Raw genomic sequence first — 57,671 nt, 5'->3', positions numbered from 1 at the left:
AAACGCATTTACTCGCAGTTAAATGTGTCTTCATTGAGTGAGTTATTCCAGCTTTTCCTCAATCACCTTATTCTCCATTCAAGATAAAAAACTGTCCCTTAAGGGATATATCGACAAAAGGTGTCGCGTTTTAGTCTGAATACAACAACCACTAAGACAGACAAAAAGAATGATGACACCATTACTGCAAGATTTACAAGATCGTGGCTTGATTGCGCAGGCCAGCGATTTGGAAGAAATTCAGACACTTCTCTCACGGCCACAAACCGTTTACTGCGGCTTCGATCCTACAGCAGGCAGCTTGCACATCGGCCACCTTGTGCCTTTGATTATGCTTAAGCGCTTTCAAGATGCGGGACACCAAGCTGTTGCCTTGATTGGCGGTGCAACGGGCATGATTGGCGACCCGAGCTTTAAAGCGACCGAGCGCAGCCTGAATTCTTCAGAAATCGTCTCAGGTTGGGTTAACGATCTTTCTAATCAAATTCAGCAGTTGATGAATCACCAACTGACCAAGCCAATGATCATGGTGAACAATGCTGACTGGATGAAAGCGATCAACGTCATCGACTTCTTCCGTGATGTAGGTAAGCACTTCTCGATCAATACCATGATCAACCGGGAGTCGGTAAAGCAACGCTTGCAACGCCCTGATCAAGGCATCTCTTTTACCGAATTTAGCTACGCTCTGCTGCAATCGTACGATTTTGCCGAGCTAAACCGTCAATACGATTGTCGTTTGCAAATCGGTGGCAATGACCAATGGGGAAACATCGTCAGCGGGATCGATTTAACTCGTCGTCAAAATGGTGAGCAAGTATTTGGCTTAACTCTGCCACTGATCACCAAATCCGATGGCACCAAATTTGGCAAAACCGAAGGCGGCGCAGTGTGGCTAGATCCTAGCAAAACCTCACCTTACGCCTTCTACCAGTTCTGGCTTGGCGCAGAAGACGCCGACGTTTACCACTTCTTGCGTTACTACACGTTCTTGAGCTGCGAAGAAATTGCCAGCATTGAAGCGCAAGACCAAGCAAGCCAAGGCAAGCCACAAGCACAACGTATTCTCGCTGAAGAAATGACGCGATTTGTTCATGGCGAAGACGGCCTATCTAGTGCCGAGCGCATCACTCAAGCACTGTTCAGCGGTAATGTGCAACAACTGAGTTTGGGTGAATTAAAACAGTTGGAATTGGATGGTTTACCAAGCATTGAGAGTGCACAACAAGATTTGGTTGAGCTATTGATTGAGTCGGGTTTAGCAAGCTCGAAACGTGTTGCGCGCGAACACATCAGCAACAACGCCATCAGTGTAAACGGTGAAAAAGTGTCGGCTGATAACCCGAGTTTAAGCTTCCCACTGTTTGACCAATACTGGTTACTACAACGCGGTAAAAAGCACTTCTGCCTCGTAAAGCGTACCGCTTAACAAAGCATCGGAATGACACCTCACAAGGCAAAGTGATATAGCGAGTTAACTGACGGTTAGCTCGCTCTAGTATCGGCTGTGCATACCAAAATGATGAGACATTCCATCTTCCATTCGGCCGCCTTTCCAGCCACCAGCACCGAATAAATTAAGCACATCTTGAGCGGTATAATCAGCACCAGCAAAGAAGTCATGCGCCACATCAGAGCGGATGGCTTGCAACTCGGGTTGGTTTTCCAAATCAAGTTCTTGCGGATTCGCGTACAACGCCAACGCAATTTTTTGTTGGCACGTGCTTAACTCACTGGTGCTCGTCTTTACCTGACCGACGGAAAAGTACTCACGACTGCCATATCCCACCACCAATCTGGTACTCATTAGCTTAATTACTTTCTTAATGCGGCGACGTTGTATAAATCTCAACATGTTGAAGTCCTTATTTATATTTCGATAATTAATAATAAGTTTTGTATACCACACATCAATACTCTAGAGTGTCAGGGTTTAGCACGGCGCTCAAAGAGTATGGAGTTCAAGAGTGAAAATTGACGATCTAAAACTGTTCACCAAAGTCGTCCAACTTGGCAGCTTTACAGCGGCAGCCAATGCTTTGGACTTACCACGAGCAAATGTTAGCCGACGCATTGGAGAACTGGAACGTTACCTCGGAACGCAACTTTTTCACCGCACCACTCGCAGCCTTTCGCTGACAAACAAAGGCGATGCCTACTACCAAGATCTGCAAAAAGTGCTCACCTTGCTTGATTCGGCAAACCAGCAAGCCAGTAACGAAAGCATCGAAGTCAGAGGCAAAATCAAACTTGGCCTTCTGCCAGAAACCTATGAACCTCTTCAACCCATTTTGTTTGAATTTCAGGATCAATATCCGCAGGTTGAGCTCGACATTCGCAATATCAACAATGGCTTTATTGATATGTTTCAGCAGGGGTTGGACATCGCGCTGCACGGCGGCATGCTGTTTGATTCAGACATTGTCGCCAGAAAGATCTTAACGCTAGACCGATGTGTCGTTGCCTCACCGAACTATCTTCAAACTCACGGCACACCAGCCACATTAGAAGAGTTGAGCGATCATCAGTGCATTTGTTTTCGTTGGCCAAATGGCAATGTCGACAACCTTTGGCATTTTCAGGAACAAAACGTAGCGCTCAAACCGAAACTCATTTCCAACAACATCGGCTTTATCAAAAGCTCCACAGTGCTTGACCGCGGCATTAGTTATATCCCAAAACTGTTGGTAAAAAATGAGCTCGAATCCGGTGCATTGGTGCAAGTATTGTCTCAATATGCCGTCACAGAAGAAACGGGGTGGTTGCTCTACCCTAAGCCGAAAACGCTGAACCAAGCTAGCCGGTTACTTATTGAACACTTGTGCAATAAAATACCAAAACTTTTGTAGTTTACATTTATTGTCATAAATTTTGTGACATTGAATCATGCGTACGCATGATTATCTGAACATCTGTGAATTATAAGATGGCGCCGAAATTATGGAGCCATCTTATGAATCATCAAATCAAAACCGCTGCGCTGAGCACTATCGCGCTCTCTCTACTCGGCTGTAATCAAGCTCAACCCCAGGTTGAGGAGCCAAGCGCATCCAGACCCATTCAAGTGATTGAAGTCAATGAAAGGAATGAAGAACTCAACAAATCATTCAGCGGGATCGTAAAAGCAAAAGAAACCGCCTCACTCTCTTTTCGTGTACCTGGCACCGTGGAAAGCGTGTTCGTAAATAAAGGCAGCGTGGTAGAAAAAGGCCAAGTCATTGCCACGCTGGACAAGCACGATTACCAAGTCTCACTAGAAGAATTACAAGCGCGCATGTTAGAAGCGCAATCAGCACACAAACTCGCGAAAGCCGAGTTAAAGCGCGTAAAACAAGCAACTTCTGATGATGCCATTGCCAGCGTAAACTTAGATCGAGCCATCAGCAGCTACGAACGTAGCGTCTCTGCCGTCAAAGTGGTTGAGAAAAACATCCAACGTGCAAAAGATGCCCTACGTTACACCACTCTACGTGCACCATTCACTGGCATTGTTGCCGACGTTTCTGTTGATCCACATGAACAAACCTTGCCGGGCGGCAGTGTTGTGTCAATTCAGCAAGAAGGCAGCTGGGAAGTCGACATCGACGTGCCGGAAAATATGATTGCGCAATTCGCACTAGGTCAGCCAGCATCGTTGACTTGGTATGATTCGGAGCAATCCTACCGAGCAACCGTTGCAGAAATCGCGCCGAAAAAGCACCTGCTCAAACAAACCTATACCGTCACGCTAGACATCGATTCGATTTCCAGTGCGCTATTCAACGGTAAAGCAGTCACGGTAAATACCGCTCTCAACACCAGCAACTCAAGCCATTGCTTCCCTTATTCTGCAATTTTGGGGGAGAAACAAACTCTGCACGTGAATGTGGTTCGTGATGCGGTTATTCATTCAGAGCCGGTCAATCTTGACTCTATCGACGCATACCAAGCGTGTGTGACCGGAAGTTTTGAGCATGGCGATTATGTGGTGATCAGCGGTAGCCATTATCTGAGCGAGGGCGATGCCGCCCCAAACCTGACTATCAAGACGTTGTAGGTGCGTATCCATGATCAATTTAGCTGAATTCGCGATTCGCCAACGTAAGTTCGTTCTGTTCTTTATCGTATTGAGCGTGATCGCTGGCATCTATTCTTACTTCGACTTAGGCAAGTTAGAAGACCCGAGCTTTACAGTAAAAACTGCGGTAGTCGTGACCCTTTATCCGGGTGCATCTGCCGAAGAAGTCGAACACCAAGTCACCGATACCGTGGAAACTAAATTGCAGGAAATGGCGGAGTTGGATCGCTTGCGCTCATTGTCTCGCCCCGGTTTGTCTATGGTCTTTGTTGACCTCAAAGAGAGCCTTAATTCCAAAGCACTTCCGCAGGAATGGGACTTGTTGAGACGCAAAGTGGACGATGTAAAACTGCAGCTGCCTTCCAGTGCGCAGATCAGCGTAGTACAAGACGAGTTCTCTGAAGTCTACGGCATGCTTTTCTCTATCCACAGCACAGATGCTACACCAGAAGAGTTGCGTCGCTACGCCGAAGAGCTGCAACGCCAAATCAAAGCCGTCGACGGCATCAAAAAGATCGAGCTACACGGCGTTCAACCTCGCGTTGTACACATCGATATGCCAGACGAGCGCTTGGCTCAATATGGTTTGTCGATCGCACAAGTTTGGAACCAACTGAGCACACAAAACAGCACGTTCGAAGCGGGAAAATTCGATGCCGGTACAGAGCGTATTCGTATTGCGCAAACCAGTGAGTTTCAGTCTCTAGAAGACATTCGCAATTTAATCATCAATGGTGGCACCGGCGAGTTTGGCTCGGGGTTGATTCGTCTTGGTGACATCGCCGACATCACCATGGGTTATCAAACACCAGCATTGGCAGAAAACCGCTACAACGGAGAGCCCGCTGTCACCTTGGCGGTGAGTCCAGTTCAAGGCATTAACGTGGTGTCACTTGGCGATACGATTCAAGACATCATCGCTAACTACCAGGCAACGCTGCCGCTGGGTGTCGACATCTCGACCGTTGCTTATCAACCTGAAGAAGTACAAAAGTCTATCGACGACTTTGTTGGCAACCTGCTTGAAAGTGTCGCGATTGTTTTTGTGGTGTTGTTGGTTTTCATGGGCTTTAAGAGTGCAACCATCGTTGGCGCAAGCTTGCTCCTGACTATTTTGCTCACGCTTGTATACATGAACATCGCCAGCATCGATTTGCACCGTGTCTCGCTAGGTACGTTTATCCTCGCACTGGGCATGTTGGTGGATAACGCCATTGTGATCACCGATATGATGATCGCCAAGCTCAACAAAGGTATCGAGCGAACTCGCGCCGCGATTGATTCCGTCAAAGAAACCGCCGTGCCACTTTTAGGCGCAACTGTCATCGCGATTATGGGCGCAAGCCCAGTGTTGTTCTCCAAAACCGACTCCGCCGAGTTTGCAAGCTCTGTGTTCTACATTGTGGCATCGTCACTGTTGCTTTCATGGATCGTCGCGATGACGTTTACGGTATTAATGGCGTGGATGTTCATCAAGCCCAAAGCTAACAGAGAAGAGACCAAACCGAGCCGTTATAAACAGTTGGTATTCTGGACGGTGGACAACCCGCGTAAAGCATTAGCCGCTTTGGTTCCGTTGATTTTAGTCACCGCCGTGGCAATCCCGTATGTGGCCGTGAACTTTATTCCTCAGTCGGATCGCTCAATTGTGTTTCTCGATTACTGGCTACCCAATGGTGCCAAGATTGAACAAACCTCGGCAGACATGCGCAAAGTTGAAGAATGGTTGGTCGCACAACCAGAAGTGGAAAGTATCTCTAGCTATGTCGGCACCAGTGCACCTCGCTTCTCGGTAACGGTAGAGCCTGAGCCGCTCGACCCTGCCTACGGGCAGATTCTGATCAACACCAAAGACTACGAGAGCATCAGTCACTTGGTAACGCGTGGCGATGATTGGCTGAAAGAGGCGTTTCCGGATGCCGAACCTCGCTTCCGAGCGCTGAAGCTAGCAACCAAAGATAAGTTCGCGGTTGAGGTGCGTTTTTCTGGTCCGGATGAAACCGTATTACATCAACTAGCGGCGGAAGCGAAAACGATTTTTGCTTCAAACCCTGATGCAAAATACATTCGCGATGATTGGCGCCAAGAAAGCAAAGTGCTCAAGCCGATTCTAAACCAAGACAAAATGCGTCAAGCAGGAATTAACCGCGCCGATGTCGCTTTCGCGCTAAAACGCGCATCAGACGGCATGCCGCTCGGACAAATGAACCTGAATGATGAGCTGATTCCAATTCAGTTACGTGGCACATCGCAAAACATGGCGTCACTAGAAACGCTACCTGTGCGCTCGCTACTTGGCTTTAACAGCGTTCCACTTGGTCAAGTGGTGGATGGATTCGAACTGGTCACCGAAGAGAGCATGATTTGGCGACGAGACCGCGTGAAAACCATCACGGTTCAAGCGGGTGTGAGCCGAGACTCCACACCAGCGAATGTAAGAAATGCCATTAAAGATCAGGTTGAAGCTATCCAACTTCCGGCGGGTTACAGCATGGAATGGGGAGGCGAATATTACGATGAAGACAAAGCGGTCACCGACATCATGAAGCAGCAACCAAAAGCAATGCTGATCATGGTGATCATTTTAGTCGCGATGTTCAACGGCTTTAAGCAACCAATCATCATCCTCGCAACGCTACCACTGGCAGCATCAGGGGCTGTGTTTGCTCTGCTTGGATTCGATAAACCATTTGGCTTTATGGCGCTGATCGGAGCTATCACACTAACCGGGATGATCATCAAAAATGGCATCGTACTAATGGATCAAATTGAGCTCGAACGCACAAATGGCAAGAGCTTGTCTGACGCGATCAAAGAAGCCACGGTCAACCGTACTATGGCCATTTCTATGGGTGCGTTAACGACCGCGCTCGGCATGATCCCGCTGCTGTCAGATCTGCTGTTTGACCAAATGGCGGCAACCATCATCGGAGGCTTGGCGGCCGCAACCATATTGTCACTGTTTGTCATGCCGGCACTGTATCGCCTTGCTTATAAAGAAAAAGCACCATCCATACAAACCAACGCTGAGCTAGAGGAGGCGTCATCGTGAAAAAATTCATTCTAACGCCTGTCGTTCTAGCCCTAAGTTTAGCGGGCTGTGCAGTGGGGCCAGACTACCAAGCACCGACCACCAGCATGGCAGAAACCTACTTGAACGCCGAAAATGCAGGGTTGAGTACCGATTCACAACACGTTGAGTTTTGGTGGACTAAGTTTCACGATCCGGTGCTGAATCAAATGGTTCAAGACATGCAGAGCCAAAACATTCCGCTGAAAGTGGCGGCCGAGCGGGTGAAAATGGCCAACAACTATAAAACCATGGTGGAGTCATTCAAGGTGCCGACTATTAGTCTCGGTGCGGGTTACATGAACTATCAGTTCAGTAAAAATGACTCTTCACTCGGTCCGATATTGAATCCACTCAGTGATGCCGTGCCGGGTCTACCACCTCAAATTGGTAACGTCACCCTAATGGATAATCAACACGATGGCGTATTTGCAGGCGCGAGTATCGCTTGGGAAGTTGATCTGTTTGGGCGCATTGACCGCCAAGCGAACGCGGCGCATATTCGTCTCGAACAAGCTCAGATCTATCAAAGCGGCTTGAACACGGTGATCACAGCGGATTTGATTCACAACTACTTGCAATACCAAGGTGCGAGTGAGCGCCTTGAATTAGCAAAGTCGAACTTAGAAGATCAACGACGCACACTCGACCTCGTCGGAAAAGTCGTGCGCAGCGGCTACGGTTCTGCTCTCGATTTAGCCCAAGCGAAGGCCACGCTTGCGGCGATGGAATCGCTCGTTCCGCAGTTAGAGATTGCACAACAAGCGCACAAACATCGTTTAGCGGTGCTGCTTGGCGAGCCGCTAACGCAAGTCGAAATCCGTCTGTCTAAGCAACATAGTGTACCTGTCATGCAAGACATGGTGCCGGTCGGTTTACCTTCCGATCTGTTGAAGCGTCGTACCGATATTCGCTTAGCCGAGCGCGAAATGGCCGCGCTCAATGAAGAGTTAGCAGCAAGCGTTGCTGATCAATATCCGAAGTTCTTTTTGACGGGCGCTCCGGGGTTGTCGGCGTCAAGCTTTGACGATCTCTTCAGTAGCGATTCTTTCGGTTGGATGGGTGCGGCAGGCGTAAGCTGGAACTTGTTCGATGGGGGTCGTGGCGAGGCGATTGAAGCCATCAACCAAGCGCGTTTTGATTCGGCGACATTGTCTTATCAACATACGGTAGAGGCAGCTTTGGCAGAAACCGAATCCTCGCTGTTTGCTTATGGTCGCAGCCAAGAAAATCAGCGCCGAATCGATGAGGCATTGAAAGCCACCAATAACGCCGTCAACAAAGCCAAGTCACTGTACCGCGCTGGCTTAATTGATCATTTGTCGGTTTTGGATACGCAACGTCAGCAACGCATGATGCAAGATCAGCGAGTCGCGGCAAAGTTACAAACCGCACACGCTACGATTGCGCTCTACAAATCGCTTGGTGGTGATTGGACGCTACAACCAGAAGCACAACCCCAAACGAATGCCAAAGGTTAGGTTTCTTACAAGCCTCACACCTTTGCGCCATAACGGATGCCGTTAAATCGGTTAAAAAGAGGCCACTTAGATGGCCTCTTTGTTTGTGAGGCAAATATTTCTACCACCTATACCCTCTCTCGGTTGTATAATACAGGCTCTGAAATATTTTGTTACGTTACCTCGGTAACACCTGAGATTACAACATGAACAACAGCAGATGGGTCGGCTTTATAGGCGGCACGATTGTCTTACTTAGTACCTTTATCCTCTTCGGATCTTCCGTCCACGCTGCTTGGTACCGAATCCCTGCGGAAGCCATTCATGGTATCGCCTTCACTCTGGCTTTTGGTTTAGGGTTAAACAGCCTACTGGCGTACGCGACGGCAATGCTTACTCTCGCAGCGCTATTCTACATAGGTTTTGTTGTTGGCTACCGTATTCATCAGAAACTTAAATAAACTTCTGTCTCAACCTGAGCTTAATAACGGATACTTGGTAACTAAAAAGGGAGCAAAGGCCCCCTTCTCAGATATCAGCATATAGATGCTCTATGCCCGTTTTAATCATTAAGGTGGTATACCCTCAACGACTGTTGCATGCCGAAAACATCATCACCTAAATACTCAACCGTCATTGGAACGTTGGTCAGCAGAGTAAAACTGGAGTCACTGAACCTGCCATCAACATCACTTTCCAAATGAACAAAAAACGCAGGCTTGTCAGAAATCAATGTAATTTGGCTTCCTTCAATAGAGACATCAATATTGGCTTTTGCCATAGGCAAAGTTTTCAGCTCATGAGTGCAAAACCATGTGTTGCTTATTCTGTCTTCACCGATTTGCGCTTCAACATAGAAGAAGCCTGACGTAAGCTCATCCTTCTCAACCGATTCATCCAATTGCCACAAAATCGTATTGCTGTCTGCTATGACCGTTTGTTCTAAGCTCCAACATTGCTTTTCTTCCCCTTGCCAATCTACCCACTTGAGCAGTGCGTTGACGCTTGCGGGCTCTTTGGCATCATTGAGCAAATGCAGGCTCAACTTGCCTGTATGCTCGGAAAATACCAAATACTGCGGCGCAAAAAAGCGTTTTGCATGGTAGTGCAACTGCTTCCAACGACCACTGTATTCCAAGCTAGACCAAGAACTGACAGGCCAGTTGTCGTTGAGTTGCCAATACAGCATGCCGCGACAAACTGGAGAAATGGCACGCCAATGATCGCACGCAGTTTTGATCGCGATTGCCTGCTGAACTTGGCTTAAATACAGCATGTTCTCGAATCCAGAGGGAAAACGGAAATAACGCGTGAACATCTCTGTGATGATACTGTTACCACGAGGATTCTTCTGATGTTGTTCAAAGGTTAGGGACGTGATATTCCAATCTTGCTCCGGGACAAACTGCTTAACTTCTGCAAAAGATGGCCAAGATTGAAAACCAAACTCAGAGCAAAAACGAGGATTCACGTCAAGGTAGGCATTGAATGATTTTCCTGAATGCCAAACGTCCCAAAAGTGCATATCACCTTTACTATCATCATGCCACGCGTCACCGAAATCCAGTTCACCATTACACGGGGAACTTGGCCAGAAACGACGAGCGCTATCGTGCTCAGTAATCACCTGCTCAATCATGCGGTTGAGGCGATCGTAGTTAACCGTGTATTTGACTTTATTGTGCTTAGATTCTTCGTACCAACCAATAGCTCCAATCACTTCATTATCACCACACCAAAGTGCTATTGATGGGTGCTCCTTAAGCCTCGGAATTTGGTATCGAAGCTCATCTTCGACCTCTTTTAAGAAGTCATTATCAGATGGGTACAGTGAACATGCGAACATCATGTCTTGCCACACTAACAAGCCGAGCTCATCACACAGATTGTAAAAGCTCTCGCTCTCGTACTGACCTCCACCCCACACACGTATCATATTCATGTTAGCATCAACCGCACTTTGCAAAAGGTTGCGATAACGTGTTTCGCATTCTCGCCCCGGCATTGCGTCAATAGGGATCCAGTTGGCGCCTTTGGCATTAATTGGTACGCCATTGATGATAAATTCCATCGCAGAGCCATGTTCATCAGCTTGGTTATTTAGGGTTAACTGACGCAAACCAACGTTGCGCGTTAACTTTTGCTCTCTGCAAGAAATGGTAATGGGGTAAAGATAAGCTTCGCCATAACCTGATGGCCACCAGCGTTGAGGCTCCGAAATGTGGAACTGGCAGTGATAGTGGCCACTTCCTTTTGTTTGAATACATTGACGCTCACCATTAAATTCAACAATCAGTTCATGGCGTTGACTGTCCGTTTCCACTTCAACTACTACATCAAGAAACACACTCTCATCGGCTTGCCATTGCTGCTCTGTCGAGAAGCCTTTGAGCCAAAGCTCATTCACAATGTCGATTTGAATGGGGTCGTAAATACCCGATACCATCAAGCAAATACCCCAGTCCCATCCGGAATGACATTGCGTTTTTCGGATCAAATTCATGTGCGGAATTTGATTATTTCCCATTGCAGAAGGGATTGGGAAAGGCAATTTTTTAGCACGTTCCACACCTTCTATATCGACTCTGGCGAATTGAACAAGAACAGTATTTATGCCCTGTTTTAAATAAGGTTTGATATCAACTCGTTGTTGAGTAAACATGTTGCTGCAAGTTAGTGCTAACTCACCATTAATATAGAAGGTTGCCAAGGTATCGACACGAGTTAGCGTCATCCAAATTTGCTTGGCAGACAACGTAAACGCGTCGACTTCAAACTCACGCGAGATATGCCACTCACACTCTTCAATCCAACGAACTTTGTTTTCATTATCGGCAAAATAAGGATCCGGAATGCTCTCTGCTTGTAAAAGCGCCGAAATATTATCGCCCGGAATAGACATTGGAATTTCAATATCGGGACGCTGTGGCGAGGTAAGTAACCACTGTCCATTAAGTTCGAAGTGAGCCATTGAGTAAACCTCAGTTTGGAGAAGAAACATGTTTGCTCAATGTAATCCTGAGTAATCCATGCAAAAACAAGGGAAATGTTATTTACATACGAAATGCGGTGCACTTCACGTAAAAACACTTTCCTTTGATCTCTACCCAAAAATCAGCAACTTGGCTAACCTGTTAAAAATTAATCGAAATCTAAGGTTATATTTGCAACTTCGACATGTTAACATCATCGGCTTTTTGAACATCCTCACACTTTTCGTCGAAACGATGTGAGGGGAAATGCACGGCTTCATAGCCCTAAAAAGCGAAGTAATTATGTCAAATATGACGAATGCCGCCTCCCACACAGCGCCTATTCAGGATGCTGACTATTCTGCTATTCATCCCCCATCTCTGCTCAAGCGCCTCGAACTCACCAATCCTGTCTTTTGGTTAAGTGGTAGCTTCCTCACTCTATTCGTTTTACTTGCCCTAACGAATACCGACTCTCTAACCGCAATGGTTAACACCGGCTTCGGCTTTGCTACTAAATATTTCGGAGCTTACTGGCAAGTACTGCTTCTTCTGAATTTCCTTATTGGTTTGGCTCTTGCGTTTGGTCGCACTGGTTATGTGCGTCTAGGTGGTCTAGCGAAACCTGATATTGATAACTTTAAGTGGTTGTCAATCGTACTCTGTACTCTACTTGCAGGTGGTGGTGTGTTCTGGGCCGCTGCTGAGCCTATCGCGCACTTTGTGACTGCCCCACCTTTATACGGTGAAGCTTCACCGAAAACTGCCGCAATCAATGCTCTATCTCAGTCTTTTATGCACTGGGGCTTCTTAGCTTGGGCGATCCTTGGTGGTTTATCTTCCATTGTCTTAATGCACTTGCATTACGATAAAGGCCTGCCTCTTAAGCCGCGTACTCTGCTTTACCCTGTGTTTGGCGATAAAGCCATTAAAGGCTGGATTGGTGATGTTGCTGACGCATGTAGCATTATTGCCGTAGCAGCAGGAACAATCGGCCCTATTGGCTTCTTAGGTTTACAAATTAGCTACGCGCTAAACTCATTGTTTGGCCTGCCAGATACGTTCGTAACTCAAAGCATGGTTATCATGGCAGCGATCCTGATGTATACCCTTTCCGCACTAAGCGGTTTGAGCAAAGGTATTCAAATCGTCAGTCGTTACAACATTATTTTGTCTGTGCTGTTAATTGGTTACATCCTGTTCTTTGGACCGACAAGCTTTATTGTTGATGGCTATGTACAAGGCGTTGGTCGCATGGTAGATAACTTCTTCCCAATGGCGCTTTACCGTGGTGATACGGGCTGGCTAAGCTGGTGGACAGTATTCTTCTGGGGTTGGTTTATCGGTTATGGCCCAATGATGGCGATCTTTATTGCTCGTATCTCTCGTGGTCGTACAATTCGCCAATTAATCATGTCTATTAGCATCGCGGCACCGCTGATTACTTGCTTCTGGTTTAGTATCGTTGGTGGCAGTGGCCTTGCGTTTGAACTTGATAACCCTGGTTTGATTTCATCTGCGTTTGAAGGCTTTAACTTGCCTGCAGCACTGCTAGCGATTACCGGTGAATTACCTTACCCAATGATCATTTCGGTTCTGTTCCTGATCTTAACGACAACATTTATCGTGACGACGGGTGACTCAATGACTTACACAATCAGTGTAGTAATGACGGGCTCAACAGAACCAAACGCAGTGATTCGCTCATTCTGGGGCTTGATGATGGGTATTGTCGCTATTGCGCTTATCTCAATGGGCTCTGGTGGTATTTCTGCATTGCAGTCTTTCATTGTAATTACCGCCGTGCCTGTGTCTTTCATTTTGCTGCCAAGCATTTGGAAAGCGCCTGGCATCGCAAGTAAAATGGCAAAAGAGCAAGGCCTAGTTTAAACCGCCTCTCTAACCAATATGCGAAAAAGAGCCCTTCATTGGGCTCTTTTTAATTCTGCACTTTATCCTACGCTATCAATGCGAATCATCACTGCATCTGGACGCCAATACTCGAATTCGCAGTCCATTAATTTGCCATCTTGTTTGTAGTTTACTCGACGAATTTTCAGAACCGGCTGTCCTTCAGCCAAGTTCAACGCTTTAGCGACATGAGCAGGTGCTGACGTTGGAATCACATCAAAACGAGAGCGCTTTGTCTCGTAGCCATACTTCTCACGATAAATACCTGTCAGTGACATGATGAGGTTCTCGGACAATATACCTTCAAACAGTGCTGATTTGAGTATATTTTCAACAAACAATACCGCTCGCCCATCAATAAAACGTAACCGTTCAATCACATAAATTGGGGTAATTCGCTCCACCTCTAACGATTTTGCATATTCACCTGCAGCCATTTCACTTCTTACGTTGAGTAACTTGGTTTCTGCAATACGATGCTGCTCTCGAATCATTTGATGGAAGTGAGAACGAGACAACGGGTTGTAACAGATACGCTCCGGAGATACATACCAGCCACGACGCTCTTCTCGGTAGATCAGACCTTCAGTTTCTAAAGACACCAATGCATCTTTGATAGTGATTCGAGTCGTAGAAAATAGTTCACTGAGCTCTCTTTCTGATGGCAATTTTTGTCCTTCCGACATGATGCCGGAAAGAATCTGCTGCTTTAAGCTGCTTCTAATTTTTCCTAATTGGGTACCAAATTCTCCGGTGCCTGTCGCTCTCATTCTGATCTAGTCCAACGATAATTTGACGAATAACATAAGGCGTTTACGTAACAAAAATATGACATTAATCAACAGAACACATATTGAGCGTATGAAATATAAGTGCCATAGAAATTCATAAAAACTGTCAAATTACTTGCGCTAAATCGTCACATTCCATCCATAGCATACAAAGCGAACTTACTGACCTAGTCCAGAAGGATGGAGACAATGAAAACTTTGCTAAGTCGTTCAATTACTGCACCAGCGGCAATCATCGCGGTAACGCTTGCAGCACCAACAGTAGCGAAAGAAGCCGATATTGAGTCATTGGTTACCGCAGCACAAAAAGAAGGGGCGGTTTACAGTGTAGGTATGCCTGACAGTTGGGCGAACTGGAAAGACACTTGGGCTGATTTAAAGTCAAACTACAACCTTAAGCACCAAGACACAGATATGAGCTCGGCTCAAGAAATCGCAAAATTCGAAGCTGAGAAGAAAAACGCGACCGCAGACATTGGTGACGTAGGTTTTGCCTTCGCACGTGTAGCGGTTAAAAAAGGCGTCACTCAGCCATACAAACCAACAACTTGGAATGACATTCCAGATTGGGCAAAAGACAAAGATGGTCATTGGGCACTTGCTTACACTGGCACTATTTCTTTTATCTCCAACAATAACCTCGTAAAAGACGCGCCAAAAACGTGGGATGACCTATTAAAAGGCGACTACAAAGTGACCGTAGGTGACGTCGGCGTAGCAGCACAGGCAAACAACGCGGTTCTCGCCGCAGCGTTCGCCAACGGTGGGGACGAATCCAACCTCAAGCCTGCGCTCAAGTTCTTTTCTGAACTCGCGAAGCAAGGTCGTCTTTCATTTACCGATCCGAACATCGCCAACTTAGAAAAAGGCGAAGTGGAAGTGGCGATCATGTGGGACTTCAATGCGTTGAACTATCGCGACAAAATTGACCGCGACCGCTTTACAGTGAGCATTCCTCAAGATGGCTCTGTGATTTCTGGTTATACAACCATAATCAATAAATATGCGAAGAACCCTAATGCAGCAAAGCTTGCTCGTGAGTACATCTTCAGCGATCAAGGGCAAATCAACTTAGCAGAAGGTTATGCGCGTCCAATCCGCACCAACATCACACTGCCTCAAGCAGTGCAAGACAAGCTAATTGCTAACGACCAATACAGCAATGTTCACCCAGTGACTGACTTCTCAGCTTGGGAAAAGTCCGCGCGTAAGCTGCCACGTCAATGGCAAGAAAGTGTCTTAATCCACCAGCAATAAGAGTAAGTCGTTATGAGCAATAAGGTCATCCTTGTTGTTCTAGATGGACTGAACTATCAGGTAGCCCGTGATTGCATGGGCTACCTCAATGGTCTTCTAGAACAAAGTCGTTCCCAACAAGAAACTCGCGCAACGCTTTATCCTGTGCAGTGTGAGCTGCCCTCTATGTCTCGCCCACTTTATGAGTGCATTTTAACGGGCGTTAGCCCTGTAGAAAGCGGCATCGTAAACAACAATATCGTTCGTCTATCCAAACACGATTCCATTTTCAGTCTGGCAAAAGCCCAAGGCAAAGTGACCGCTGCGGCTGCCTACCACTGGGTAAGTGAGCTTTATAATCGCGCACCATTTGAACCTGTTCGCGATCGTTTCACACATGATGAAACCTTGAATATCCAACACGGCTGCTTTTACTATTGGGATCATTATCCTGATGAAGCCTTGTTCCTGGATGCAGAGTATTTACGTCGCAACTATAAACCTGATTTCTTACTGATCCATCCGATGAATATCGACGATACAGGACATAAGTTTGGCCTAGACTCTCGCCAATACCGCAATTGTGCGCGAGGTGCAGACATTATTCTTTCCAACTACATCGAACAATGGCTTGCTGATGGGTATCAAATCATTGTGACCAGCGATCATGGCATGAACAACGATCTTTCTCACGGTGGGATTTTACCTGAAGAGCGAGAAGTTCCCCTGTTTGTCATTGGTGATAAGTTTACCCATCAAGATTGTCATATTAAGCAAACTGATATTTGTGGCACCGTTTGTCAATTGCTAAACCTTGACCACACGAAGCCATACACTCAGGAATTGTTAGCACTATGAGCAGTTCTGTCCTCTCCCCAAGCTCTAGCGAATCACGCTCAAATTTGGCAAGCACTTGGTTAAAGCGCTTTAAGCCAGCCATTTGGTTAGTGCCTTTCGCGCTGTTTTTCTACCTATTTCAACTCGCACCGATGATTTGGGTACTGTTAAACAGCTTTATCTACGATAGCGAGTTTGCCTTAGATAACTACATTGAAGTGCTCGACTCCGCCTTTATGATGCAGGCGTTTGGCAACAGCTTGTGGTTAGCTGTGTGGTCGAGCATTTTTGGCTTAGCCATTGCGACTTTGTTGGTCTCTTCTCTACGCAGAGTCGATTCTAAAGTCCGCGACGGTGTGATTGCGTTTACGAACATGAGCAGCAACTTTGCAGGCGTACCTCTGTCATTCGCTTTTATTATTATTTTGGGCACCAATGGAGCGATTACCCTTTTGCTCAAGCAGTATGGCTTACTCGGTGATTTCGACCTTTATGGTAAATGGGGCCTGCTGGCCATTTACATCTACTTCCAAATCCCGCTGGCGGTGTTGTTGCTCTACCCTGCGTTCGACGCGTTGAGTGATGATTGGCAAGCAGCTGCTGCGCTATTGGGAGCCAAAACATCGCAGTATTGGGCGAAAGTCGCTCTGCCAGTGCTCTCACCAGCCTTATTCGGTACCTTTATTATCTTAATAGCCAACGCGATTGGCGCATATGCGAGTGTTTATGCGTTGACCTCCGGTAACTATAACGTCATCACAATTCGAATCGCGAGTCTGGTATCGGGAGATCTGTTCCTTGAACCTAATCTCGCCGCTGCGATTTCGGTGATTCTAATGGCGTTACTTGCCTTTATCACAGTGATTAACCAATGGCTCATTTCGAAAAGCTATGCAGGTAGGAAGTAGTCATGCACAACGTTAATACACGATTCCATAAAACAGTGGTTTATTCCATTGTTGGGATCATGCTCATCCCGATTTTAGCGACCTTTGTCTATTCGCTTTCATCACGCTGGGGCGCCACGGTGCTTCCGGATGGTTTCACTTTTGATTGGTACGTTAAATTGCTGACCGACCCACGCTTTTTGCAAGCGTTTGGGCGTTCGCTGTTTATTTGTATTGCTTCGCTAACCCTCAGTGTGATTCTGGTTCTGCCAGCGATATTCGTGGTGTTTTACTACTTTCCGAAGCTCGATAAGCTCATGAACGTATTGATTTTGCTACCATTCGCTGTACCACCAGTCGTGTCGTCCGTCGGCTTGCTTCAACTTTATGCTGACAGTGAAATATCTCTTATCGGTACCCCTTGGATTTTAATAGGCACTTACTTCACCATCGCGTTACCGTTCATGTATCGTGCAATTTCAAATAGCTTCGAAGCTATTAACCTCAATGATTTAATGGACGCGGCACACTTACTAGGGGCAAGCACAACCAAAGCGTTCTTGATGGTCATTTTACCTAACCTCAAGAAAGGGCTGATGGCATCGCTTTTCCTTTCATTTTCATTTCTACTGGGAGAGTTTGTGTTCGCCAATATTTTGGTCGGCACACGTTATGAAACCCTGCAAATCTACTTGTATAACATGCGTCAGACAAGCGGCCACTTCACGTCTGCCTTAGTGATGACCTACTTCCTATTTATTTTTTTCCTGACTTGGTTGGCAAGTCGTTTCAGCCGAGGAGTCAAACAATGAGCTACGTAACAGCGAAAAATCTGACTAAACGTTTTGGTGATAACACCGTATTTGAGGACATTCACTTTAACATCGAGCAAGGTGAATTCATTACGCTTTTGGGCCCTAGCGGTTGTGGTAAATCGACGCTACTTCGCAGCCTTGCAGGGCTTAACCCTGTCGATGGCGGCGAGATTTGGGTAAACGGAGAAGATATCACGCATCAAGTCCCGCAAGAGCGTGGTATTGGGATGGTCTTTCAATCGTATGCGCTGTTTCCCAATATGACCGTCGAAGGCAACATTGCATTTGGCTTAAAAATGAAAAAGCTTGCGAATGATGATATTCGACGTGAAGTGGCTAAAGTCATCAAACTGGTGGATCTGGCTGGTAAAGAAAAACACTATCCGCATCAACTTTCTGGCGGTCAGCGCCAGCGTGTCGCACTCGCTCGAGCGTTGGTGGTGAAACCTCGCATATTATTGCTTGATGAACCACTTTCTGCGCTTGATGCCAAAATCCGCAAACATCTTCGTCAGCAAATCCGAGATATTCAGAAAGAAATGAATCTCACCACTATCTTCGTAACTCATGACCAAGAAGAGGCGATGATTATGTCTGATCGTATCTTCCTAATGAGTAAAGGGGAAATTGTTCAAGCAGGAACACCTGAAGAAATTTATACTCATCCTGCTAACGAGTTTGTGGCCGGTTTCATGGGGCACTACAACCTTGTAGAGGCCAATAAAGCCAAGCAACTCTTCAACATTGATACCGAATGGAAAGTAGCGATTCGCCCAGAGTCTATATATGTAAAAGAGCAAGGTCGTCAATATGATAGCCACATCTCAGCGCCACAAGTAGGTACGATCACCAGCCACCAGCTTCTAGGTAATGTTATTCGCTATCAAGTGAACGTTGAAGAGTGTGAGCTCACTGTTGACTTGCTTAACCGCTCTTCAGAACGCTTACTAGCGAATGGCAGCCAACTAGAGCTACTCTTTAACCTAAACGAAATTCAACCAGTGAGAGCCTAAACATGTCCAAACCTTTGTATGTTTTTGATATGGATGAAACCCTAATAAACGCTGACTGCGCAATGATTTGGAACGAGTTTATGGTTGAGAGAGGCATCGCGACTGATCCTTTATTTATTAAGGAAGATCAGCGTCTAATGGCCTTGTACTCTGAAGGCAAAATGGACATGGAAGATTACCTAGCGTTCTCCATGAAGCCACTAGAAAACATGCCGATTGAAGAAGTAAACGCCTTGGTTGAAGAATGTGTTGAAAGCCATATTTTGCCTAAACAGTTCCCTCAAGCCAAAACCCTGATTGAGCAACTGTCTCGTGATGGTATAGATATGGTTATCATCTCTGCCAGCGTCACTTTTTTGGTGGAAGCCGTTGGTCGCCGTCTTAATATTCCAACCGCACTCGGAATTGATTTAATCGAGAAAAACAACCGTTATACTGCTGAAATCGACGGTGTCCCTAGTTATCGTGAAGGCAAAGTCACGCGATTAAAACAGTGGCTAGAAAATAAGCCTGAGCCTTATTCCGAAATACACTTCTATACCGATTCAATCAACGATTTGCCTTTATGTGAATATGCAGATTACACCTACCTTGTAAATCCATGCCCACGCCTCAAAGAACACGCGAATCGATCACATTGGACGCTATTACGTTGGAATTAGCCTTCGGTCTTTATAGCAATAAAGGGCAGCGAACTGCTGCTCTTTCCCTTTAATTGTCTGGTTATACGTGAACTCAAATTTGAGACCATCGAAAACTAAAACACTTCAGTAACAAAATGGCGCAACTAATGTCAAATTATTAAAAATAATGAAGATTTAGCAGTGTGATATGACAAGATTCATATAACCAAAACGGATAAAGAAAGGGTCATCTATATCTCATGATGCATTCAAATTCGACAGTCAAGCATTCCAGGAACAATAGAACAACATATTCACAATCCAGACTAACGATAATGAAAACATTGATTGAAGAATTAACATTTTAACAATCATTGCAACAATGTTAACTTTAGCTCCGTTGGTCGCGCTGGTGGTAAGCCTCTCACCAAGCCTATTGTCAGTTTTATATGGACGTTCGACCACCTCCAAAATGAATAGACACCCAATTTGGTGCCCTTTATTACGCCCGCAGAGGAAATTCTTTGCGGGCTTTTTTCTTCCAGCTTTATTGGTCTGGTAGTAAAAACAAAAAAGCCAGCCTTAAAAGGCTGGCAAGTAGAGCAACAAGGTCAGTGCTTACTGCTAACTAGCACTGAACTCATATTGGATTCATTTTCGTCTGTTAGTCTCTTTATCGGCGGTTATGACTTGCTTGCTTTCTCTTTGTGGCACGTTACCTTTACTAACGGTTCTTGCTCATCTTTAATGTTTTTCACGATACGCTCATCGCGTGCGTGGATGGCATCCATATTCATTTGCTGAATATCTGCTACAGCTTCATGCTTCATTTCAGAAAAGTCCTGACGTAAATCTGAGCTCCACTCCTCTTTGTCTAAAGTGTTAGCAGCAGCGATTGGTGATGACATTACAACAATAAGACTTAGAGTAGATAGAAATACGCTTTTCATAATAAGCTCCTTGAGGATTAGCAGTTCGTTTTAGTTACAATGTATATATTGCACATACGATGCCAACTTTTATTTTGTTATTTTTCAATAACTTAAATGAATCCATATATTCATCATTATCTCCATCTGGTAAATTTCGCTAACCAAGTGTTAAATTAACCAAGTAAATTAAAGACACAAAAGCATTCATAAAAAGAATAACTTATCAGGAGATTTTCTCGCTGTTCTTTCATCGAATAAATTACGTAACAACCCACTCTAGAACTGCTTTGAATCAAAATACAGAAATAAAAAAGCAGCCCGAAGGCTGCTCCTAATCGTTAACATCAAGCTTGTTAACTCTATATATTTACTTCAACGCTCGACGTCACTGGCGACTTTCTGAAACGATTGATAAAGCGATGAATAAACCCCTTAATCGATCTGAAAATATTTTTAATATCTTCAAGCATTAAATACAAACAAGGCACCAGCACTAAAGTCAGAACCGTTGCGTACAACACCGCAAAGCCCAAAGCTACAGCCATTGGTATGACAAAACGCGCCTGCAAGCTCGTTTCAAACATAATCGGCAATACACCCGCAAACGTCGTTATGGAGGTGAGCGTGATCGCTCGAAAGCGTGCACAGCCCGCTTCAACCACCGCTTGTTTGATGTTCATACCCTTTTCTCTCACTTGGTTTACGTAATCTGTCATAACTAGAGAGTCGTTGATAACCACGCCAGCAGCGGCGATCAAACCAAATGTCGACATCATACTGATATCCAAACCTAGCCAGAAGTGGCCCCAAATCGCCCCCGTCAGACTAAATGGAATGACTGACATTACAATCAAAGGTTGGGTATAACTTTTTAATGGTACGGCTAACAAGATGTAGACGATGATCATGCCTGCAATAAAGAACAGAATCTGTTCATTACGCTGCGCTGCTTGCTCTTCAATATCACCACCCAATTCCGTTTTCACACTCGGGAAGACTTGCTTCATGTCCGGTAAGATATTGTCGTCGATGACCTTCACGACTTCTTGAGGTTCAACCAATTCTTCGTCTATCGAACCATAGACATAAACGGTTTGATACCCGCCTTCACGTCGAATGCTACTCACGCCCGGCTGCTCGTTGATCTTCACCACATCACCCAGCATGACCTTCTTACCTGCTGGCGTGGTAATCACAGCGTAACGTAATGATGAAAATGCTTCACGTGTCAGTTGCGGGTAACGCACCATAACTTTGATTTCTTCACCATCACGAATAAGACGCTGTGCTTCACCACCGTAGAAGCTGCCACCCACTTGCTCTGCGATCATGGTGAGATCCAGTCCGAGATCGTACGCTACAGGCGCAAGAGAAAGGAGCACTTCTTTGCTTCCTGAATCAATAGAAGATGAAATATCGTATAACCCTTCTTCCTGCTGTAAACGCTCTATCAAGTAACGCCCAGCCTCGTTCAATTCATTAATATTAGAACCAAACAGCAAGTAACCAAACTCATCTCTGTCACCGCCACCCGCGCTCTGCTCGCGGATTTTGATGCTCTTCATTCCAGGAATAACTGGCATAGCTTCACGCCAACGTCGAGCAAGTTCAAATGTGTTGAACGGGCGTAATTCCTCATCAACCAATGGCACTAAAACACGGCCTTCGGTGCGGCTTCGGTTGTACGAAAGCACATCACGAATCATGCCTTGACCATGTTCTGCGATGGTCTCTGATTCAATTTTTTGCATCACACGTTCGATGGTCTTAAGAGCGCTGATTGTTTGCTCACTTGAAACGGTATCGTTCATTTCAATAGTGATCGCAGGATAATCAGTAGGCACTTTAGGGTTAGGGATCACCCGAACATAATTCGCGTTGACCAAAGCCGCACTGATCAGCAGTAAACCGCAAAACACAGCAAACACGGTCCAGCGCCAATGCGTACATGTCGTTACAAAGTTACGATACGTACCGTTTACAAAGCCAAAAAAACGTTGGTTAAATCGGTCACGCCAGCCACCAGGTTTAACTGGCTTAAAGTGGGTATGTGCGAGGTGAGCAGGAAGGATTAACTTTGATTCAATCAAACTGAAGATCAAACAAAGAATCACAACACCCGCGATACCATAGAAGAAAGCACTGTCAATACCGCTAGACAACAAGAAAGGGGCAAACACGGCAATTGTGGTTAAAACGCCAAAAGTAGCTGGCGTGGCAACACGTTTGACACCGCGAACCACATTTTCGACGCCACCGCCTTTTTCTTCAATTTCGCTGTAGGCGCTCTCTCCCATCACGATGGCGTCATCGACCACAATACCGAGCACCATAATGAAGGCAAAAAGAGATACGATGTTTACCGTGATCCCTAATACAGGCATCATCATCACCGCGCCAAGAAAACACACTGGCAGCCCAATCATTACCCACATTGCCAAGCGAAAGCGCAAGAAAATGGTCAGCATAATCGCCACTAGAGCTGCGCCTTGCAGCAAGTTTTTCAACATCATGTCGAGACGACCATTTAAATAATAGGTCGTATCCACTAAGACTTTGAGCTTAACGTCCTGCGGCAATGTCTTATTTTTTGCTTCGATATAATTACGAACAGACTCGGCAACAGGGATAATGTTCTGATCACGAGTCGCTTCAACAGACATATAGATCGCATTTTGCCCTGAGTATTCAAAGTAGCGCTCTTCTTCCGTAAAGCCATCTTTGATCGTGGCGATATCTTGCAGTAAAACCTTCGCACCATTTGCGCCAAGCTTTACAGGAATATTCCTAAATTCATCACCACGGTAGTACTGATTTTCAATCCTTACTGCGATCATCCCTGAGTTTGTTTTGACTTCGCCCGCAGAAAAGTTGGCAGAATAACGACTGATCGCGCTGCTGATATCGCTCAACGTCAAGTCGTATTTACGAAGAACGAGTGGATCAACTTCAATCGCTATCTCTTCCTCTGGTGCACTCAAATACACCAACATGACATTTTTGAGTTGAAGTAATTCATCCTCGACTTGCTTAGCAATGGGTTTGAGCTCTTCAAGCGGTCGGTCCCCAACTAACCCCATTTCGATTACATCTTGGCGCCACTCAACTTGGTAGACATTGATCGGTTCCATACCGGCAGGTAAGTTGGATAAAGTATCAATGCGTTGATTTACATCATCCAAGACACGCTTGATATCAGCATTAACGTCTACCTCGATAGAGACATACGCGCTACCTCTAGAGGCCGTTGAGACCGTTTTTTTAATCCCGGTGACATCTTTAATCGATTCCTCAACCTTAACGAGAATGCTTTCTTCAATTTCTTGAGGAGAAGCGCCAGGATAAGTCGCACGAACATCAATGTAGTTCACCTCAATGTTCGGAAACATCTGCCTTTGAATAAAGAGAAAACTCACCACCCCCATGATGATGATGAACACCATCAAAAGGTTGGCAGCGACGGGGTTATTCGCAAAATAAGCAATTAAGCCCTTTTGTTTAGTATCTTCCATGACAAACTCCTACTTACTGTACGACGGTTTCGGAGTCGTCACTCTTTTTTGCGATTTGTACCGCCATGCCTTTTTGAGGGTACTCCGGCAAGGTAAGTACCAGCTTATCACTTTGCTCTAAACCTTCCCCCACGAGTAAAAACTCACCTTCTGCTCTCAAGACCGTTACCGTCCGAGGTTGAAGTTGATTCTCACCATTCACTACCCATACCGTGCGATTTTTGACTAATTCCTGTGGCAGGCGATAGATATGCTTTAGCTCCTTACCTGTGAAGCTCACTTCAACGTAGGAGCCAAATTTAATTGGAGGCTGCTGATTATCAATACCATATGGGTCAGCGATTTGAATGACCATGTTAATCATTCGGGTAGCGCTATCAATCATGCCTAAATCACGAACCACTCGACCTTCTCTAGTGGTAGAAAACACACCTTGCTGCGTTACTGTCGCAGTGAGCTCACCAATGGATTCGGGTAAAAATGCACTATCAAAACCGGCAATTGGTACGTGCACCTCCGCCACTTCAATGTTGTTTAGCGTGGCAACTCGAGAGCCAGATGTAACAAATTGACCAACACCAATATCACGCTCAACAACCAGCGCATCGTAAGGTGCAACGACTTTGCAATTTTCTAAATCTCTTTTTGCTCGTTTGAGTGCTGCTTGAGCCGACTTCACTTGCGCTTGCGCGCTCAAAACGTGAGGCTTACGTAAATACAGGTCTGTCACTTGCTTATCGCTCAGTCTCTTAGCCTGGCGTTTTGCTACTTCCGCTTTGGCTTGCTCCTCAATCAAGCTCGCACGTGCGCTAGCTAAATTGGCTTCGGCTTGCAAAACCGACGCTTCGTAGTTGTCACTTTCAATCGTGAACAGCACTTCTCCTCGTTTCACGATCCCACCCGTTACAAAATTAGGGTGCCAACTTATCACTTCACCACTGACTTGCGCGGAAAGGTGTGTTTTTTCAAAAGGGACTAACTCACCATGGCTGGTTATCACCACTTTATGATCGGTAGGAAAAAGAGAAGAAGCCTGAACGGTAGGCTCTGTAATGGCATCTTTAGTTGACTCTTTTTCCGGAGCTGTCGCGGCGATTGCGGCATATCCTGCATAAGAGCCACCAACGACAACGAAAGGTAAAAGCCAACGTAATACGGGTTTTGCTAACATCGAAAATCCTTTTTTATTGTTGTTTTCATCACCATGCTTTTATTAAATCTTTGACTCCCTGTAAGCATGATGGTGAGGGAATTACATTTGAATAGACGTCAAAGCAGCGCGTACCTTGCTTTTTCGGTTGCTAACTACAGAGTTATTGCCAATTCAAAGTTAATAAAATTAACAAAAAATTAACCAACTTCGCAAGTTGCCCTGACTTAACTCTTCTTTTAAATAGCAAGGGACGTGCCAGGCATTTATTTATTAAAATTCAAATAGTTATTATTACTCAACTATTTTAACCAGTGTGCTATTGGTCATAATCACCAGATATTAGTGATTATGACCAATTCAGACACAATCATAATTAAAATAAATGATTATCTGCGTTCAAAAAGGTGAACTTAATCCCGAGAACATGACAATTCATTGATTAATAGCCCGTTATCCAACCTTGTTGGATGCACGCTGCGGCAACTTAGGTCTATAATTTCTGATAAGTAACACTCTGTAAGACAAGGAAATGTACTTTGTTACATACACTCGCTAAGCTGCTCTTCCCTTCTTTATTCACAATTTTATCGGCATGTTCATCCGTGTCATTGAACGATCCCAGTGAAAAATCCACTAGCTTCCAACTTGGGTATCAAGGTGACTCTGTGCTTGCACAGTACTTTGAAGCTTACGGGAAAGACCCAAAGTCAATCACTGGCTTTTCTCCTTTAAATCAAGGACACGATGCCCTTCTTGCTCGCACCTCTCTAATCGAGTCCGCACAAAAAAGCCTTGATCTTCAATACTATATTTACCGTGGTGACGAAACGAGTCAGCTAATAACGTGGCGCTTGTATGAAGCTGCAAAGCGTGGAGTCCGAGTAAGGCTTTTGCTTGACGACATGCAAAAGCGAAACGATGACGTGATGGCTGCCCTCAATGCACATCCTAATATCGAAATCCGCTTATTCAATCCGCATCAGTATCGCGACTCCCGCTGGTTCGCACTTGCCAGTGACTTTGAACGTCTTAATCGCCGTATGCACAATAAATCTCTGATTGCAGACAGTGTTTCTGCCATTGTCGGGGGTAGGAATATCGGCAATGAGTACTTTTCTTTTGAATCACAAGTCGAATTTGGTGATTTTGATCTACTGCTCTATGGTGAGGCGGTACAACAAACTGCAGATCAGTTCGACCTCTATTGGAATAGCGCCTATGCGATACCAATGGAATGGATAACACCGGACTCACAGCAAATTACCGACCTGGCGATTCAAAAGCAGGTCGACAAACTCCAGCTAGAGGAAAAGTTCTCAACCGGCCGTTATGACTTCACTAAACTGGATATGTACCAAGCTCTCAAACAAGGCAATCTCAAGCTCTACTGGGGAGAAGCAAAAGTATGGTTTGACTTACCCGATAAAGTTGCGACCCGAGAGAGCCAACTTATTGATAATTTAACGGAGCTGGTTAAAAGTGTTGAACATTCATTTGTTCTTATCTCCCCCTATTTCGTCCCAACCGAAGTCGGCACACAAGCATTGAGTAACGCGGCCAAGCGAGGCGTTGATATCACGATTGTGACCAATAGTCTCGCCTCTAACGACGTGTTTGCCGTGCATGGTTGGTACGCAAAATATCGAACAGACCTACTCGAAGCTGGGGTCAAACTATGGGAAGTAAAAGCGAGCGCGAAACTCAAAAGCAAGTGGAGCCTCACGGGGAGCAGCAGAGCAAGTTTACACGCAAAAGCAATGACGATTGATGACAAAACTCTGTTTGTTGGCTCGATGAACTGGGATCCACGTTCAGCCGCTTTGAATACCGAAATGGCCGTTGTTATCGAACAGCCAGAATATGTGCAAATGTTTCTAGAACAACTGCCGAATCAATTGTCGAATAACGCCTATGCCTTAACTCTGCGCGACGGAGACATTGTCTGGACTGACATAAAAACAGGCAAAGAATATGATTCTGAACCAGAGGCCGGAGTATGGCGAAAAATGGGCGCTTGGTTCTCCGGCATATTGCCAATTGAAGATCAGCTATAACAATTGCCAATGTGTCAAAACCTCCCCGATAAAGCAATACAAGAATGGACACTAGATTTGGGGAAACACAATAAATACAAGGAAGTTCAATGTCAGCACAATGGAACGAGTACTATCAGAAAATTTTAAACCAACCTCACCGCCCAAACGTAGAAAATGCCGTAAACCTACTGAAACTCGAGAGCAAAGTCGCTCTTGATATTGGCTGCGGAATAGGTCGAGACAGTCATTTCCTCCTCGAGCAGGGGTTTAACGTTCACGCATTTGATAGCCATGAAGATGCAGTAAAAACTTGTTTAACACGCTTTGAAGGCCACAAGCGTTTCTCACTTTCACAGTGCTGTTTTACTGAGTTTGACTACCCTCAATGCAGCCTGGTTATCGCGAATGCCAGTTTGTTCTTTTGCCCGGACGAAAGCTTTGAGCAAGTTTGGACCAAAATAAACAGTGCCTTACAACCTGGCGGTATCTTTTGCGGTGATTTCTTAGGAGTAAAAGACTCCTGGGTTGCATCAGAAATGCATCCGAACATTACCGCATTAACGAAAAAGGAAGTGGAAAGTTTATTCGCGGATTACGAACTCATTTCATTGAATGAAAGAGATGAAGACGGAACCACGGTAGTCGGAAGCCCAAAACACTGGCACATATTTAGTGTGACCGCTCGCAAGCGCTAAAAGCGGTCTCTCAAGAAAGCAGCACTTCAAATCAGTGCTGCTATCAGCGATTAATTGACTGGATACACCACTTCAAAACGCTCCAAAACTAGCGTACGTTTCTCATGCCAATCTATATTCAACTCATCGCATTCAGCGTTAAAAAATGCAGTATGCGCGTCACGCCACCAGTTTAAGGTTCTATCACCTTCGCCTTCTGCGTAGGCAAACTCTGCGGTTACATCCTCATATTTGCATGTGCTGACATCAGTAATTCGTATCACACAAACGGGGTCACCGTTCCAATTCGTGACGACTTGTAAATGGCCCACTTGTGGCATGGTTTCGCCATGCTCTCGATACCAAAGCTCCAAACTGCACGATGCAGTTTTCTGTCCAATACGAACCAAGTCTGCGCATAAATTCGCGTTGTATTCATCGGCACAATAATAGTCAGCACTAACTGATGGTACGGCTGCTCTTTGTTCTGGTGATAATAATTTTAGATACTGCTCTAAGTAATCCTTAGCTCGCGCGTCCATGCTCACTCCATTAATCATAAATTCGCAAGGAGGATAAAAGATATCACGGCAAATAACCACCAGGAACAAACTGAAAAACAACAAGAATATGACTTTTACGTAGACGACAATTATTTCTTTTGTAATAACTTTGCTAAACGTTTGTGCTATTTGCTATTGTTGCATGGTCTATCTGTACTCTTCTCGTGAAAGGACGTTTTATGCGCTTATTTATTGGTATTTTTTTCTCGCTGATACTTGCCTTGCCGACAATGGCATCGGACGAAAAGTATTCAGAATCGGATCTGTTAGATAGACCATTAATGGAACGCTATATTTTAGATGAGCTAAAAGCACTGCGTCAGGACTATCAGAGCCTAGAAAAACGAATGATCACAGAGATCACCGACCGCGAGCTGACGGTTGCGGATAAATCGTTGAACTATGCCAACGTGACCGTAACCTACTTCTTCTACATCATCGCAGGTGTCGCATCGCTGATCGCCTTTGTAGGCTGGCAATCTCTGCGTGAGTTTAAACACAACACCAAAGAGATGGCGGATAAACGATTAGAAAAGATCGCCCAAGAATACGAGAAGAAATTTGTCGCCCTTGAGCGAGATTTAAAACGCAAAACTCGCATTATCAGTGAAAACAATAAAGAAATTGAGAAAATCAACGAGATCCATAACTTATGGTTGCGTGCGCAAAGCTCACAAACACCAGAGCAACGTATTGAAATCTATGATGAGATCTTGCTGATTCGCCCAGGTGATTTAGAAGCGTTGACTTACAAAGCAGACGCCGCGATGGAAATCAACGAATACCACTGGGCACTAAGCATCTGTAACCGCGTACTTGAAGTCGATTACACCAATGGTCCTGCACTGTATCAACGCGCTTGTGCATACTCTCGTCTTGGCATTGAAGAGCAAGCCATTGAAGACTTGGAACGCGCTATTGAATACAGCCCATCTATTCGTGACTTGCTTGCCGAAGAGCGAGACCTCGAATTGCTGCATGGTAACGAGCGCTTTGAAAAGCTCTTACACCTAGCAAACGAATAATGGAATGAGCAGCATGAGTAGTCACTTTAACTTAGAAGACGCCAGCCAAGTGTTGGTTGGCGCTTTTGCCCTCGCCGTACCCATCTCTTTTTCTGAAGAGGCGTGGCGACTAGGTGAAAGCTTGCCAATGGCAAACCTGCTCATGCTGTTAAGCCTTTCTGTCATTTTCCTCAGTTTTTTCGCCTATCAAAGCGTGTTCCAAAGCCACATAAAAAATCGCGTATCCATTTTTATTTTTCGTGTGGTTATCGCGTACCTCATTGCGGCCGTTGTGGTGGCGTTAGTTCTTTTCTGTCTTGATAAGCTGCCACTAATGAATGAGCCTTTGGTTGCGATAAAACGGGTCATCGTCATCACAATGCCGGCGTCAATGGGTGCAATTGTGGTGGACAGTTTCGACAAAGAATAGGAATAGCACCTACTCTTCTAACGTTAAGTTAGAACCCGAGTGGTCTTTGCCTAACACATCTTCTGGGTTTCGCAGCGCGCAGGTTTCTAACGACAAACACCCGCAGCCAATGCATCCGCCCAAATCGTTTTGCAGGGCTTTGAGCTTTTGAATTTTTTGCTCCAACTGTTCATGCCAATGGCTCGCCATGACTTCCCATTGCTGTTTGTTTGGCGCTTGATGTTTCGGCAGCTCATCTAGCGCATGTTTGATTTCTTCTAACGATAACCCAACTTGCTGAGCCGCTTTAATCACCGCGACACGGCGCAAAACGCTACGGTGGTAGCGGCGCTGATTGCCTTGATTTCTCCAACTCGAAATCAGTCCTTTTTGTTCATAAAAATGCAGGGCAGAGACTTTCACTCCGGAACGTTTTGCCACTTCTCCTACGCTGATTTCCATCCTTGACTCCCTGTGTATCAATTTTGTTAAAAAATGCTTTACCTCAAGTTTACTTGAGGTTTTAAAGTTGCACCATCTTAATTAACGCTAAACCCAGATGGTCTCGAAATAATGCGTTCGGAATGAACAAGTTGGTTGACAAACACAGCACCGTTATAAGCCAACGTTTTGAAATCCATCGGGAGCTTGAGGCAAACATAATGAAAAATAAAACTCAGCCGTACTTAGCTGGCCGCTTCTTTGACAGTACCTCATCTGGCTTGTTTATGATGGCACTGCCATGGGTCATGCTTTCCGAGCCCCAAATGGGCACATTCGTCGCTTTAGTTTCTCTGAGCTGCACCGCGATTTCTTTTCTGGCAACGCCTTTCTTTTCCACTTTAGTTGACCGACACTCACGCAAAGCACTCCTCGTGCTCAATCAATGGATTCAATCGGGCATGGCTTTGGTGGTGTTCATTGCTTATTGGTTGAGGGTTGAGTCCCACTGGCTGCTGGCCTTTGCGCAATTGGTGTATTGGGTTTCGAGTAACTTTGCATGGACGACCAACAACGCCTTCACCCAAGAAAATTATCAGCATCACGAATACGCAAAAATTTCGGGTCAGCAAGAAATTGTAATGCAATCCACGACCCTAGGAGCTGGTGCGTTTGGTATTGTTTTGCTTGAAATGTGGGGAATGAAAGAGTTTGCTTTGTTTGCAGCCAGCGCATCCGCTTTGGCGGCGATGTTTTATATTCTGACGCCGTATACCCAACAATTAAGAGCATCAAAATCTGTCGCTTTCATCGCACAACTCAAAGAGAGCCAACAAATATTCCGTCTCGAACCCCGCTTTTATGGCTTTATTCTGCTCTCTTGCCTCTCTTATCCTGCATTGACGTATTTGAGCAAATTGGTGCCGATTTGGTTTTCTGAACAAGGCATCTCTGGCGATTGGTTTGCAGGGTTCAACATCAGTTTTGGCCTCGGCTCGTTGCTAACCGGCTTTATTGTCACCAAAGTGCTAAGCCGTGCCTCCCATAGCCACATTATGTTTGCTTCGATGGTCATGGTATCTCTGGCGTTTATCGGAATGAGTTTTGCGATAAGCCCGCTGACCATCTTATTGTTTACAGCTCTGTTTGGTGTGTTTAACGCGCTAAATCGCATTGCGAGAGTCAACTGGATGCATCACACCGTAGCGGTTCATCAACGTGGTCGTGTTGATGGCGGCATCAGCATGTTTTCCACCACCATTCAATCTCTCAGTTATGTATTAATCGCGATGTTGAGTCATTACGAGCTAACACAATACGGTTTTGCAATAGCAGCTGTTGTCATGGTGTTAGCGGTGGTATTGATGGGATTACTCAGCCGAGACGTCGAGCCGTTTAACGACTTGCCCCTTCATGCAGCAGCAAAGTGAAGCATAGAAATTGAGAAGTTGAGAAATTGAAAAAGCGAGATAGGAAGGCAACCAACATCGTCTTCCTATTTTTTACACCAGCACTTTTGCCTCTATCGCTCATCAGCAAGGTTGGGTATTCTGAGGTGACAAACATGAGCAGAGGGAAATCGCAGTGAACTTAAGGCAATTGGAAGTCTTTTACGCCATTATGCAAGCAGGAACGGTGTCTGGTGCGGCTCGCTTACTGCACGTTTCCCAACCCAATGTCACTCGAGTTCTCGCCCATACAGAGCAACAACTGAGCTTCGCTTTATTTGAGCGTGTAAAAGGTCGTCTCGTTCCCACTCAAGAAGCCAAAGCCTTATTGCCAGAGGCAGAAAAAGTCTATCAACAACTCGGACAATTTCGTTCTCTGACCAACAAAGTCAAACAGGGAACTCAACATTTACGAGTTGGTGCTCCGCCTGTTTTGGCCGCACACTTGTTAGCGCCGACTGTCGCGTTGTTGTCGAAAGAGCACGGCATCTCCTTTGAGCTATTAACGGCCAATCGCGATGAACTGTGCTCTGGGTTGCTGAAACATGAATTGGATGTCGCCATCGCGTTCGGTGAAGAAACACCACCAGCGATCATGGGGCACGTGTTATTGAAAGAAAACTTAGCACTGATCGCTCCTAAAAGCGCAGCGATACCCGCAGAAAAAGTCGCTATTTTAGAAGAACTCATCAGTCACGATTTACCCATTATCGGTTTAGATAGCCGAGACCCTTTGGGCTTATTGTTGCATCAAACCTTGTCGGCGCGTGACGAGCATTATCAACATGCCATCTCCGTACGCAGCTACTCCGCGGCGGCTGAACTGGTGAAACACCAAGCAGGGTTCGCCATTGTAGACCCATGGACCACAAAACAATATCGCCAAGATGATGCCGTCTCCGTGCATGCTTTAGAGCCAAACATGTCCTTCTCTGTCTCTATTTTATTCGCAGAGCACACACCTCAATCCATTGCGACAAAGCAATTTATCACCGCCCTAAAACAACAGATGGTTTAAAGGTATAACTTGAAGTTATACCTGCCTAACAAATAAGCATTCGGTTTCCTAAATCAGTCTGGCTACATTAATGAGCAATAACGATGACGAAGGGAACCATCATGCAAATTGCTCAACCTTACCTACTCTTTCTTGGCGATGTAACCGATCCACTCGCAGCAAAAACCGCGCGTGGCATTTACCAATGGCGACCTGAGATTTGTCTTGGCCAAATCCGCCTGACGCCAGAAACCGTATCATTTGGGTTAACCGACATGACACTACAACAAGCGCAGCAGCAAGGAGCAAAAACGCTGGTGCTTGGCACAGCAAATCCGGGGGGAGTCATTCCCGAAGCTTGGCAAGCTACCTTACTTGAAGCGGCAGAAATGGGATTTGAAATTGCATCGGGCATGCACCAACGTTTGACGGAATTTGCTCCTCTTGCCGCTCTAGAACAACGCGGATTAACCAAACTGTATGATGTTCGCCATTATGATGTCCCGCTCAAGGTCGGTAATGGCAAAGCTCGCGCAGGCAAGCGAGTACTTACTGTAGGGACAGATTGCTCCGTGGGCAAAATGTACTCTGCTCTTGCCATTGAGCATGCATTAAAGCGTAAAAACTGTCGCGCAGAGTTCAAAGCAACGGGTCAAACCGGAATTCTCATCGCAGGCAGTGGCATTTCAATTGATGCCGTAGTTGCCGATTTTATCTCCGGCGCAGTAGAAGCGATCAGCCCCGACTTCACCGACCACGATTGGGACATCATCGAAGGGCAAGGTTCGTTATTTAACCCTTCGTTTGCTGGCGTAAGTTTGGGCTTACTTCACGGCGCACAAGCGGACGCTCTGGTACTGTGCCATGAGATTGGTCGCCCGCACATCCGCAACTTACCACATGCGAGCTTGCCAACCATTGAACAAACGATAGAAGCAAATCTGGCCGCTGCTCGCCTCACAAATCCAAAAGCTCAATTAGTGGGTATTTGCTTAAACACTTCGGCGATCAGCGAAGAAGATGCTGCCCAGTTATGCCAGGATTGGAGCGACAAATATCGGGTGCCCGTCACCGACCCTGTGCGTTTTGGCGTAGATGCGGTTGCAGATAGGCTCCTTACGATTTAAGAAACATTTACGGTTTAGAAAATAACTGCGGTTTAGGGAAAACTAGTGAGATGAAAATTCATGTAGAACCCGTCACGATTGCTATGGCGACACCATTTCGCATCTCTCGCGGCAGTCGGACAGAGTGCCACGTAGTCCGCGTGACAATTGAACACCGAGGCATGATCGCCCAAGGAGAATGCACGCCATACCCTCGTTATGGTGAATCAGTTGAATCGGTAATTAAGGCGATTTCTCACGCCGCGCATGAACTGCAAAGTTTGTACGCCAAAGGTAACGCTGATGTGATGGCTCTCAAAAGCCAGCTTCAATCATTATTGCCCGCAGGAGCGGCAAGAAATGCGTTGGATTGCGCCCTTTGGCATCTTCTTGCGCTTTTGAGCCACAAGCAACAAGTTCACGACCTCTTTACGTTACCTGAGGCGATTGTGACGACGATGACGGTTTCTATCGATACGCCGCAAGCGATGGCAAAACAGGCGCAAGCTTACCTTAGCCAAAGCGCAAAACTGCTTAAGGTAAAACTGGATGGTGAACACGTGATTGAGCGCGTTGCAGCAGTGCGTGACGCCGCACCGCACACGCAAATTGTCTTAGATGCGAATGAAGCATGGCAAAACCTCGACCTCGCTACGGTATTTGCTCAACTCGAACCGTTTAATATCACCATGATCGAGCAACCGTTGCCACAAGACTGCGACGACGTACTCGCCAGCATTCCGCACCACATTCCACTTTGCGCCGATGAAAGTTGTCACACCAGAGAGCAATTGCATCAGCTGGTTGGAAAATATGAAATGGTGAACATTAAGCTAGATAAAACGGGCGGGCTCAGTGAAGCATTATTGCTGGCCGGCGATGCAAAAGAACTCGGTTTTAGCCTCATGTCCGGTTGTATGTTGGGGACGTCGCTGGCAATGCGAGCTGCGTTACCTATTGCTGCTCAGGCGAGCGTTGTCGATCTTGATGGCCCGGTGTTGCTCGGACAAGATGTAACGCCGAGCTTAGTTTATCGCGACGGCGAAATCGTTCTTTCCAAATAGCCTAAACAATCCAGAGGTTTTGATCGAAAAGTCAGAACCTCTGAGTTTATGATCTCGATTAAAAAACAATCAGCCCCATCATGAAATAAGTCACATAAATTATACGGTTATTACGGCATGCTAAGATTACAGTAGTCCAAGAAGGTGGTCTTATGCATCGAGTCATCCGGAAAATGACATGGAAGACGAATAGGCGGTAATCCCGCCCTACTCCAATGCAGTGCGTGGGTTTCTCTAACAACCCACTTCCTAGCAATTCGTAGGTTTTTCACGCCATCTTGCAAGGAGGCTCTATGCCTATAAACAAAATACGCAATATCGCTTTCGTCGGCCAAACCGGGACCGGTAAAACCACGCTGATAGAAAAACTGCTCTTCACCTGCGATGCCACTCACCATTTAGGCAGCGTAGAAAAAGGCGATACCGTTACCGACTTCGACCCTCAATCCATCCAATATCAACACAGCATTGAAGCAACGCCAGTCGCACTGCGCTGGAATAAACATCGGCTCAATATCATCGACACTCCGGGACAAAACGAGTTACTTGGCCGTACGATCAGCGTCTTTCCTGCCGTTGAAACATCCGCCCTTGTCATCGACCCTCAAACCCCACTAAACCAAACTTCCGATCGCTTATTCACCTTTGCTAAAGAGCAGCAAAAATGTCAGATGATCATCATCAATAAGCTCGATAACCACGGTAGTCAGTTAGAAAGATTGATGGAGAACATCGTTGAGCATTTTGGGGACCACTGCTTGCCGATCAACTTACCTTCGGCTGACGGGGAATCTGTAGTTGACTGCTATTTCGAACCAGAACTGGGACGAGAAACCTTACTTGCGACGGTAGATGAAGCTCATGAGACCTTGATTGACCAAGTTATCGAAGTCGATGAAGAACTGATGGAACTGTATCTGGAACAAGGTTCCGAACTCACCGCAGAGCAACTGCATGATCCATTTGAAGAAGCACTGAGAACTGGACATGTGATTCCGGTCTGTTTTGTCTCAGCACAAACCGGCGCGGGCGTCGAGCTTCTGCTTCGTACCTTGGCGGAGATCATGCCCATGCCAAACGAAGGTAACCCTCCTCTATTGGAAAAGAACGGCAAAAAAATCAAAGTAAATTGCGAAACTTTAGAGCACACCGTCGCACACGTGTACAAAGTCAGCGTCGACCCATATATGGGAAAACTTGCCTACTTACGTGTGTATCAGGGTGAAATCAATGCGGGCAGCCAGCTTTATATTGGCGAAAGCAACAAGGCATTTAAAGTTGGGCACTTATATCAACTGCAGGGCAAAGATAGAACCGAGATCCCTCGTGCGCTTGCGGGCGACTTCTGCGTTTTAGCCAAAGTGGATGATCTCGAATTCGATTCGATCGTTCATGACTCTCACGAAGAAGATGGTGTTCAACTCAAAACGTTGGACCTTCCTGACTCCATGTATTCTTTGTGCTTGAAGCCTCTTAAGCGTGGAGATGAGCAAAAATTAGGCGATGTACTGAATAAAATCGCCAGTGAAGATCCTTCGCTGCGCATCGAACATCGCGCTCGCACCAACGAAACCATCATCAGCGGCCAAGGGGAGTTTCACCTCAAAGTCGCATTAGAAAAGATGGCGAACGTGTACAAACTGGACGTCGAAACCTGCCAACCAAGCGTAGAATACTTTGAAACCATCACCAAGCCTGCCGAAGGGCATTATCGACACAAAAAACAAAGTGGCGGTGCAGGCCAGTTTGGTGAAGTGCAATTGAAGGTTCATCCACTCGAACGTGGCGCTGGATTTAAGTTCATCAACAAAGTGGTGGGTGGCGCCATTCCAACCGCGCTTATTCCTGCTGTTGAAAAAGGTATTTTGCAAGCGTTAGAGGAAGGCGCGATTTCTGGCAATCCAATTAAGGATGTGGAAGTCACCGTTTATGACGGTAAATATCACTCCGTCGATTCGAAAGAAATTGCGTTTGTCATCGCAGGTAAGAAAGCCTTTTTAGATGCGATTAACAACGCCGATCCTATTGTGCTAGAACCCATTGTCCAGATGGAACTGCACATCCCAACCGCGAACGTTGGCGATGTTTCTGGTGATTTATCTGGAAACCGAGGCTTGATCGAAGGCACCGAGCCAATCGACAGCAGCTTCACCTTACTCAGAGCCAAGTCACCAGTAAATGAGCTGCAAGATTACGCTCGTCGATTACGCTCCATCACTGGTGGTGAAGGCAGCTTTAGTATGACCTTAAGCCATTACGAGCCCGCGCCACCAGCAGTGCAAAAACAGGTCTGCCAAGGCAGTGCTCAACAAGGTTAATTCCCTACGATTCAAATCAATCAAATAAAAAAGCGCCCTCAAAATGAGGGCGATTTTAGGTAAATTAAAATTTATTTATCGAGAGACAAACCGATCTGACTGATTTTATTTTCAAACTCTTCGATGCTGTTCGCTTTGTAAGTCGGAGCACCGTTAAAGTAGCGCGGTTTCTCTGGCAGCATCGCATTTTTCAGCTCTTGTTCTTGATCGACATTGTCATGATAAACCGTTACACGATTTGGAATATCCTGCTTTATTACAGCCATATTGGTTCTCCTTGTTTAAATCGAATATTAAGCGTAGAACGTGGTTAACGATGCGTAAAAGCCACTGTGTAAAATTTAGACACTAGCGACAATTTTATACTCAAACCATTGCATTATTTTGTTTCAATGTTCTCTTTAAGTATTCTTGGAGCACACACCTTTCGCGTTTAAGGTAAGTGAAGGTTCCACCATCAAAAGACAGGATGTCTCATGTCAAAGCAAGAGCTTAACCAGATGGGCAGTGCCAAAGTTTATCTGGTAGAAAAACACGGCATTTCATTCATTGAAAAGCAACAGGTAGAACAGGTTGAGGTCGCTTTTTATCAACACCAGGCTAAACCATTCAATGAACTTGGCATTCTTGTACCTGAGCTCATTGATTACGATCACCAACAAAATACGTTACGAATCGAGTATATCCCGCACTCTGTCAATCAAGAATTCCTGCTTGAAGAGCCGCGCGTGATAGAACAACTAGCTAAAATACATAGACTATCTCCGACATCAAATGGTGTTTATCATCCTCATCAGTGGACACAACCAGCCACTTCCCAGGCTTTAAGCACGCTCAAACTAGACGCAAAAACAGAGCGGTTCTTTTATCAGCTACAAGAGCAATCCGGCCCGCTTTTCAACGCCAAAAATTTGATCTCTGGAGACACCAATGCCGGGAACTGGGGGCGACGAGATAATGGCGATTTGGTGCTGTTCGACTGGGAACGTTTTTCGACAGGGCATATCGCGATAGATTTAGCGCCACTAGTCAAAGGCATGGGCACATTCGAAGATTATCTTGGTGTGGCGCATACCTATACCAAGACGGCAAAGCAAGGCGATGCGAGTAATTTAGCAAGAACGATTGCAATAGCTAAAACGTGGATGGTGGTAGAAGTGGTGAATATACTGGTCTCGAGACAGAACCCTCAGACCAGTAAATACATTGACTGGTTTAAACAAACCTTACCGAAATGGGCAAAAGATCTTAGCGCTCAGATGACGAATTAGGTTCGGATATTTGATACAAACGTCTTTCAGGCTCGGCACAAGAGGTTTCACAATTGCACACCTTATCAACACCGACATTATTCAATCCGCCACAACTCCCTTGAATACGCTTGTTGTGGAAAATGACGCCAAGCGACATCAACAAAATGATTGCGAGAAAACCAAGAAAGGTAAATAACCAAACCATATTAACCTGCCTTATTAGCCATCGTCTTTAGCCTAAGTATAGCAGGGCGAGATGTCACTTTAAGTAGCCCTGTTGGTGCTTTCGGTCTTGCCAGCAAGGAGAGTTTGGATTTTTTGCCACCACAACCGCAGGAACCGCAACCGCCTTTTGGCTTGTGAGCATTTTTCTTATGATTGTTTGAGGGACGACCTTGAGACGGCTCAATGAGAGGCTCTCTTGGAACCGCAAGTACATCTTCCAATGAGCTACGGGTAGAAAGCCTGAATACTTGCGTGCCACTACGAAGTAATTTGGCTAGTGCGCGTTCACCGATATTTCGTACAAGTACAGCATCCACATTGTACTCTTGCAGAGACTGAATTAATTGAGACTTCGCATTGCAACCTGCTTGTGGCATCGAAGCAATGTTCGCTAAGTTTTTTAGCATACCGTCAGTATCAGAATAAATAGCAATATATGGTGCTTTAACAAAGTGGTTTGCCACCCGCTCACCATCATTAGGAATAGCATAAATCATAAGTTTGACTCCTCATCCGGAAAAACTAATGCATGACCTTCAACTAAACTTTTTGCGACTTTCAATCTTGCACTTTTTACTGTGTTACCAAAAGTTTGTCTAGAGACGCCCATCTGATCAGCAGCTTGCTGCTGGCTAAGCCCCTCTAAATCGGCCAAACGCAGTGCTTCTAGCTCTTCTGGTAATATGGCGACTTGCTCCAACTGATGAAATGGCACGCCATTGGGCTTGAAACAATGGTGTGCAGCACGTCCGCATATTCGTCTTTCTATCTTTGGTCTTGCCATCATTATCCCTCGAAAACACAGGGTCAAATTACGCCTTAAACTGGCATATGCCAATAACATTTTTAGCATATGCCAATAAACTAAGTTTGCAAAAATCGACACGATAAATACGTAAGACATCAGGATTAATTAGACATCTAAGAATTGACAAACTTTGGTGACAAACGAGCAAAAAGATCAATTCTAATTATCTAGATAATAAAAACGTTAGTTTGCGCAGACTTTTCATACAAATACGCGCTAATGTATTCATTTTATTGGAGAAGAAAAACTATAATCCGATCAAATCATTCATTTGAACACTAATGATTATTTTATTAAAAGAGTGTCTCCCTAAGTAACTATAAAGTGCAGGTCGACTGCATTGAAATGAGCCTAAAGGGTAAAACAATAGATGGAGGACCTATCGAACCACCAATCATTACTTGGTCTACGATCCCAGCCATTCTTGCTGAATCACGTCTCTTGAGGGCACCTAGATATATCAGAAAAGGAAGTAAATATGTCTGACTCGAATTGGCTCAGCGAATTCCCAGAAATGGATCGCTCTGATCTTAGAGCGATTCGCAAAACACTCGATGGCGCCTACCGAGATTTCTCTCGTGAATATGGTGAACTTATCGAGTCTCTCTTTGATCCGCTCCTTTCATTTCTTGTCTGGTTTGAAAAACTGCTTATTTCAACACCTTGGGTCATTGTTTTAGGCGTCTGCACCGCCCTCGTTTATGCCGCTAGTCGCTCTTGGAAACTGGCCATCGCATGTTTTGGCTCACTTATCCTGATTGGCTACTTCGGCATGTGGGAAGACACAATGCGCACGCTCAGTATTATCACGGTGTGTACCATGCTGGCAATCACACTCGGGATCCCTATCGGCATCGCCATGGCGCGCTCTAATCGTATTCAGTCAGTTGTGACACCATTACTCGACGTCATGCAGACCATGCCGGCATTTGTGTACCTCATCCCAGTTGTTATGTTACTCGGGATAGGCAAAATTCCTGGCCTCATCGCAGTAGTAATCTACGCGATTCCACCTGTTATTCGTTTAACTAATTTGGGTATTCGTTTGGTGGATAAAGAAGTGTTGGAAGCCGCAACCGCATTTGGTGCCAGCAGTAAACAGCGGCTTTTGGGGGTCCAACTTCCGCTCGCAATGCCAACCATCATGGCGGGAATCAACCAAACGATAATGATGGCACTGTCGATGGTTGTCATCGCATCGATGATTGGGGTAAAAGGTTTGGGCCAGCCCGTTCTTAAGTCGATTACCAATCAATATTTCACTCTTGGTCTTTTAAATGGTCTAGCCATTGTCGCCCTAGCGATTCTTTTCGACCGCGCTTCACAAGCGTATGCGAAACGCACTCAAGCCCATCTAGGAGATTTAAAGCATGACTAGTCCACTTATCGAAATCAGCGGTCTGTATAAAATCTTCGGCCCCAAACCCAACAGCGTGATTGAGCGCGTCAAGTTGGGACATAGTAAAGAACACGTGTTGGCGGAAACGGGGCACACGGTCGGGCTAAAAGACATCAACCTCCAAATTAAAAAGGGCGAGATTTTCGTCATCATGGGTTTATCCGGTTCAGGTAAGTCCACCATGATTCGCCACTTCAATCGCCTAATCGATCCAACCATGGGACAGATTTTGGTGGAAGGGGTAGATGTCATGCAGCTTTCTAACAAGGAGTTAGAGCAGTTTCGTCGTCATAAGATGTCGATGGTGTTTCAACGTTTTGGCTTATTGCCTCATCGCACTGTTATCGACAACATCGCTTACGGTTTGGAAATTCAAGGAATAAGTAAAGAAGCGCGCTTAGAAAAAGCAAACGAATGGTTGGATACCGTTGGATTAACGGGTTATGAGAACCAATACCCCGCTCAGCTATCAGGTGGTCAGCAACAGCGTGTGGGCCTTGCACGGGCACTGGCTACCGACGCCGAAATACTGTTGATGGACGAGGCATTTTCAGCGCTGGACCCACTGATTCGAAGCGAAATGCAGGATCAGTTAATAGAACTGCAACAGCAGTTACACAAAACGATTGTTTTTATTACTCACGACTTAGATGAAGCATTGCGCCTTGGCGATCGCATTGCGATCCTTAAAGACGGTGAGCTTGTCCAACAAGGTTCACCAGACGAAATATTGCTGCATCCTGCCGATGAGTACGTTGAAGCCTTTGTAAAAGACGTCAATAGAGCGCGAGCATTGACGGTTGAGACTGTGATGCAGCCACCTTCATATCGCATTGCCGCTAAAACCATTGAAGAAGCGCTCAGTGAGATGAAACGTGTAAAACGTGATTATGCTTATCATGTAACCGATTCAGGCTATCAAGGCGTGATAACGCAACAAGGGTTACTAGACGCGACGAAGTTAGCTCACCCCCCAAGCTGGGATGATGATATCTATGAAGAAGTGCCTATCATCTCTCCCCATTCAGCCATTGAGCAAATATTGACTGAAACCATGTCGTGCGAATACTCACTGCCCGTTGTCGATGAGCATGGTCATTTGAAAGGTGAACTAGAGCGTCGTACTGTTGCTGATCTATTCGCTTATGAAGACAGCACAAAACGAAGCACCTCGCGTTCAAACATCGATAAGGCCTCTTAACTGATTTAATAAAACAGCTCACAGCAATGTGGGCTGTTTTCACTATCTCTGCCCCCCACCCCTCTAGATATTTATTTGTAGACTCAAGCTTGATATCCCAATCAACATTTACATTGTTCTGATTTTCCTGACAATTTCATGCTCATATTCGGTTTTATTGACATAGATAGATCATTCTATTGCTTTTTGATGACGCAAATACCTGATAAATGTCTACTATTACTCTCATACAAAATCTTGATTTAAAGAGGGATAAGATGAAAAAAACAATGTTGGCACTAACAGGCGCGGTAATCATTCTTGCAGGCTGTCAAGATGAGAAACCTGCCGAAACAAGCGCAGTTGAAGTACCTCAAGCGACAGAAACTGAAGTCACTACTAGCGCAGAAGTTACTACAGAGACAATTGACACGCTGCCAGTAGCAGAAGAACAAGTCATCACTGAAGAAACATTTGTAGACTCTGAGCATAACGCACAAAATGCCCTTGACTGGAACGGCACATACAAAGGTACGCTTCCATGTGCGGATTGTTCAGGTATCGACATGACCATCACACTAAATCAAGATGGCACTTACGTACTTGAAGAAAGCTACCAAGACAAAGAAGACGGTCAGTCAAAGTCTGAAGGCCAATTCACTTGGGATGCAAACGGCAGCATCGTAACGTTGACAAACGAAGATGCGCCAAACCAATACTTTGTTGGTGAAAATGTACTTATGAAGCTAGACATGAATGGCGAAAAAGTAACAGGTGACCTAGCACCGTTATACAACTTAACGAAACAACAATAAGTTAGTATCGATACCTGATAAATAATCTAAATCCGAGCTACCCCAGCTCGGATTTTTCTTTCCATCGACGGCGGTTGCCTTTCTTATCTTACTCCTATGATCTTACATTCCGCTTCTTATCCTGATGGTTCATTACATTTCCATACGCTTTGCTGATAGAGGCTTACAACTTCATTTTGTACAGTGTTCAAAACGAATCAGAACAACTCGGAAAAATGATGAAAAAGACATTAATTGCACTACTAACTCTGACTGCTGCTGGTTCAGCGGTTGCTGGTGATACTTATATTCGTAACGGTAACATCTACAACAATGAAGGTGGCTGGAACGCGGAAGTCGGAGTGGCTCATGGCAGCGATCTTTTCAAAGATCAAAAATACAATACAGCTCCAATTCTAAATGGCGGTTACCATGGTGACGACTTTAACGCCGATCTAAGTGGCATTAACTACCGCTTCTTCGGTAACACCAATGAATTAATCAACATGAGTGCTTACCTTGTTGGCAGTGGTGTAATGCGTGACGGTGATATTGCAAAGAGCCTGAAAGGCACGGATAAACGTCGCTTTGCTGTCGATTTAGGTTTGAACACTGACTTTACGTTAGATCAACACAATGTGATTTCAACATACCTTCAACATGATATCAGTGGTGCTTACAAAGGTTACGTAGCGGGTGCGACTTACTTCCACATTATGAACTTCGGTAGTGTTGATTTTGTTCCTTTTGCTAACCTAACTTATCAAAGTGAAGACTACGTAGATTACTACTTTGGCGTAAAACAACGCGAAGCAAATGCAAACCGCAAAGCGTACAAAGGTGATTCAACAGTAAGCTATGGTTTAGGCTACAAGCTAGTGATGCCAATCAACGATAACTGGCAAGTGAGCCAAATGACACAATACACTCGCCTAGGCAGCGGTATCAGCGATTCCTCGATTGTTGATAGTGCAAACCAATGGGTTGTTGGTGCGAGTGTGTCGTACAACTTCTAACTCTACATTCCACATAAAGCCATCATTGCGATGGCTTTATGTATTCATACTCTTATGCCCGTATCGAAATATGCTAGTTAGAGTGAGCGATCCAGAGACGATGCAAATCGCTGTAACCCGTATTTTCCACCTGAACACCGCGCACTTGCTGTGTTTTTGTCACCTCTTCATAACCAACAAATAAAGGCAAATAAAGGTACTGCTCTCGTAACGCTTTTTCTACGCCTAAAAGAGATTGTAAAGATTGAGCATTTGTCATGGCATCGCGAAGGTTTTCTCGATGGATCAACATCTGGCTTTGATCAAAGCTAAAACGCAGCCCTGTTGCTATCGATAACCATTCAAATACACCATATTCAAACGGCGCTTCCAATACTTCTTCAAGGAAAAGCAAGTCCGCTCGATGTGATGCGACTTCAGGAAAACTAATATCATCAATAATGACGATCTCCAGCTCTAATCCCGTCGCCCGAATCACACGGTGCAACCACTCAGAGTGACGAATTAAACTCGGTATCGTCCAGACTGGCTCAGCTAGCGCTACTTTACCTTGTAGCTTAGGCGTCACAACAGCCTCTGCTATTAGTAAATCGTGCTCTTGGGTCGCTAACTGAATACTGTCAATGGCACTGTGCGCCTCATAGATTCTCTTTTGCGCATTGATGTAATCGGCGAGTTGATGCCAGTCTTCTTTTGCAAGATTAGAGTCCGCGCGCTCCCGATAGGTCAAATATGAAAATGCACTGATTTTTTCCACTTCAACGTGATCAGATGTTTGGTTAAAACTCAACATATTCAGGGCCTTAACATCACCATGAGACAGCGTAATTTGGTCTAACAATGCACGCGATGAAAAATATTCTTTGTGTGCTTGAAGAAGCATACTCTCTTGGTTCCAACCACTAATTTTAAATGGTCCAGTACCTATGTGGTACGAATAACCCGAGCCGAAAGAAACAACATCTCGACAAAGAATAGAAGCGTGAGGAGTGGTTAGTATGTATGGAAAAAACATGTTCGGATGTTTCAATGTAATTTTTAAGCAGCTCGATGTTTCGGCAACCACACTGTCAATGCATTGCCAGAGCTCGTGTACTGGTCCTTTTATTTCCTTAAGTCTTTCTATGCTCCAAACAACATCTTGTATGCTAAGAAGTTCGCCATCGTGACGATATATTCCAGGTCTCAACCATAACATCATCACATTGCCTTCCATTTTCCACTCATGTGCTAGCGAAGGCTCAATGCCACCATTGGAATTTTGAGTCAGCAAAACATCATAAACACTTTTCGCCACATGCAGTTCAGTATGACGATAAGTATTCGCAGGATCGACCTTAGACACCCAAGGATAAGAGGAGATCAAAATAGCATTATTTGACTCATTCAACTGGTTCACTTTTTCAGAGGCAATCGTCAGCGCCCTGACAGCACTTTGGCCAAACCAATCGATAAGTTTTGTTATCGAGTTCATTCTTCCCCGACCAAGCTCCTCTACCAAAAATTCGGTCATCGCTTGTTGAAGGGAAATAGTAATATTCAGGCGGCTGGCGTTACTTCTGCCAATTGCAGGTTTCCAATCTACCCAACCGTAGGTGGCAAGCTTTTTCATCACAATAGAAACATTGCGCCTTGACGTACAAATTACCACTTCAAGCTCCGACAGCGTAACAAAGTGATATTGATGAGGTTCAAAGTGCTTTAACAGTAGATCCAGATACCTAAGATTGACATCGTTCACAAGGCTTCCTAAGCGTTTTTCCAAAGCAAAAAAATAGCATAGTAAGCTTAACAACTAAACTTACTATGCTATATCTAAGCAAATTTAAAGCTCGGGCTTAGCTCGACCAACAGAAGTCAAAAACGTTTGCTACGCCCAGAGAGCACTAAATACTTATTCTTAGAAGCGGTAGTTCATACCTACTGAGAATACATTGATTTCAGTATCAACGGTTCCTTTGCCATACGCTCCTTTTGATACTTCTAGCTCAGGCATCATGTACTCCCACTCAACCTGCAGTGCAAAGTTTTTGGTAATAGCAAATTCAGCACCTAAACCGTACATGCCAGTAACCGTGCTATCAGAAAGCGTGGTATGGCCAGTACTGCCGCCTAAAACCGCATTACTCACTTTTACTTCAGCATTAAAATAGGAAAGGCCTGCTTTCGCAAAAAGATTAAAATGGTCACCGATTGGCAACGTCGCTTTTGGTTGGATGGCTAAAAACTTCATATCGCCAACTGTGACAACTTTGCCGTCTAAAGCATCGTAGCCACCAATGGCTGCTTCTAGAGAAATGTATTCGTTGAACTTGTAACCACCAAATACTTTACCTGACAGGCTTGAATCATCTTCAAGTTTAAGCTTAGTAGTTGCGGTATTTCCACCAGCGCTGAGTGAACCGTTTACATCACCAAACGATGCTTGACCTACAGATACACCAACGTAAGGAGCTGCGTTTGCAACAGAACATGTTGCTAGAAGGGCTGTCATTAGCCATGTTTTTTTAAACATTGTATTTCACTGCCTGTTAATTATTGAGGTTGTGTTTTGCCCATCCTTAAGCACGTCATGCTATCCATTTCACTCGGTTTCAAAACCAAGTTGATGTTAATGAATAAAAACTCAATAAAACATGAAATATTTAAACACAACTTTGCCACTTTCTTTCTTAATCATGACAATTTAGTCATTTCACAAGCACTGTTGCTTCAACCAATTAGTGAGTTTGATAATTTCCGCCTGCTTGGCTCGGCTCTTTTTATGAATAAAATAAAAGCTGTCCCCCGTCTCTAATCCATGAGAAGGGATATACACCAAATCATGCGCTTTATCTCTTTCATTGAGCATAAAATCATTCGCAAATGCGATGCCTTGGTCATAACGTGCAGCCTCAATTGCCAGCAACATATGACTAAAATGTTGAACATCGACATCTTTCGGCAAAGTGTAACCACCCGCTCTGCACCACTCTGCCCAGTCTTTTCCTCTCTCACGATAAATAGAGTCTGTTGACAAAATAGGATATCGCCAAAGCGCTTCTGGAATGGGTTGATCTTGTAACTCTTTCCAAATTTTATGGCTGCATACCGGATACAGCGTTTCCGCGTATAACTTCACCGACATATAGTTGCGCTTTGGCTTCTCTACCGTGATAAAACAATCACCAACGCTATCTGTCTGCTCAGGATCACCAACAACCATATTGAGTGTCAGATCGATTTCCGGATGTAACCGCTTAAAATCAGACAAACGCGGAATAAGCCACTTTACGGCAAGCGAGCTATAAATCGCTAAACGTATGCTGCCTTTGTCCCCTTCTCTCACCTTTTGGCTGGCCATCGCAATAGAGCTAATTGCCGGGCTAATATCCTCTAAATAACGAGCACCAGTATCCGATAAAGAGAGCTTTCTTCCTTGACGAATAAATAATGACTCGCCCAAATAATCTTCCAATAATCGTATCTGATGACTAACGGCACTTTGCGTCACATTGAGCTCTTCAGCCGCAAGCGAAAAGCTAGAGTTTCGAGCGACAGATTCAAAACAGTGAACCGCTCTGAGTGGTGGCAATTTCATTATCTATAAATCTCATACTTAAACTAATAAATATCACTTCACTTCATCCTATGACATCACCTACTCTTTGGCAAAGAAAGAGGAGAGGAAATAAGTGAAAGTTACATCGGTCGGCGCAGCTATGCTGCTATTAATTGTTGGGAATCTCATTGCGGTGCTTTCGGACTCTTTAATTAAAAGTGTCGGAAATGAAGTGCCTATTTTTCAGTTTGTCTTTTTCCGACAAATTTCCGCAGTGCTTTTCCTACTGCCTGTCTGCTTGCTGACAAAAAAGACTCATTTTCTTGAAGGATTTAAATGGCATGCTGTCCGCGCTCACGTGTGGTTGCTTGGTGCTATATTTATGGTTTTGGCGATTTCATCTTTACCGCTCGCAACTGCGAACGCAATCTTCTACGCCGCGCCATTGATCATGTTGCCGCTTGCAGCAATCTTTTTTGGAGAACAGTTATCTAAGCAATCGGTCGCCGCTGCGATAATGGGCTTTGCCGGTGTGTTGGTCATCATTCGTCCAGATCAAATCGACTGGGCAGCGATTTCGGCTTTAGTTGTGGCTATTACCCTGGCAATCAATAACTTGCTCATTCGAAAACTGCCAAAAAATCAGTCCGTCATGCAAACGTTATTGATGACAAACTTGGCAGGTATTCCAGTAGCCTTCTTGCTTGTTCTGATCGAAGCAGAACCTTGGGACTGGAGTGCTTTCCCTGTTGCTGCTGGCTCAAGTTTGTTCATCATGATTTATGCAGCAACATGTGTCATCGCTTACCGCTCGATCGATAGCAACAAAATTGCCAGCGCTGAATACAGTGGCTTAATTGGTGCCGTGTTTGTGGGATTGATTTGGTTTGGAGAAGTGCCAGATATATTTATGGCTATAGGAACAATAATGATTGTTGTGCCGCTGGTTTGGCTTTCTAAACGAGAACGTCGCAAGAAAAAGCTGCAAGCTCAGCAAGAGCGAGAACAAAAAGAGGCGCACGTTACTTAAAATCGCGCTCTATCTCAAAGACTAAAAAAACCGAGTCGTAAGTACTCGGTTTTTTTATGTGGCTCTAATCCATTCTGATGTAAGCGACCACATGAGATAAAAACTGCCTTGCAAAACGATCATTAAACCGGATGCGATATTCATGATCGGCTTCCGATACTAAACGCCAACCTTCAGCAAAGTACTCTTTTATATCATCGACCGCTTCGTCTTCATTTTTGATGTGTTTCGCGTTCCACTGATAAGTGCAAGAGACAACCATCAACCCGCCAACCTTGGTGGCTTCTTTTAGAGCGTTGATCACGCTAAGTGGCGACTCACATTGATCAACCACGTTCAAACATACGACTAAATCAAAGCTAGACTGGAGAGTATCGTGCTCAAAAGGTTGGTTAATCAGCGTCAAATCAACATGAGCACATTTCTGTACGATATCTCTATTCTCTACCTCTAAAGCGTTTAAGGTGTTCACATCGTGAAGATAAGTTAGCTCGACTCGTTGTTCTTCTATTAATAGTTGCTTCAAGCCATCCATCAACCTATTTGAAGGCTCCACAAGCGTCGCTTCTTTAAGGTTAGGTAAGCGTTGCACTAACTCATAATAGTTTCTTCCCAGCGCCGCGCCAACCTCAAGTAGGGAATACGGCTGAACGCCGCTCTCAAGTGCCATCTGCGCAATAAAATCAGCAACTTGGGAGCAGTGAGGTGATGACAAAAAAGAGAGTGGGACTTGTTTTGAGCGACTGGTTATCGTCTCAATCTGCTTATCTTCGATGAACTTGTCGAACCATTGCGCTTCGAAATAACCAGCTAAACCGCGATCGGTCAGGTAAAAATCTTCCATGTTTTTTCCGTTCGTACTTTTCGAAAAGTGATTGTATCGAACGCTGAAATTAGCTGGTAATTCTGGCTGCACATTCCCGCGGGAAAATAGATGAAAACACCGCTTATGTGAAAAAGCCCTTTCATCTCAAAGATAAAAGGGCTTGTTAATTACTTCGGTTGAGGAGCTAGTTATTGCGGAAGAACAACTTTGCCATCTTGAATTGGGAACGTTTTTGTCGCTGGCTTGCTCGCTAAGCGAACCGTCGTTGGCGCACCTGAAACTTCATAAGTGACATCGTAACCCACTACTTTTTCAGATGTTGTGTATTCTGTGTGGCACTGCTTTTTCGTCGTTGTCACTACATCGCCTTGTTGCACGTTCTCCTGAATCTTACGACCCGTTAATGCACCAGCGATCGTACCAGCTGCAGTTGCAATCACTTTACCTGAGCCGCCACCGATTTGGTTACCCAATGCCGCGCCAGCTGCTGCGCCGCCGACCGTACCAATTATTTTATTATCATCCGTAGGAGCAACTTGCTCCGTTACTACCACGTCTTTACATACTTGGTGTGGATTTTTCACAGTTTCAGTCACCGCTTCAACCAAAGTAATGTTTGCTTGGGTTGGAGCTGGTGGCGTTTTGTCTTTACAGCCTGCTAGTACAGCAACAACTGCCGTTGCAATTGCGATAGATTTCATATTCATGATTTACATCCCAGTATGGTTTGCTTTGATGAGCGGTATAGTAAATCGCAATTAGGAAATCACATCAGGCGAAAACAAACCCTCTGTCATTAACGAGTAAAGAAACACTGTTTTATAAAAGGTACGTCAAGAAACACTCAACAGAATGTCAACTAAGCTAAAACCGTATCATTACTGATTATGGTTAGGCTAGATTAACCTATGAGGCTTATTTTTAAGCCAAGCTTAAAAACAGTTCGTCATCCGTTAAATACTTATGACGGTGACTCAGGTTACGCACGTGCATAAACATAAAGTCAGGAAAACCAGGAGCAATAATGTTGTTTGGTTCCCAGCATACACCGCCAACAAACACATATCGCCCTTGCTTGTCATCTTCGTGAAGGGGGTTATTAAGAGGAGAAGAACACTCTGCGCGACAACCTTCAACCACACACACAATTTGTCCTTTAAAAAGGCCGATCACGCGCTTAACAAGATTTGCCTTGATGCCACATTTCCATGCTTGACGAGTGGCCATCTCATAGCCATATTTTCGGATCGCTTTCTTTTGCAAATGTACTACTAGGTTCATTTTGACTCCTGATTCAAGCAATTACGCGAAGCCCAAAGTCATAAAAGCAGATAGACGTCTATACCCGAGTGACCTCATGGTACATGGGAATAAACTACGTGATTAGACTGAGTTTAGTGTCTGATGGAAATACACCTTCCACGATGCTGTAACGTATCGATTTACACCAATCATAGGCACATAGCACATCAAAAAAACAACCTTATTTTCGAGTGCTTTCCTACGCTGTATCTGGTTACTTCTGCGTATTACTATAACGAAATCACCCTCTACGTTTGTCTATATAAATTTGTCGTAACGATAGAGGGTGCTTATCAAGAAGGGGGGATAACGCCTACGCGTCGATGAGATAGTTTTGACCTTCAGTTTCTAGACGATCAATCAGTTTACGACACTCATTTAAATCAAGAGGTTGCTCGAAGCGGCGCTTGAGGTTCATCAAAAAGAAGATATCTTCACACATGGCTTTCTCAGGTTCGTCACTGATTTTTGCGACTGGTGAACCATTGCACGTGACCATTTTGATCACGATAGAAAGTGGCTGGTAGGCTTCACCCTCTTTATTGACATAATCACCCATATCGTTCGCAAGAAAAGTACCGATACCGAAACTCACCTGAATACGTCCTTGGAAATACTCGCAAATATCTAACGCTTGTTCGAAGTTAAGTCCGTCGGTAAACACCAGTGTTTTTGTTAACGGGTCTATATTAAGCGACTGATAGTGTGCAATCATTTTTTCACCCCAGCTATAAGGGCAACCACTATCGTGACGTACACCGAAATACGCGTTACTTAGCTCTTCATCAAAGTCTTTAAGGAAGGCATCAATACCAATCGTGTCGGTCAGTGCAATACCTAGTGCACCGTTAAACATTTTTTGCCAACGTTGCAAAGCCACTTTTTGCGAATCTCGCACATTCACCAGAGCTTGATGGCCCATAAACCATTCATGAGCAACGGTACCGATAGGCGTTAAATTCAGTTCTTTTGCTAAGTGGTAGTTGCTTGTTCCTGTCAAACATTCCGGCACTTCCTGGCACAAATACTCCAGCATGGTGCGCTGAGCTTGAAAGGAAAAACGTCGACGCGTCGACATATCAGAAAACTTAAAGTTAGTGATGTTACGACGTTTTAGTTCGGATTTTAGGTACCGAACTTTTTCTTCTAAAACGGTGGTAAATTGCGCTACAGGGATATCTGACCAACGCTGACGGCTACGAACTTCAGACACGATGCTCATGATGATCGTTTCGTACAAAATAGTATCTCGCCACAAACCATTGATAGTAATGCGTAACTGGCTTGAGCCATCGGCCATGGCTTTATTGTGGAAAGAGACATCGCTTTGCGGGTTAAACCGGAAATGGCGCAATGCATCAACAAAATCAGGATTCAGGTAAGGCGCGACACGCTTGATGTATTCGATTTCTTCTTGCGTAAATTGAATGTCTTGCAGTTTAAGAACTTCTGCTTTTACCTCTGGTAGCAGTTCAGAGAGATCTTCCTCGCTACGCACAATAAATTTGTATGACACCATCGCATCAGGGTAAAGCGCTGTTACTGCGCTCATCATATTGACTTTGTAGACATCAAAATCCAAAGCGCTTTGAATGATGCGGGAAGAAAATAGTTTGGTGGTCATTAGGTGCCCTTCTACACGCCCTTCCTGGGTATATAACTTTTTGTTACTAACTAATTTGCGTAAACAATAAACACCCATCTATAGTTTGTCAACTTTTGTTACTAACCACTCATTTTTATAAGGTTTTTCTGTCTAGAATTCGCACACAGATTGTGAATAAGTCAGATTTATTCGTAGATTTATACTCAAGGCGTACTATGAAGCACTACCAAAAACGTTTCGCACAACTCGTTACTTACCCATTGATTGACCACTTGTTATGCGCTAGATTACTTACAAATCAATATTAGGACCCAACCATGATCGTATCTGTCGACATTATTCCATTCAGGCTATCTGGCTGTGCCGATAAGGGATTGGAAGTGTTGTTGATTAAACGTTCAAATCCAAATCGGCCATACCATGGAGTCTGGGCACTACCGGGCGGATTTGTCTTTGATAAAGACTTAACCAGTGAAGGAGGACGCCCGGCCGATGAAAACTTTGAGGCGGCGCGTCGCCGAATTTGCCGCGAGAAAATCCATACCTACCCTCGTCACTTTAGTGAAGCTTTTATCGACGGCGATCCCAAACGTGATCCAGAAGACTGGAGCTTAAACATTACGCACTACGCCTTAGTCGATCGTAACAATGTAGAGCAAATCAACAATGCAGGTGTACCAGAGTGCCAACTTAAATGGTTTTCGCTACAAGCTATACTCAATGGAGAAGAGACTCTCGCGTTTGACCATCAAAAAACCATTGAAAAAGCGTGGCAGAAGCTTCGTGCATCCATTGAATACACATCGGTTCTTTTGTTTGCATTAGACAAAGAGTTTTTGGTTGCCGACATCATTTCTGCTTATCAAGAGTTTGGTATTGATATTAGCCGAATGACGATTAAGCGCCGCTTGATAGATTCAGGCGTACTAAAGCCCACCAATAAAGTCGCTTCTACCAACAAAGGCAAAGGTGGAAAACCCGCAATGGTATATACGCTGACCAGCGACGAAGTAACCTTTTTTCAAAACTGTTTGCGTGGATAAACGCAGGCAATCAGACAGACAAGGAGTCTGCCATGACTGTTCGAGTAAACTATCAAACTACAGCAGTGATCGACGTTGATCCAGAGAAAGGCTTTAGCGAGTTATGTCCAAATGAACTGCCCGTTGCAGGTGCGTTGGAAATCGTACCGGAGCTTCTGAGTAATCATGCCAAAGGCCGATTAAAACTGGTCAGTCGTGACTTACACCCACCAAAAGCAAAATGGGATGCCGAAACACCAGCCAACATGCTTGAACCCGTCGGTCTACCCAATGTGGATATAAAATGGAACCGCCATTGTGTACTTGGCACAACAGGTTCTGAACTTTTAGACGGTTTACCACCTGTTTTGGACTATGATTTTCAAGTTAATAAAGGCATGGATCCTGATGCGCATCCTTACGGTATTTTCTTCCATGATATTGCCGATACTAAAACGACAGGTGCACATGAATTTCTAAAGTTCAACGGGATTGATACCCTAGTGATCGGTGGTCTCGCGCTAGATTTTTGTGTGAAGAAATCCGTCATGCAAGCACTGAATCTTGGCTACAATGTGGTGGTCAACCTTGCTTCAACTCGCGCTGTACTGCCTGATAATGTTGAAAATGTGCTTACAGAGCTCAAGGATCAAGGCGCATTATTTGTCGAAAAAGCGGATGACATCATCGTAGAAAAATTCGCCTAGAGACGATAGTAACCGAGAAGGATTTCACTATGCATCAACATGAAAAATTGAATTACGTCGAATTTGGTTCCACCAATATTAACGCTACAAAACAATTTTTCGAGCGTACCTTTGACTGGACTTTTATCGATTATGGTCCTGAATACTCTGCATTTTCAGGACAAGGGTTAGATGGCGGATTCTTCAAATCTGAGTTTGTAAACCAAACCGCAAATGGTGGCGCACTTTTAGTGTTTTATAGCTCAGATATTCAGGCCACGCAGATAAAAGTTGAGCAGCATGGTGGAAAAATTATCCGCCCTATTTTCGAATTTCCCGGCGGCTGCCGATTCCACTTCACCGAACCAAGTGGAAATGAATTCGCAGTATGGTCGGAGAGCCATTAGTACTTACCCCAACAACACTTCCACACCTAGCTTTTTGATTTGCTCAAGGTCGCTTTTCGGAGCGGCTTTGTCAGTTAACAACACCGATATTTCGTTGGTATTGCCAATTGAAGAAGGATAAATCTGTCCAAATTTACTGGAGTCCGTCAGTACGATGTTACGTCTATTCTTTGCCAGAATGGCCTCTGCGATGTCGGCACGCATCATGTCTCGGCTAGTAAAACCAGTGTCTTGGTGAAATCCGTCGATACCCAAGAAAGCCGTGCTGAAGTGAATGTTCTCAATACAGAGTTTGGTGAGCGGGCCAACGAGGCTCTCACCTTGATGCTGATACACACCACCAAGCAAGATGATGTTAGCTGAGGTGTTACGGATGAGATGGGCGATGTACGCCGATGGGGTAATGATGGTCACATCGCCGCGTTCAGCTAAAGTGCGAGCCAAGAGCGCATTAGCACTGCCGCCCTCGATCAATACGGTTTCGTTTGGTGATACCAAGTCCGCCGCTTTATTTGCAAGTGATTGTTTAATATCGAAACGGACTTCTAATCGGGTATCAATATCATCACTTTGCAATGCGGTAGCTGCGCCGTGTACGCGCTTTAGATAGCCCTGTTGCTCCAGAAAATTCAAATCCTGCCTGATGGTCACGCCCGACACGCCGATAATGTCAGAAAGCTCCGTGACTTGAACGCGTTTACGATCATTCACTAATTGCAGGATTTCATTTTGTCTTGGGTTCACAGGCTCACTCCTTATTAATGAGCTTGCAGTATACGCCCGAACACTTTCATATGAAAGCAGCCTGTGAACGATAGAAATAAGCTAAGTCGCGTTACACCGTAAGCTCTAGACGGTTGCCATCCGGATCTAATACGCAGCTTTCGTAGTAACCATCACCCGTTTGTCTCGGACCGTCGATCCATTGGTAGCCATCATCTACTAAGGTTTTGGTTAATTGATCCACCGCCTGCTCTGATACTAAAGCGAAGGCAAAGTGTGCTAATCCTGTTACCTGCATCGCATGAGATTTTTCACAAGCGGTCACACCTTCCATCGACATTAACTCCAATCGCGCTCCACTTTCAAACGAAAGAAAGTAAGATGAAAACTGCTTAGTTGGGTTGTGGTATTTATCGTTAGACACCGCGTTAAAATATTTCTCATAGAAGGCTTTTAACTCTTCCAAACGTTCTGTCCAAATCGCGATATGTTCAATTTTCATTAGGATTCCCCTTAGCTCTTAACTGCGCTCAATCTAACGAGGAAAAGCAGCACAAAAAAGAGAGCAAATCATCACCGAGTTGTTCCTGTTTTATGTCCGAACTGCTCATCGATGAGTCATTAAATCTATGGTTGGAGTTGTGTTTGAGCGAAAGTGATGTCCATAATGGCGCAAAGTTTTACAGGATAAAATGATGGAAGAGATTTACTTCGCAGGCGGCTGCCTTTGGGGCGTTCAAGAATTTATGCGCCACCTTCCCGGCGTAATCAGCACCGAAGCAGGACGAGCAAATGGCACGACGGATAACACTCAATCCGAATACGATGGTTACGCAGAATGCGTGAAAACCCAATTCGACCCTGAGCTGGTTTCGGTTGAAACTTTGATGGGGTATCTGTTTGAGATCATCGACCCGCACAGCGTTAACAAGCAAGGTGAAGACGTAGGTGAAAAGTACCGTACCGGTGTTTATAGCCAAAACGAGCAACACCTAACTATTGCTAAAGCGTTTATCGCAGCAAGACCGGATGCCGATAAAATCGCCGTAGAAGTGCTGCCACTCACAAACTACGTGCCAAGTGATGATGAGCACCAAGACCGACTCACGCGCTTTCCAAACGACTACTGCCATATCCCGTTAGATTTGCTGCATAAATATAGAAATTAATGGCCAGCTTTTATCACTGTTTCTATTATCTCAAACTAAGAGGCGCAACGCCTCTTTTTGCATCCTAACCAGGGCTATTGATCCTCCTCCAGTTCATTTTCATGTCCAGTTATTTATTTCAAAATAACTGGAATATAAATCACATAATAAATTTTATAATATTCCGCATTATTAATGACGGCTATCACACTTAAGATTGAGTGATACAAAAGTATAGTTATTGGTTTTTTTTTACTATTTCCGAAAACCACTTCATTAATTAAATTTGACTCATTACTTCAGTACCAATGAGTCACAAAATGATTACAGAACTAACAAACGTCAATTTAATTAAAGGCAACCTTCAAGCAAATAATAAAAAAGAAGTCTTTGAAGAGCTAGCGCAAATGCTATTCGAAAATAATCGAATCAGCAGCAAAGAGGCTTTTTTAACCGACATCGAAGCACGTGAAGCATTGAGCGTGACTTCAATGGACGGCATCGCTTACCCACACGCAAAAAGCAAAGCGGTGACAGAGCCTGCAATCGCTGTTGGCGTAAAGCGCGAAGGCATCGAGTATGGCGACGAAGAGGGAGTCAAACCAACCGTATTCTTCATGATTGCTTCACCAGATAACGGTGCCGACCACCATATTTATGTTCTTCAAGAATTATTCGGAAAATTTAGCGAAGAGTTTATTGAAGATATTCATAACGCAAAAGACGAAAACCAAATACTAAATATTTTAATTAATTCATAAGGCGTGAAATTATGAGTACAATCACAGCTCAAGCTAGCAATAATAGCGATTTCAAAAAACTCCTAAGTACCATGAAAGGTCACCTTTTATTCGGTACTTCTCACATGCTTCCATTTATCGTTGCGGGTGGTGTACTACTGGCTCTGGCGGTAATGGCATCCGGTAAAGGTGCGGTTCCTGCAGACGGGTTATTGGCTGATATTTCTAATATCGGTATTAAAGGTCTGGTGTTGTTCCCAATTATTCTTGGTGGCTTCATCGGTTACTCAATTGCAGACAAACCAGCACTAGCGCCAGCGATGATCTCTTCTGGCATCATGGCTGACATGGGTGGCGGCTTCCTAGGTTGTATCGTCGCTGGCTTTATCGCTGGTGGTGTAGTTCTACAACTTAAGAAGATCCCTCTTTCTGCTAACATGACTGCGTTGGGCGCTTACTTCATCTACCCACTTGTTGGTACGCTTATCTCTGCAGGTATCGTTCTATGGGGTATCGGTGAGCCAATCAAGATCTTCATGGCTTCTATGAACGAATTCCTAGCTTCTATGGCTGGCGCTTCTAAAGTGGTTCTAGGTACGATTCTTGGTGGTATGACTGCATTCGATATGGGCGGTC

56 protein-coding genes (2 of these 56 running past the window's edge) are annotated in these 57,671 nt (G+C 44.9%); 35 read left to right on the top strand and 21 right to left on the bottom strand.

Features of this window, described 5'->3' with window-relative positions:
- Both MSG33_RS01050 and tyrS read left to right on the top strand, forming a co-directional pair.
- Positions 1-87, top strand: partial view of a helix-turn-helix transcriptional regulator gene (locus tag MSG33_RS01050; RefSeq protein WP_046876144.1) — the 3' portion only. 720 nt of this gene lie to the left of the window's left edge; 87 of the gene's 807 nt are visible here — the last part of the coding sequence; the start codon falls outside the window, past its left edge; it ends in the stop codon at positions 85-87.
- 85 nt (positions 88-172) lie between these two features.
- Positions 173-1,429, top strand: coding sequence for a tyrosine--tRNA ligase (gene tyrS / locus MSG33_RS01045; protein WP_248380540.1), 1,257 nt, complete (start codon positions 173-175; stop codon positions 1,427-1,429).
- A gap of 66 nt (positions 1,430-1,495) precedes the next feature.
- Here tyrS and MSG33_RS01040 read toward each other — a convergent pair whose 3' ends face one another.
- Positions 1,496-1,855 carry a DUF6559 family protein gene (locus MSG33_RS01040; RefSeq protein ID WP_012842376.1) on the bottom strand — a complete coding sequence of 120 codons (360 nt, stop codon included), beginning with the start codon at positions 1,853-1,855 and terminating at the stop codon, positions 1,496-1,498.
- 112 nt (positions 1,856-1,967) lie between these two features.
- Here MSG33_RS01040 and MSG33_RS01035 point away from each other — a divergent pair, with 112 nt between their 5' ends.
- From MSG33_RS01035 to MSG33_RS01015, 5 genes are all read left to right on the top strand, one after another.
- Positions 1,968-2,849 (top strand): LysR family transcriptional regulator, encoded by an 882-nt coding sequence (locus tag MSG33_RS01035; protein WP_005392703.1) that lies wholly within the window; start codon positions 1,968-1,970, stop codon positions 2,847-2,849.
- Positions 2,850-2,953: 104 nt separating this feature from the next.
- Entirely contained in the window at positions 2,954-4,036 is a 1,083-nt protein-coding gene (locus tag MSG33_RS01030) for an efflux RND transporter periplasmic adaptor subunit (protein WP_248379446.1), read from the top strand.
- A 10-nt stretch (positions 4,037-4,046) separates the two neighbouring features.
- Complete coding sequence (locus MSG33_RS01025; RefSeq protein ID WP_248379444.1) at positions 4,047-7,109, top strand: efflux RND transporter permease subunit; 3,063 nt, start codon at positions 4,047-4,049, stop codon at positions 7,107-7,109.
- Positions 7,106-8,608, top strand: coding sequence for an efflux transporter outer membrane subunit (locus MSG33_RS01020; protein ID WP_248379441.1), 1,503 nt, complete (start codon positions 7,106-7,108; stop codon positions 8,606-8,608). The genes MSG33_RS01025 and MSG33_RS01020 overlap by 4 nt, the downstream gene beginning before the upstream one ends.
- A 185-nt stretch (positions 8,609-8,793) precedes the next feature.
- Positions 8,794-9,048, top strand: coding sequence for a hypothetical protein (locus tag MSG33_RS01015; RefSeq protein WP_046875806.1), 255 nt, complete (start codon positions 8,794-8,796; stop codon positions 9,046-9,048).
- Between the two features lie 101 nt (positions 9,049-9,149).
- Here MSG33_RS01015 and MSG33_RS01010 read toward each other — a convergent pair whose 3' ends face one another.
- Positions 9,150-11,558: a glycoside hydrolase family 2 protein gene (locus MSG33_RS01010; RefSeq protein ID WP_248379439.1), complete on the bottom strand. Its 2,409-nt coding sequence runs from the start codon at positions 11,556-11,558 to the stop codon at positions 9,150-9,152.
- A 304-nt stretch (positions 11,559-11,862) separates the two neighbouring features.
- On the opposite strand from MSG33_RS01010, the gene MSG33_RS01005 reads away from it, so the two are divergent.
- Positions 11,863-13,449, top strand: a complete 1,587-nt coding sequence (locus tag MSG33_RS01005; RefSeq protein ID WP_005392697.1) for a BCCT family transporter — start codon at positions 11,863-11,865, stop codon at positions 13,447-13,449.
- 62 nt (positions 13,450-13,511) lie between these two features.
- Here MSG33_RS01005 and MSG33_RS01000 read toward each other — a convergent pair whose 3' ends face one another.
- Complete coding sequence (locus MSG33_RS01000) at positions 13,512-14,240, bottom strand: UTRA domain-containing protein (RefSeq protein ID WP_248379437.1); 729 nt, start codon at positions 14,238-14,240, stop codon at positions 13,512-13,514.
- A 210-nt stretch (positions 14,241-14,450) separates the two neighbouring features.
- On the opposite strand from MSG33_RS01000, the gene MSG33_RS00995 reads away from it, so the two are divergent.
- From MSG33_RS00995 to MSG33_RS00970, 6 genes are read left to right on the top strand one after another with little or no spacing between them, the layout of a single operon-like run.
- A complete protein-coding gene (locus MSG33_RS00995) occupies positions 14,451-15,518 on the top strand; it encodes an ABC transporter substrate-binding protein (protein WP_104970226.1) in 1,068 nt (355 codons plus the stop codon).
- Positions 15,519-15,530: 12 nt separating this feature from the next.
- Complete coding sequence (locus tag MSG33_RS00990) at positions 15,531-16,355, top strand: alkaline phosphatase family protein (RefSeq protein WP_248379434.1); 825 nt, start codon at positions 15,531-15,533, stop codon at positions 16,353-16,355.
- A complete protein-coding gene (locus MSG33_RS00985) occupies positions 16,352-17,242 on the top strand; it encodes an ABC transporter permease subunit (RefSeq protein WP_248379433.1) in 891 nt (296 codons plus the stop codon). Before MSG33_RS00990 ends, MSG33_RS00985 begins: the two co-directional genes overlap by 4 nt.
- 2 nt (positions 17,243-17,244) lie before the next feature.
- Positions 17,245-18,033, top strand: a complete 789-nt coding sequence (locus MSG33_RS00980) for an ABC transporter permease (RefSeq protein WP_248379432.1) — start codon at positions 17,245-17,247, stop codon at positions 18,031-18,033.
- Positions 18,030-19,049 carry an ABC transporter ATP-binding protein gene (locus tag MSG33_RS00975; protein WP_248379431.1) on the top strand — a complete coding sequence of 340 codons (1,020 nt, stop codon included), beginning with the start codon at positions 18,030-18,032 and terminating at the stop codon, positions 19,047-19,049. The genes MSG33_RS00980 and MSG33_RS00975 overlap by 4 nt, the downstream gene beginning before the upstream one ends.
- Positions 19,050-19,051: 2 nt before the next feature.
- Positions 19,052-19,711 carry an HAD family hydrolase gene (locus MSG33_RS00970; protein WP_248379430.1) on the top strand — a complete coding sequence of 220 codons (660 nt, stop codon included), beginning with the start codon at positions 19,052-19,054 and terminating at the stop codon, positions 19,709-19,711.
- A 644-nt stretch (positions 19,712-20,355) separates the two neighbouring features.
- Here MSG33_RS00970 and MSG33_RS00965 read toward each other — a convergent pair.
- The 3 genes from MSG33_RS00965 to MSG33_RS00955 all read right to left on the bottom strand — a co-directional run bounded on the left by MSG33_RS00965 (position 20,356) and on the right by MSG33_RS00955 (position 25,287).
- Entirely contained in the window at positions 20,356-20,622 is a 267-nt protein-coding gene (locus MSG33_RS00965; RefSeq protein WP_248379429.1) for a hypothetical protein, read from the bottom strand.
- Between the two features lie 341 nt (positions 20,623-20,963).
- A complete protein-coding gene (locus MSG33_RS00960; protein ID WP_248379428.1) occupies positions 20,964-24,116 on the bottom strand; it encodes an efflux RND transporter permease subunit in 3,153 nt (1,050 codons plus the stop codon).
- Positions 24,117-24,129: 13 nt separating this feature from the next.
- Complete coding sequence (locus MSG33_RS00955) at positions 24,130-25,287, bottom strand: efflux RND transporter periplasmic adaptor subunit (protein ID WP_006741362.1); 1,158 nt, start codon at positions 25,285-25,287, stop codon at positions 24,130-24,132.
- Positions 25,288-25,805: 518 nt separating this feature from the next.
- Here MSG33_RS00955 and MSG33_RS00950 point away from each other — a divergent pair.
- Both MSG33_RS00950 and MSG33_RS00945 read left to right on the top strand, forming a co-directional pair.
- The gene (locus MSG33_RS00950) at positions 25,806-27,323 is read left to right on the top strand and encodes a phospholipase D family protein (RefSeq protein ID WP_046873810.1); all 1,518 of its coding nucleotides are present in this window, start codon (positions 25,806-25,808) and stop codon (positions 27,321-27,323) included.
- Positions 27,324-27,412: 89 nt separating this feature from the next.
- On the top strand, positions 27,413-28,000 hold the full coding sequence (locus MSG33_RS00945) for a methyltransferase domain-containing protein (protein ID WP_248379427.1): 588 nt from the start codon (positions 27,413-27,415) through the stop codon (positions 27,998-28,000).
- Between the two features lie 50 nt (positions 28,001-28,050).
- Here the strand turns inward: MSG33_RS00945 and MSG33_RS00940 are convergent, their stop codons facing one another.
- On the bottom strand, positions 28,051-28,521 hold the full coding sequence (locus MSG33_RS00940; protein ID WP_248379426.1) for an ASCH domain-containing protein: 471 nt from the start codon (positions 28,519-28,521) through the stop codon (positions 28,051-28,053).
- 200 nt (positions 28,522-28,721) lie between these two features.
- Between MSG33_RS00940 and MSG33_RS00935 the strand changes: the two genes are divergently transcribed.
- Positions 28,722-29,567: a tetratricopeptide repeat protein gene (locus MSG33_RS00935; RefSeq protein ID WP_005392681.1), complete on the top strand. Its 846-nt coding sequence runs from the start codon at positions 28,722-28,724 to the stop codon at positions 29,565-29,567.
- Positions 29,568-29,580: 13 nt separating this feature from the next.
- Entirely contained in the window at positions 29,581-29,976 is a 396-nt protein-coding gene (locus MSG33_RS00930; protein WP_005373896.1) for a DUF2391 family protein, read from the top strand.
- A 9-nt stretch (positions 29,977-29,985) separates the two neighbouring features.
- Here MSG33_RS00930 and soxR read toward each other — a convergent pair whose 3' ends face one another.
- The gene (gene soxR / locus MSG33_RS00925; protein WP_005392679.1) at positions 29,986-30,417 is read right to left on the bottom strand and encodes a redox-sensitive transcriptional activator SoxR; all 432 of its coding nucleotides are present in this window, start codon (positions 30,415-30,417) and stop codon (positions 29,986-29,988) included.
- Between the two features lie 200 nt (positions 30,418-30,617).
- On the opposite strand from soxR, the gene MSG33_RS00920 reads away from it, so the two are divergent.
- From MSG33_RS00920 to fusA, 5 genes are all read left to right on the top strand, one after another.
- Positions 30,618-31,826, top strand: coding sequence for an MFS transporter (locus MSG33_RS00920; RefSeq protein ID WP_248379423.1), 1,209 nt, complete (start codon positions 30,618-30,620; stop codon positions 31,824-31,826).
- Between the two features lie 154 nt (positions 31,827-31,980).
- Complete coding sequence (locus tag MSG33_RS00915) at positions 31,981-32,862, top strand: LysR family transcriptional regulator (protein WP_248379421.1); 882 nt, start codon at positions 31,981-31,983, stop codon at positions 32,860-32,862.
- Between the two features lie 101 nt (positions 32,863-32,963).
- Entirely contained in the window at positions 32,964-33,968 is a 1,005-nt protein-coding gene (dgcN, locus tag MSG33_RS00910) for an N-acetyltransferase DgcN (RefSeq protein WP_248380539.1), read from the top strand.
- A gap of 50 nt (positions 33,969-34,018) precedes the next feature.
- Positions 34,019-35,011: an N-acetyl-D-Glu racemase DgcA gene (gene dgcA / locus MSG33_RS00905; protein WP_248379419.1), complete on the top strand. Its 993-nt coding sequence runs from the start codon at positions 34,019-34,021 to the stop codon at positions 35,009-35,011.
- Between the two features lie 293 nt (positions 35,012-35,304).
- A complete protein-coding gene (gene fusA / locus MSG33_RS00900) occupies positions 35,305-37,329 on the top strand; it encodes an elongation factor G (protein WP_248379417.1) in 2,025 nt (674 codons plus the stop codon).
- A gap of 71 nt (positions 37,330-37,400) precedes the next feature.
- Here the strand turns inward: fusA and MSG33_RS00895 are convergent, their stop codons facing one another.
- A complete protein-coding gene (locus tag MSG33_RS00895) occupies positions 37,401-37,595 on the bottom strand; it encodes a hypothetical protein (protein ID WP_005392673.1) in 195 nt (64 codons plus the stop codon).
- A gap of 210 nt (positions 37,596-37,805) precedes the next feature.
- Here MSG33_RS00895 and MSG33_RS00890 point away from each other — a divergent pair, with 210 nt between their 5' ends.
- Positions 37,806-38,600: a phosphotransferase gene (locus tag MSG33_RS00890; protein WP_248379415.1), complete on the top strand. Its 795-nt coding sequence runs from the start codon at positions 37,806-37,808 to the stop codon at positions 38,598-38,600.
- On the opposite strand, the gene nqrM is transcribed toward MSG33_RS00890, so the two are convergent.
- Genes nqrM through MSG33_RS00875 form a run of 3 tightly spaced genes read right to left on the bottom strand, consistent with a single transcriptional unit; the run spans position 38,578 to position 39,591 of the window.
- Positions 38,578-38,787 (bottom strand): (Na+)-NQR maturation NqrM, encoded by a 210-nt coding sequence (gene nqrM / locus MSG33_RS00885; protein WP_005392671.1) that lies wholly within the window; start codon positions 38,785-38,787, stop codon positions 38,578-38,580. The two genes, MSG33_RS00890 and nqrM, sit on opposite strands and share 23 nt — an antisense overlap.
- A gap of 1 nt (position 38,788) precedes the next feature.
- Complete coding sequence (locus MSG33_RS00880; protein WP_150917078.1) at positions 38,789-39,304, bottom strand: NifB/NifX family molybdenum-iron cluster-binding protein; 516 nt, start codon at positions 39,302-39,304, stop codon at positions 38,789-38,791.
- Positions 39,301-39,591 carry a DUF134 domain-containing protein gene (locus tag MSG33_RS00875; protein ID WP_048625148.1) on the bottom strand — a complete coding sequence of 97 codons (291 nt, stop codon included), beginning with the start codon at positions 39,589-39,591 and terminating at the stop codon, positions 39,301-39,303. Before MSG33_RS00875 ends, MSG33_RS00880 begins: the two co-directional genes overlap by 4 nt.
- A gap of 502 nt (positions 39,592-40,093) precedes the next feature.
- Between MSG33_RS00875 and MSG33_RS00870 the strand changes: the two genes are divergently transcribed.
- The 4 genes from MSG33_RS00870 to ompV all read left to right on the top strand — a co-directional run bounded on the left by MSG33_RS00870 (position 40,094) and on the right by ompV (position 44,004).
- Complete coding sequence (locus MSG33_RS00870) at positions 40,094-40,993, top strand: proline/glycine betaine ABC transporter permease (RefSeq protein ID WP_248379412.1); 900 nt, start codon at positions 40,094-40,096, stop codon at positions 40,991-40,993.
- A complete protein-coding gene (locus MSG33_RS00865) occupies positions 40,986-42,215 on the top strand; it encodes a glycine betaine/L-proline ABC transporter ATP-binding protein (protein ID WP_248379410.1) in 1,230 nt (409 codons plus the stop codon). The genes MSG33_RS00870 and MSG33_RS00865 overlap by 8 nt, the downstream gene beginning before the upstream one ends.
- 257 nt (positions 42,216-42,472) lie before the next feature.
- Positions 42,473-43,009 (top strand): copper resistance protein NlpE, encoded by a 537-nt coding sequence (locus tag MSG33_RS00860; RefSeq protein ID WP_046873821.1) that lies wholly within the window; start codon positions 42,473-42,475, stop codon positions 43,007-43,009.
- Positions 43,010-43,227: 218 nt separating this feature from the next.
- Positions 43,228-44,004 carry an outer membrane protein OmpV gene (ompV, locus tag MSG33_RS00855; RefSeq protein WP_248379408.1) on the top strand — a complete coding sequence of 259 codons (777 nt, stop codon included), beginning with the start codon at positions 43,228-43,230 and terminating at the stop codon, positions 44,002-44,004.
- Positions 44,005-44,077: 73 nt separating this feature from the next.
- Here ompV and MSG33_RS00850 read toward each other — a convergent pair whose 3' ends face one another.
- From MSG33_RS00850 to MSG33_RS00840, 3 genes are all read right to left on the bottom strand, one after another.
- Positions 44,078-45,745 carry an ABC transporter substrate-binding protein gene (locus tag MSG33_RS00850; protein WP_248379406.1) on the bottom strand — a complete coding sequence of 556 codons (1,668 nt, stop codon included), beginning with the start codon at positions 45,743-45,745 and terminating at the stop codon, positions 44,078-44,080.
- Between the two features lie 159 nt (positions 45,746-45,904).
- Positions 45,905-46,519: an outer membrane beta-barrel protein gene (locus tag MSG33_RS00845; RefSeq protein WP_104970238.1), complete on the bottom strand. Its 615-nt coding sequence runs from the start codon at positions 46,517-46,519 to the stop codon at positions 45,905-45,907.
- 180 nt (positions 46,520-46,699) lie between these two features.
- A complete protein-coding gene (locus MSG33_RS00840; protein ID WP_005392662.1) occupies positions 46,700-47,584 on the bottom strand; it encodes a LysR family transcriptional regulator in 885 nt (294 codons plus the stop codon).
- Positions 47,585-47,678: 94 nt separating this feature from the next.
- Here MSG33_RS00840 and MSG33_RS00835 point away from each other — a divergent pair, with 94 nt between their 5' ends.
- Entirely contained in the window at positions 47,679-48,575 is an 897-nt protein-coding gene (locus MSG33_RS00835; protein ID WP_046873824.1) for a DMT family transporter, read from the top strand.
- Positions 48,576-48,639: 64 nt separating this feature from the next.
- On the opposite strand, the gene MSG33_RS00830 is transcribed toward MSG33_RS00835, so the two are convergent.
- The 4 genes from MSG33_RS00830 to pncB form a co-directional block, all read right to left on the bottom strand.
- Positions 48,640-49,419, bottom strand: a complete 780-nt coding sequence (locus MSG33_RS00830; protein WP_248379404.1) for a methyltransferase-like protein 9 — start codon at positions 49,417-49,419, stop codon at positions 48,640-48,642.
- Between the two features lie 170 nt (positions 49,420-49,589).
- The gene (locus MSG33_RS00825; protein ID WP_005392659.1) at positions 49,590-50,108 is read right to left on the bottom strand and encodes a glycine zipper 2TM domain-containing protein; all 519 of its coding nucleotides are present in this window, start codon (positions 50,106-50,108) and stop codon (positions 49,590-49,592) included.
- A 214-nt stretch (positions 50,109-50,322) separates the two neighbouring features.
- Positions 50,323-50,682, bottom strand: a complete 360-nt coding sequence (locus MSG33_RS00820; protein WP_248379403.1) for an acyl-CoA synthetase — start codon at positions 50,680-50,682, stop codon at positions 50,323-50,325.
- A 334-nt stretch (positions 50,683-51,016) separates the two neighbouring features.
- Positions 51,017-52,327, bottom strand: a complete 1,311-nt coding sequence (gene pncB / locus MSG33_RS00815) for a nicotinate phosphoribosyltransferase (protein ID WP_104972285.1) — start codon at positions 52,325-52,327, stop codon at positions 51,017-51,019.
- Between the two features lie 299 nt (positions 52,328-52,626).
- Between pncB and MSG33_RS00810 the strand changes: the two genes are divergently transcribed.
- From MSG33_RS00810 to MSG33_RS00800, 3 genes are read left to right on the top strand one after another with little or no spacing between them, the layout of a single operon-like run.
- Positions 52,627-53,352 carry an NUDIX domain-containing protein gene (locus tag MSG33_RS00810; protein WP_005373953.1) on the top strand — a complete coding sequence of 242 codons (726 nt, stop codon included), beginning with the start codon at positions 52,627-52,629 and terminating at the stop codon, positions 53,350-53,352.
- Between the two features lie 32 nt (positions 53,353-53,384).
- A complete protein-coding gene (locus MSG33_RS00805; RefSeq protein WP_167427259.1) occupies positions 53,385-54,038 on the top strand; it encodes an isochorismatase family protein in 654 nt (217 codons plus the stop codon).
- 29 nt (positions 54,039-54,067) lie between these two features.
- On the top strand, positions 54,068-54,424 hold the full coding sequence (locus tag MSG33_RS00800) for a VOC family protein (RefSeq protein WP_048624733.1): 357 nt from the start codon (positions 54,068-54,070) through the stop codon (positions 54,422-54,424).
- Positions 54,425-54,427: 3 nt separating this feature from the next.
- On the opposite strand, the gene MSG33_RS00795 is transcribed toward MSG33_RS00800, so the two are convergent.
- Entirely contained in the window at positions 54,428-55,168 is a 741-nt protein-coding gene (locus tag MSG33_RS00795; RefSeq protein ID WP_167427258.1) for a DNA-binding transcriptional regulator YciT, read from the bottom strand.
- A 91-nt stretch (positions 55,169-55,259) separates the two neighbouring features.
- A complete protein-coding gene (locus MSG33_RS00790) occupies positions 55,260-55,649 on the bottom strand; it encodes a VOC family protein (protein WP_167427257.1) in 390 nt (129 codons plus the stop codon).
- A 193-nt stretch (positions 55,650-55,842) separates the two neighbouring features.
- On the opposite strand from MSG33_RS00790, the gene MSG33_RS00785 reads away from it, so the two are divergent.
- From MSG33_RS00785 to MSG33_RS00775, 3 genes are all read left to right on the top strand, one after another.
- Positions 55,843-56,316, top strand: coding sequence for a peptide-methionine (S)-S-oxide reductase (locus MSG33_RS00785; RefSeq protein WP_139060801.1), 474 nt, complete (start codon positions 55,843-55,845; stop codon positions 56,314-56,316).
- Positions 56,317-56,615: 299 nt separating this feature from the next.
- The gene (locus MSG33_RS00780) at positions 56,616-57,056 is read left to right on the top strand and encodes a PTS sugar transporter subunit IIA (RefSeq protein WP_005436338.1); all 441 of its coding nucleotides are present in this window, start codon (positions 56,616-56,618) and stop codon (positions 57,054-57,056) included.
- 11 nt (positions 57,057-57,067) lie between these two features.
- On the top strand, positions 57,068-57,671 hold the start of the coding sequence (locus MSG33_RS00775; RefSeq protein ID WP_248379401.1) for a fructose-specific PTS transporter subunit EIIC. It continues 785 nt past the right edge of the window; the window shows 604 of its 1,389 coding nt (coding positions 1-604); the start codon lies at positions 57,068-57,070; its stop codon lies beyond the right edge, outside the window.

It is taken from the genome of Vibrio sp. 1CM7H, from assembly GCF_023161645.1.
Taxonomy (GTDB): Bacteria; Pseudomonadota; Gammaproteobacteria; order Enterobacterales; family Vibrionaceae; genus Vibrio; species Vibrio diabolicus.
This window is presented reverse-complemented; position numbering and strand designations above follow the sequence as displayed.

Bases quoted from the DNA above. Each gene is read 5' to 3' on its own strand.
- tyrS (WP_248380540.1), top strand. From the start codon at position 173: ATGACACCATTACTGCAAGATTTACAAGATCGTGGCTTGATTGCGCAG.
- MSG33_RS01040 (WP_012842376.1), bottom strand. From the start codon at position 1,855: ATGTTGAGATTTATACAACGTCGCCGCATTAAGAAAGTAATTAAGCTA.
- MSG33_RS01030 (WP_248379446.1), top strand. From the start codon at position 2,954: ATGAATCATCAAATCAAAACCGCTGCGCTGAGCACTATCGCGCTCTCT.
- MSG33_RS01025 (WP_248379444.1), top strand. From the start codon at position 4,047: ATGATCAATTTAGCTGAATTCGCGATTCGCCAACGTAAGTTCGTTCTG.
- MSG33_RS01015 (WP_046875806.1), top strand. From the start codon at position 8,794: ATGAACAACAGCAGATGGGTCGGCTTTATAGGCGGCACGATTGTCTTA.
- MSG33_RS01010 (WP_248379439.1), bottom strand. From the start codon at position 11,558: ATGGCTCACTTCGAACTTAATGGACAGTGGTTACTTACCTCGCCACAG.
- MSG33_RS01005 (WP_005392697.1), top strand. From the start codon at position 11,863: ATGTCAAATATGACGAATGCCGCCTCCCACACAGCGCCTATTCAGGAT.
- MSG33_RS01000 (WP_248379437.1), bottom strand. From the start codon at position 14,240: ATGAGAGCGACAGGCACCGGAGAATTTGGTACCCAATTAGGAAAAATT.
- MSG33_RS00995 (WP_104970226.1), top strand. From the start codon at position 14,451: ATGAAAACTTTGCTAAGTCGTTCAATTACTGCACCAGCGGCAATCATC.
- MSG33_RS00990 (WP_248379434.1), top strand. From the start codon at position 15,531: ATGAGCAATAAGGTCATCCTTGTTGTTCTAGATGGACTGAACTATCAG.
- MSG33_RS00985 (WP_248379433.1), top strand. From the start codon at position 16,352: ATGAGCAGTTCTGTCCTCTCCCCAAGCTCTAGCGAATCACGCTCAAAT.
- MSG33_RS00980 (WP_248379432.1), top strand. From the start codon at position 17,245: ATGCACAACGTTAATACACGATTCCATAAAACAGTGGTTTATTCCATT.
- MSG33_RS00975 (WP_248379431.1), top strand. From the start codon at position 18,030: ATGAGCTACGTAACAGCGAAAAATCTGACTAAACGTTTTGGTGATAAC.
- MSG33_RS00970 (WP_248379430.1), top strand. From the start codon at position 19,052: ATGTCCAAACCTTTGTATGTTTTTGATATGGATGAAACCCTAATAAAC.
- MSG33_RS00965 (WP_248379429.1), bottom strand. From the start codon at position 20,622: ATGAAAAGCGTATTTCTATCTACTCTAAGTCTTATTGTTGTAATGTCA.
- MSG33_RS00960 (WP_248379428.1), bottom strand. From the start codon at position 24,116: ATGGAAGATACTAAACAAAAGGGCTTAATTGCTTATTTTGCGAATAAC.
- MSG33_RS00955 (WP_006741362.1), bottom strand. From the start codon at position 25,287: ATGTTAGCAAAACCCGTATTACGTTGGCTTTTACCTTTCGTTGTCGTT.
- MSG33_RS00945 (WP_248379427.1), top strand. From the start codon at position 27,413: ATGTCAGCACAATGGAACGAGTACTATCAGAAAATTTTAAACCAACCT.
- MSG33_RS00940 (WP_248379426.1), bottom strand. From the start codon at position 28,521: ATGGACGCGCGAGCTAAGGATTACTTAGAGCAGTATCTAAAATTATTA.
- MSG33_RS00935 (WP_005392681.1), top strand. From the start codon at position 28,722: ATGCGCTTATTTATTGGTATTTTTTTCTCGCTGATACTTGCCTTGCCG.
- MSG33_RS00930 (WP_005373896.1), top strand. From the start codon at position 29,581: ATGAGTAGTCACTTTAACTTAGAAGACGCCAGCCAAGTGTTGGTTGGC.
- soxR (WP_005392679.1), bottom strand. From the start codon at position 30,417: ATGGAAATCAGCGTAGGAGAAGTGGCAAAACGTTCCGGAGTGAAAGTC.
- MSG33_RS00920 (WP_248379423.1), top strand. From the start codon at position 30,618: ATGAAAAATAAAACTCAGCCGTACTTAGCTGGCCGCTTCTTTGACAGT.
- dgcN (WP_248380539.1), top strand. From the start codon at position 32,964: ATGCAAATTGCTCAACCTTACCTACTCTTTCTTGGCGATGTAACCGAT.
- dgcA (WP_248379419.1), top strand. From the start codon at position 34,019: ATGAAAATTCATGTAGAACCCGTCACGATTGCTATGGCGACACCATTT.
- fusA (WP_248379417.1), top strand. From the start codon at position 35,305: ATGCCTATAAACAAAATACGCAATATCGCTTTCGTCGGCCAAACCGGG.
- MSG33_RS00895 (WP_005392673.1), bottom strand. From the start codon at position 37,595: ATGGCTGTAATAAAGCAGGATATTCCAAATCGTGTAACGGTTTATCAT.
- MSG33_RS00890 (WP_248379415.1), top strand. From the start codon at position 37,806: ATGTCAAAGCAAGAGCTTAACCAGATGGGCAGTGCCAAAGTTTATCTG.
- nqrM (WP_005392671.1), bottom strand. From the start codon at position 38,787: ATGGTTTGGTTATTTACCTTTCTTGGTTTTCTCGCAATCATTTTGTTG.
- MSG33_RS00880 (WP_150917078.1), bottom strand. From the start codon at position 39,304: ATGATTTATGCTATTCCTAATGATGGTGAGCGGGTGGCAAACCACTTT.
- MSG33_RS00875 (WP_048625148.1), bottom strand. From the start codon at position 39,591: ATGGCAAGACCAAAGATAGAAAGACGAATATGCGGACGTGCTGCACAC.
- MSG33_RS00870 (WP_248379412.1), top strand. From the start codon at position 40,094: ATGTCTGACTCGAATTGGCTCAGCGAATTCCCAGAAATGGATCGCTCT.
- MSG33_RS00865 (WP_248379410.1), top strand. From the start codon at position 40,986: ATGACTAGTCCACTTATCGAAATCAGCGGTCTGTATAAAATCTTCGGC.
- MSG33_RS00860 (WP_046873821.1), top strand. From the start codon at position 42,473: ATGAAAAAAACAATGTTGGCACTAACAGGCGCGGTAATCATTCTTGCA.
- ompV (WP_248379408.1), top strand. From the start codon at position 43,228: ATGAAAAAGACATTAATTGCACTACTAACTCTGACTGCTGCTGGTTCA.
- MSG33_RS00845 (WP_104970238.1), bottom strand. From the start codon at position 46,519: ATGTTTAAAAAAACATGGCTAATGACAGCCCTTCTAGCAACATGTTCT.
- MSG33_RS00840 (WP_005392662.1), bottom strand. From the start codon at position 47,584: ATGAAATTGCCACCACTCAGAGCGGTTCACTGTTTTGAATCTGTCGCT.
- MSG33_RS00830 (WP_248379404.1), bottom strand. From the start codon at position 49,419: ATGGAAGATTTTTACCTGACCGATCGCGGTTTAGCTGGTTATTTCGAA.
- MSG33_RS00825 (WP_005392659.1), bottom strand. From the start codon at position 50,108: ATGAATATGAAATCTATCGCAATTGCAACGGCAGTTGTTGCTGTACTA.
- MSG33_RS00820 (WP_248379403.1), bottom strand. From the start codon at position 50,682: ATGAACCTAGTAGTACATTTGCAAAAGAAAGCGATCCGAAAATATGGC.
- pncB (WP_104972285.1), bottom strand. From the start codon at position 52,327: ATGACCACCAAACTATTTTCTTCCCGCATCATTCAAAGCGCTTTGGAT.
- MSG33_RS00810 (WP_005373953.1), top strand. From the start codon at position 52,627: ATGATCGTATCTGTCGACATTATTCCATTCAGGCTATCTGGCTGTGCC.
- MSG33_RS00805 (WP_167427259.1), top strand. From the start codon at position 53,385: ATGACTGTTCGAGTAAACTATCAAACTACAGCAGTGATCGACGTTGAT.
- MSG33_RS00800 (WP_048624733.1), top strand. From the start codon at position 54,068: ATGCATCAACATGAAAAATTGAATTACGTCGAATTTGGTTCCACCAAT.
- MSG33_RS00790 (WP_167427257.1), bottom strand. From the start codon at position 55,649: ATGAAAATTGAACATATCGCGATTTGGACAGAACGTTTGGAAGAGTTA.
- MSG33_RS00785 (WP_139060801.1), top strand. From the start codon at position 55,843: ATGGAAGAGATTTACTTCGCAGGCGGCTGCCTTTGGGGCGTTCAAGAA.
- MSG33_RS00780 (WP_005436338.1), top strand. From the start codon at position 56,616: ATGATTACAGAACTAACAAACGTCAATTTAATTAAAGGCAACCTTCAA.